Origin of the sequence: Methylobacter sp. sgz302048 (assembly GCF_052162025.1) — a bacterium.
In the GTDB taxonomy this organism is placed as follows: Bacteria; Pseudomonadota; Gammaproteobacteria; order Methylococcales; family Methylomonadaceae; genus Methylobacter.
This window is the reverse complement of sequence record NZ_CP197401.1, coordinates 790,001-847,671: the sequence shown is the minus strand read 5'-3', so window position 1 is coordinate 847,671 and position 57,671 is coordinate 790,001. Positions and strand designations below refer to the sequence as shown.

General features: G+C 52.4%; 46 protein-coding genes and 2 rRNA genes (2 of these 48 running past the window's edge). 22 read left to right on the top strand and 26 right to left on the bottom strand.

From position 1 onward, the window contains the following. A protein-coding gene (locus tag ACTNE6_RS04155) for an HpcH/HpaI aldolase/citrate lyase family protein (RefSeq protein ID WP_194970269.1) crosses the window boundary here: on the bottom strand, positions 1-610 show its 5' portion. The gene continues 350 nt to the left of window position 1, outside the view; only the first 610 of its 960 coding nucleotides appear in the window; the start codon lies at positions 608-610; its stop codon lies off the left edge, out of view. Between the two features lie 261 nt (positions 611-871). Here ACTNE6_RS04155 and ACTNE6_RS04150 point away from each other — a divergent pair, with 261 nt between their 5' ends. Both ACTNE6_RS04150 and ACTNE6_RS04145 read left to right on the top strand, forming a co-directional pair. Continuing rightward, positions 872-2,038, top strand: coding sequence for an aminotransferase class V-fold PLP-dependent enzyme (locus tag ACTNE6_RS04150; protein WP_194970268.1), 1,167 nt, complete (start codon positions 872-874; stop codon positions 2,036-2,038). Positions 2,039-2,171: 133 nt separating this feature from the next. Beyond that, positions 2,172-3,143, top strand: a complete 972-nt coding sequence (locus ACTNE6_RS04145; RefSeq protein WP_442498704.1) for a 2-hydroxyacid dehydrogenase — start codon at positions 2,172-2,174, stop codon at positions 3,141-3,143. 51 nt (positions 3,144-3,194) lie between these two features. On the opposite strand, the gene ACTNE6_RS04140 is transcribed toward ACTNE6_RS04145, so the two are convergent. After that, a complete protein-coding gene (locus tag ACTNE6_RS04140; RefSeq protein WP_442498703.1) occupies positions 3,195-4,175 on the bottom strand; it encodes a malate dehydrogenase in 981 nt (326 codons plus the stop codon). A 350-nt stretch (positions 4,176-4,525) separates the two neighbouring features. On the opposite strand from ACTNE6_RS04140, the gene ACTNE6_RS04135 reads away from it, so the two are divergent. The 4 genes from ACTNE6_RS04135 (at position 4,526) to ACTNE6_RS04120 (ending at position 9,843) form a co-directional block, all read left to right on the top strand. Further along, complete coding sequence (locus ACTNE6_RS04135) at positions 4,526-5,383, top strand: NADP-dependent methylenetetrahydromethanopterin/methylenetetrahydrofolate dehydrogenase (protein ID WP_442498702.1); 858 nt, start codon at positions 4,526-4,528, stop codon at positions 5,381-5,383. Positions 5,384-5,402: 19 nt separating this feature from the next. Further along, entirely contained in the window at positions 5,403-6,785 is a 1,383-nt protein-coding gene (locus tag ACTNE6_RS04130) for a glycerate kinase type-2 family protein (protein ID WP_442498701.1), read from the top strand. Between the two features lie 29 nt (positions 6,786-6,814). Next, positions 6,815-8,071 (top strand): serine hydroxymethyltransferase, encoded by a 1,257-nt coding sequence (gene glyA / locus ACTNE6_RS04125; RefSeq protein ID WP_194970263.1) that lies wholly within the window; start codon positions 6,815-6,817, stop codon positions 8,069-8,071. A 98-nt stretch (positions 8,072-8,169) separates the two neighbouring features. Then, a complete protein-coding gene (locus tag ACTNE6_RS04120) occupies positions 8,170-9,843 on the top strand; it encodes a formate--tetrahydrofolate ligase (protein WP_442498700.1) in 1,674 nt (557 codons plus the stop codon). Between the two features lie 82 nt (positions 9,844-9,925). Here ACTNE6_RS04120 and ACTNE6_RS04115 read toward each other — a convergent pair whose 3' ends face one another. From ACTNE6_RS04115 to ACTNE6_RS04100, 4 genes are all read right to left on the bottom strand, one after another. Continuing rightward, the gene (locus ACTNE6_RS04115; RefSeq protein ID WP_442498699.1) at positions 9,926-11,146 is read right to left on the bottom strand and encodes an aminotransferase; all 1,221 of its coding nucleotides are present in this window, start codon (positions 11,144-11,146) and stop codon (positions 9,926-9,928) included. A gap of 209 nt (positions 11,147-11,355) precedes the next feature. Further along, positions 11,356-12,483 carry a sodium ion-translocating decarboxylase subunit beta gene (locus ACTNE6_RS04110; RefSeq protein ID WP_442498698.1) on the bottom strand — a complete coding sequence of 376 codons (1,128 nt, stop codon included), beginning with the start codon at positions 12,481-12,483 and terminating at the stop codon, positions 11,356-11,358. A 60-nt stretch (positions 12,484-12,543) separates the two neighbouring features. Beyond that, positions 12,544-14,343, bottom strand: coding sequence for a sodium-extruding oxaloacetate decarboxylase subunit alpha (gene oadA / locus ACTNE6_RS04105; protein ID WP_442498697.1), 1,800 nt, complete (start codon positions 14,341-14,343; stop codon positions 12,544-12,546). A 136-nt stretch (positions 14,344-14,479) separates the two neighbouring features. Further along, a complete protein-coding gene (locus ACTNE6_RS04100; protein WP_194970939.1) occupies positions 14,480-14,716 on the bottom strand; it encodes an OadG family protein in 237 nt (78 codons plus the stop codon). A 244-nt stretch (positions 14,717-14,960) separates the two neighbouring features. Between ACTNE6_RS04100 and ACTNE6_RS04095 the strand changes: the two genes are divergently transcribed. The 10 genes from ACTNE6_RS04095 (at position 14,961) to ACTNE6_RS04050 (ending at position 29,163) form a co-directional block, all read left to right on the top strand. After that, positions 14,961-15,854, top strand: coding sequence for a (Fe-S)-binding protein (locus tag ACTNE6_RS04095; RefSeq protein WP_228779176.1), 894 nt, complete (start codon positions 14,961-14,963; stop codon positions 15,852-15,854). An 85-nt stretch (positions 15,855-15,939) separates the two neighbouring features. Then, on the top strand, positions 15,940-20,946 hold the full coding sequence (locus ACTNE6_RS04090; RefSeq protein ID WP_442498696.1) for a 2-oxoacid:acceptor oxidoreductase family protein: 5,007 nt from the start codon (positions 15,940-15,942) through the stop codon (positions 20,944-20,946). Between the two features lie 198 nt (positions 20,947-21,144). After that, on the top strand, positions 21,145-22,506 hold the full coding sequence (gene rsxC / locus ACTNE6_RS04085; protein ID WP_442498695.1) for an electron transport complex subunit RsxC: 1,362 nt from the start codon (positions 21,145-21,147) through the stop codon (positions 22,504-22,506). Continuing rightward, positions 22,499-23,548, top strand: coding sequence for an RnfABCDGE type electron transport complex subunit D (locus tag ACTNE6_RS04080; RefSeq protein ID WP_442498694.1), 1,050 nt, complete (start codon positions 22,499-22,501; stop codon positions 23,546-23,548). Before rsxC ends, ACTNE6_RS04080 begins: the two co-directional genes overlap by 8 nt. Positions 23,549-23,550: 2 nt before the next feature. Next, positions 23,551-24,252, top strand: a complete 702-nt coding sequence (locus ACTNE6_RS04075; protein WP_442498693.1) for an FMN-binding protein — start codon at positions 23,551-23,553, stop codon at positions 24,250-24,252. 11 nt (positions 24,253-24,263) lie between these two features. Beyond that, positions 24,264-24,941 (top strand): electron transport complex subunit RsxE, encoded by a 678-nt coding sequence (rsxE, locus tag ACTNE6_RS04070; RefSeq protein ID WP_442498692.1) that lies wholly within the window; start codon positions 24,264-24,266, stop codon positions 24,939-24,941. A gap of 43 nt (positions 24,942-24,984) precedes the next feature. After that, on the top strand, positions 24,985-25,578 hold the full coding sequence (locus tag ACTNE6_RS04065) for an electron transport complex protein RnfA (protein ID WP_194970945.1): 594 nt from the start codon (positions 24,985-24,987) through the stop codon (positions 25,576-25,578). A gap of 20 nt (positions 25,579-25,598) precedes the next feature. Further along, on the top strand, positions 25,599-25,781 hold the full coding sequence (locus tag ACTNE6_RS04060) for a hypothetical protein (RefSeq protein WP_194970946.1): 183 nt from the start codon (positions 25,599-25,601) through the stop codon (positions 25,779-25,781). 254 nt (positions 25,782-26,035) lie between these two features. Continuing rightward, a complete protein-coding gene (gene tatA / locus ACTNE6_RS04055; protein ID WP_442498691.1) occupies positions 26,036-26,245 on the top strand; it encodes a twin-arginine translocase TatA/TatE family subunit in 210 nt (69 codons plus the stop codon). A gap of 263 nt (positions 26,246-26,508) precedes the next feature. After that, a complete protein-coding gene (locus ACTNE6_RS04050) occupies positions 26,509-29,163 on the top strand; it encodes an MMPL family transporter (RefSeq protein WP_442498690.1) in 2,655 nt (884 codons plus the stop codon). A 333-nt stretch (positions 29,164-29,496) separates the two neighbouring features. On the opposite strand, the gene nhaD is transcribed toward ACTNE6_RS04050, so the two are convergent. From nhaD to tgt, 13 genes are all read right to left on the bottom strand, one after another. Beyond that, positions 29,497-30,912, bottom strand: coding sequence for a sodium:proton antiporter NhaD (gene nhaD / locus ACTNE6_RS04045; protein WP_442498689.1), 1,416 nt, complete (start codon positions 30,910-30,912; stop codon positions 29,497-29,499). A 247-nt stretch (positions 30,913-31,159) separates the two neighbouring features. Next, a complete protein-coding gene (gene tpx, locus ACTNE6_RS04040; protein WP_442498688.1) occupies positions 31,160-31,654 on the bottom strand; it encodes a thiol peroxidase in 495 nt (164 codons plus the stop codon). A gap of 107 nt (positions 31,655-31,761) precedes the next feature. Continuing rightward, positions 31,762-33,162: a ribosome biogenesis GTPase Der gene (gene der, locus ACTNE6_RS04035; RefSeq protein ID WP_434483043.1), complete on the bottom strand. Its 1,401-nt coding sequence runs from the start codon at positions 33,160-33,162 to the stop codon at positions 31,762-31,764. Between the two features lie 5 nt (positions 33,163-33,167). Beyond that, the gene (gene bamB / locus ACTNE6_RS04030) at positions 33,168-34,361 is read right to left on the bottom strand and encodes an outer membrane protein assembly factor BamB (RefSeq protein ID WP_194970952.1); all 1,194 of its coding nucleotides are present in this window, start codon (positions 34,359-34,361) and stop codon (positions 33,168-33,170) included. Next, complete coding sequence (locus ACTNE6_RS04025) at positions 34,361-35,008, bottom strand: YfgM family protein (protein ID WP_442498687.1); 648 nt, start codon at positions 35,006-35,008, stop codon at positions 34,361-34,363. Before ACTNE6_RS04025 ends, bamB begins: the two co-directional genes overlap by 1 nt. A 69-nt stretch (positions 35,009-35,077) precedes the next feature. Next, the gene (hisS, locus tag ACTNE6_RS04020; protein ID WP_442498686.1) at positions 35,078-36,355 is read right to left on the bottom strand and encodes a histidine--tRNA ligase; all 1,278 of its coding nucleotides are present in this window, start codon (positions 36,353-36,355) and stop codon (positions 35,078-35,080) included. A gap of 17 nt (positions 36,356-36,372) precedes the next feature. Next, positions 36,373-37,137, bottom strand: coding sequence for a type IV pilus biogenesis/stability protein PilW (gene pilW / locus ACTNE6_RS04015; RefSeq protein ID WP_442498685.1), 765 nt, complete (start codon positions 37,135-37,137; stop codon positions 36,373-36,375). After that, positions 37,127-38,239 (bottom strand): 23S rRNA (adenine(2503)-C(2))-methyltransferase RlmN, encoded by a 1,113-nt coding sequence (gene rlmN / locus ACTNE6_RS04010; RefSeq protein WP_434483047.1) that lies wholly within the window; start codon positions 38,237-38,239, stop codon positions 37,127-37,129. Before rlmN ends, pilW begins: the two co-directional genes overlap by 11 nt. Continuing rightward, positions 38,214-38,645, bottom strand: coding sequence for a nucleoside-diphosphate kinase (gene ndk, locus ACTNE6_RS04005; RefSeq protein WP_194970957.1), 432 nt, complete (start codon positions 38,643-38,645; stop codon positions 38,214-38,216). The genes rlmN and ndk overlap by 26 nt, the downstream gene beginning before the upstream one ends. A gap of 95 nt (positions 38,646-38,740) precedes the next feature. Continuing rightward, a complete protein-coding gene (secF, locus tag ACTNE6_RS04000) occupies positions 38,741-39,676 on the bottom strand; it encodes a protein translocase subunit SecF (RefSeq protein ID WP_442498684.1) in 936 nt (311 codons plus the stop codon). A 20-nt stretch (positions 39,677-39,696) separates the two neighbouring features. Then, complete coding sequence (secD, locus tag ACTNE6_RS03995) at positions 39,697-41,547, bottom strand: protein translocase subunit SecD (RefSeq protein ID WP_442498683.1); 1,851 nt, start codon at positions 41,545-41,547, stop codon at positions 39,697-39,699. Positions 41,548-41,623: 76 nt separating this feature from the next. Beyond that, positions 41,624-41,977 carry a preprotein translocase subunit YajC gene (gene yajC / locus ACTNE6_RS03990; protein ID WP_194970960.1) on the bottom strand — a complete coding sequence of 118 codons (354 nt, stop codon included), beginning with the start codon at positions 41,975-41,977 and terminating at the stop codon, positions 41,624-41,626. Between the two features lie 40 nt (positions 41,978-42,017). Further along, positions 42,018-43,133, bottom strand: a complete 1,116-nt coding sequence (gene tgt / locus ACTNE6_RS03985) for a tRNA guanosine(34) transglycosylase Tgt (RefSeq protein ID WP_442498682.1) — start codon at positions 43,131-43,133, stop codon at positions 42,018-42,020. 485 nt (positions 43,134-43,618) lie between these two features. On the opposite strand from tgt, the gene ACTNE6_RS03980 reads away from it, so the two are divergent. The 4 genes from ACTNE6_RS03980 (at position 43,619) to ACTNE6_RS03965 (ending at position 46,266) form a co-directional block, all read left to right on the top strand. Then, positions 43,619-44,344, top strand: a complete 726-nt coding sequence (locus ACTNE6_RS03980) for an energy transducer TonB (RefSeq protein ID WP_194970973.1) — start codon at positions 43,619-43,621, stop codon at positions 44,342-44,344. Between the two features lie 73 nt (positions 44,345-44,417). Continuing rightward, on the top strand, positions 44,418-45,083 hold the full coding sequence (locus ACTNE6_RS03975; protein ID WP_442498681.1) for a MotA/TolQ/ExbB proton channel family protein: 666 nt from the start codon (positions 44,418-44,420) through the stop codon (positions 45,081-45,083). Positions 45,084-45,085: 2 nt separating this feature from the next. Further along, positions 45,086-45,496, top strand: a complete 411-nt coding sequence (locus ACTNE6_RS03970; RefSeq protein ID WP_442498680.1) for an ExbD/TolR family protein — start codon at positions 45,086-45,088, stop codon at positions 45,494-45,496. Between the two features lie 122 nt (positions 45,497-45,618). Continuing rightward, a complete protein-coding gene (locus tag ACTNE6_RS03965; RefSeq protein ID WP_442498679.1) occupies positions 45,619-46,266 on the top strand; it encodes a DedA family protein in 648 nt (215 codons plus the stop codon). Positions 46,267-46,327: 61 nt separating this feature from the next. Here the strand turns inward: ACTNE6_RS03965 and htpG are convergent, their stop codons facing one another. From htpG to leuS, 4 genes are all read right to left on the bottom strand, one after another. After that, positions 46,328-48,250: a molecular chaperone HtpG gene (gene htpG, locus ACTNE6_RS03960; protein ID WP_442498678.1), complete on the bottom strand. Its 1,923-nt coding sequence runs from the start codon at positions 48,248-48,250 to the stop codon at positions 46,328-46,330. Between the two features lie 146 nt (positions 48,251-48,396). Beyond that, positions 48,397-49,422: a DNA polymerase III subunit delta gene (gene holA, locus ACTNE6_RS03955; RefSeq protein ID WP_442498677.1), complete on the bottom strand. Its 1,026-nt coding sequence runs from the start codon at positions 49,420-49,422 to the stop codon at positions 48,397-48,399. Position 49,423: 1 nt separating this feature from the next. Continuing rightward, on the bottom strand, positions 49,424-49,927 hold the full coding sequence (locus ACTNE6_RS03950; protein ID WP_442498676.1) for an LPS-assembly lipoprotein LptE: 504 nt from the start codon (positions 49,925-49,927) through the stop codon (positions 49,424-49,426). Between the two features lie 3 nt (positions 49,928-49,930). Then, a complete protein-coding gene (gene leuS / locus ACTNE6_RS03945; protein ID WP_442498675.1) occupies positions 49,931-52,384 on the bottom strand; it encodes a leucine--tRNA ligase in 2,454 nt (817 codons plus the stop codon). Between the two features lie 82 nt (positions 52,385-52,466). On the opposite strand from leuS, the gene ACTNE6_RS03940 reads away from it, so the two are divergent. Then, the gene (locus ACTNE6_RS03940; RefSeq protein ID WP_194970969.1) at positions 52,467-52,952 is read left to right on the top strand and encodes a zinc ribbon-containing protein; all 486 of its coding nucleotides are present in this window, start codon (positions 52,467-52,469) and stop codon (positions 52,950-52,952) included. A 62-nt stretch (positions 52,953-53,014) separates the two neighbouring features. After that, complete coding sequence (locus ACTNE6_RS03935) at positions 53,015-53,791, top strand: ParA family protein (protein ID WP_442498674.1); 777 nt, start codon at positions 53,015-53,017, stop codon at positions 53,789-53,791. A 74-nt stretch (positions 53,792-53,865) separates the two neighbouring features. Here ACTNE6_RS03935 and lnt read toward each other — a convergent pair whose 3' ends face one another. The 3 genes from lnt to ACTNE6_RS03920 form a co-directional block, all read right to left on the bottom strand. Then, complete coding sequence (gene lnt, locus ACTNE6_RS03930) at positions 53,866-55,383, bottom strand: apolipoprotein N-acyltransferase (protein WP_442498673.1); 1,518 nt, start codon at positions 55,381-55,383, stop codon at positions 53,866-53,868. A 313-nt stretch (positions 55,384-55,696) separates the two neighbouring features. Next, positions 55,697-55,812: ribosomal RNA gene (rrf, locus tag ACTNE6_RS03925) — 5S ribosomal RNA — on the bottom strand. Positions 55,813-55,911: 99 nt separating this feature from the next. Beyond that, positions 55,912-57,671: ribosomal RNA gene (locus ACTNE6_RS03920) — 23S ribosomal RNA — on the bottom strand; it runs 1,133 nt beyond the window's last position.

Here is a 57,671-nt window from a genome sequence, read left to right as displayed (position 1 = left end):
TCATGCGGCTGATTGCGGCATGCCACTGGTCGCCAGGATAATCAGGATTCAAGCCGCCGATATTGGTGGTTCTGGCGCGATTGCTGGCTGCATAATCGGCCACACCGAAATGCAGGGCTTCCAGACGGCCGGAAGCGCCATTGCGAGCGATGTCTTCGACATTGGCCATGCCCAGCGCCGTTTCGATCAGCGCCTCAATGCCGATTTTATTTTTCAGGCCCTGCTGCATTTCCAATTGATTGAGCATCGCCTCAACCATATAGACGTCGCCATAAACGCCGACTTTCGGAATCAGGATGGTGTCAATCTTGCTGCCGGCCTGCTCGACCAGATCAACCACATCGCGCACCATATACTGGGTATCAAGGCCGTTGATACGAACTGAAAGAGTAATTCCATGACCTTTCCAATCCAGATCATTGATTGCTTCGATGACATTCTTGCGTGCCTGCAGCTTATCATCGGGAGCAACCGCATCTTCAAGATCAAGAAAGATGAAATCCACGCCGCTCTTCAACGCTTTTTCGAACATTCCGGGGTTAGAACCCGGAACAGCTAGCTCACAGCGTTGAACCCGTTGAACGGACGCTTCATATAATGTGTGACTCATTGATACCTTCCAACTGTATTATTAAACTTAGAACTCTGATTTCAGTGCTTGAACGGCCTTTGCCGGCTTAAGCCGGGCATAAATTAACCTTCCATTTTACTTTCAGAGTCGTCAAAGTCAATTTTTAAAGCGCATGTAACCAATCAGTTCTTGCCGATTTATAGCGGCTATGTCATTATTGGATGTTTTTTTGAGCTTTATTTAAAGCTCATCTCTATATTAATTTGATATTTAACTAATTATTTTTAAAGAGGCGATACAATGGCTGGTCGTAACCACCTATATATTCCTGGCCCTACCAATGTGCCAAGTGAAGTTCTGAACGCTATGCATGTCAACATGGAAGATCATCGCTCACCTATCTTCCCTAAATTGCTGACGCCTCTTTTGCAGGACCTGAAAAAAGTATTTAAAACAGAAACCGGGCAGGCGTTTATTTTTCCCGCAACCGGCACTGCGGGCTGGGAAATTGCCTTGACCAACACATTAAACCCAGGCGATAAAGTATTGATCTACCGCTTCGGCCAATTCAGCCACCTGTGGGCTGAAATGGCAAAAAGACTAGGCTTTGATGTTGAAATTCATCAAGAAGTTTGGGGCAAAGGCATTCCTCTGGACAGATTGGAAGCCCGCTTAAAAGAAGATACCAAGCACGAAATCAAAGCTGTTTTGGCAACCCACAATGAAACAGCAACCGGCGTTACCAGCGATATCGGCGGCGTCCGCAAAGCCATGAATGCAGCCAATCACCCTGCCCTGCTGTTCGTTGACGGCGTAAGCTCAATCGCCAGCCTGGATTTCCGTATGGATGAATGGGGTGTTGACGGTGCTATCAGCGGCTCACAAAAAGGCTTTATGCTGCCAGCCGGCGGTGCGTTTTTAGCTTTCAGCCAGAAAGCCCTGCAAGCCACTGAAGCTTCCACCTATCCACGTTGCTTCCTGGACTTAAGAGACCAGATGAATGCCAACAAAGACGGTTATACACCGTACACGCCTGCATTGCCTATCCTCTACGGCCTGCGTAAATCACTGGACCTGTTGCTGGAAGAAGGCATGGAAAACGTTTATGCGCGCCACCATCGCTTGGCCGAAGGCACCCGTAAAGCAATTGCCGCATGGGGCTTGAAACTATGCGCACAACCCGGCTTTGAATCTGACACGGTCTCTGCAGTTGTCGTGCCTGAAGACAAAGACGCCCGCGCTGTCATCAGCACCGCATTCAGCAAGTATAATATCTCGTTGGGCGCTGGCCTGTCAGAAGTGGCCGGCAAAGTCTTCCGCATCGGCCATCTCGGCGACATGAATGACGTATCCATGCTCGGCGCAATCGCCGGCGTTGAAATGGCGATGCTGGATAACGGTTTCGATATCAAGCCGGGTTCAGGTGTTGGTGCTGCGATTGAATATTATCGGTCGACAGCAAAATAACGCGACTGCGTAATCAGCCAGAACCCCGAACAAAGGCATCCCGTTTTGTTAACGGCGATGCCTTTGTGCTTTATAGCGTTACCTTTTTCAAAATCCCAAACAATCAATACCCGTTGTTACCTGGAGGATATTAATGAGCAAACCTAAAGTCTTCGTCACGCGCAAGTGGCCCGAGTCTGTTGAAGCCAAGCTTAAAGAACTTTATGACGTTACTTTAAATGAATACGACCGTCCGCTGTCTGCCGCTCATTTCAAAGACGCATTGCAAAACTACGATGCCGTCTGCCCGACCGTTTGCGACTCATTCCCGGCGGATGTCATTAATGTCCCGAACAAACGCTGCAAAATCCTGGGCAATTTCGGCGTCGGCTTTAACCATATCGACATCAATGCCGCTAAGGAACAAGGCCTGGTCGTCACCAATACGCCCGGCGTATTGACCGAAAGCACGGCCGATATCGCCATGACCTTATTATTGATGTCGGCCCGGCGCGGCGCCGAAGGCGATCGGTTGGTCCGCTCCAGACAATGGACCGGCTGGTGCCCGACACATATGATGAGCTCGGATGTCACGGGCGCCACATTGGGCTTGATCGGTTTCGGCCGCATCGCGCAAGCCATGGCGCGAAAAGCTCATCATGGTTTCGGCATGAAAATCTATTATTTCAGCCCGCGCGCTGCAGATCAGCACGTTGTTGATGACCTGGACGCGACCCGTTGCGATACCATTGAAGCGCTTCTGCAAATCTCCGACTACGTTTCATTGCACTGTCCGGGCGGTGCCGAAACGCGTCATTTAATCAATGAAGAGCGGCTTAGCCAGATGAAGCCGACAGCTCATTTGATCAATACGGCCCGCGGTGATGTCGTCGACAGTAAGGCATTAATCAGAGCCCTGAAGGAAAAAAGAATCGCCGGCGCCGGCCTGGATGTTTACGAAGGTGAGCCCAACGTTGACGAAGGATTTCTGACGCTGGACAACGTATCGTTACTGCCTCACTTAGGCAGTGCCACCATTGCTACGCGCACGGCCATGGGCGAAAAAGTACTGGCAAATCTGGCAGCTTTTTTTGCAGGCCAGGAGCCGCCCGATCGGGTCGTTTAATTAAAAAAGGGCGGGTTAAACCGCCCTTTTTTGTTTCCACAGAAAAAACGTCTAAAGCAAATGCCTGACCGAATCCCTTTCCTGTTTTAATTCAGCCTCCGTAGCCTTCATTCTTTGCATACTGAATTCGTTGATATCGAGCCCTTTGACGATATTGACCTGACCATTAGCGACTGTAACAGGATAAGAATACACCAGACCCGGCTCGATACCGTAGCTGCCATCCGACAATAACGACATACTGACCCAATCGCCTGCCTTGGTGCCCAAGATCCAGTTGCCCATCTGATTGATCGCGGCATTAGCCGCCGATGCGGCACTGGACTGCCCGCCTCTGGCTTTAATGATTGCCGCGCCGCGCTGCTGAACGGTAGGTATAAACTCGTTGACAAACCAGTCATGCTCAACCAGCGACAAGGCATCCCGGCCTTTGACCTTGGCATGATGCAGATCAGGGTACTGCGTAGTAGAATGGTTGCCCCAGATGGCCATGTTTTTTACATCGGATGGCAGCACGCCGCACTTCTCGGCCAACTGACTTATCGCCCGGTTGTGATCCAGCCGGCTCATGGCGGAAAAATTCTCCGGCCTTAAATCCGGCGCGTTGCTGATAGCGATCAAGGCATTGGTATTGGCCGGATTGCCTGTTACCAGTATTTTTATGTCTCGCTTGGCGACTTCATTTAAAGCCTTGCCTTGGATTGCGAAAATCTCTGCATTAACTTCCAGCAAATCTTTTCGTTCCATGCCGGGTCCGCGCGGGCGTGCACCAATTAAAAAAGCATAATCGGCATTTCTGAACGCTACTTTAGGATCGGCAGTAACTTCAATGCGATGCAGCAGAGGATAAGCGCAATCCTTCAATTCCATGACTACGCCCTGTAAAGCATTCATCGCTGGCGGGATTTCCAGCAAATGCAGAACAATAGGCTGCTCGGGGCCAAGCAATGAGCCTGCCGCCAAGCGAAATAGCAATGAATAACTGATTTGTCCTGCCGCACCTGTAACCGCAATATGAACGGGTGTTTTCATCTGTTTTCCTAGTTCCTGTAATGTTTTTCAGAACTTATGGTTAAGTTCCAAACGATCGGAAATCATATACATCCAACTCTCTTATTATTCCCGACACCACATATCTATTTAATACCCATACTATCCATACTACATGACTACAGCACAATTTTTTAAATAATAACGAAAAGCCCACGCTCCACGCAACCTAATAAGCCCTTAACCTGCAAAACAAGCCGAATTACGAGCGGCGCCCATCAATGCTGCATAAAGTAATGCTTAAATGGAGCACTGAAAGGTTTATCGAGTATAATGCCGCGATTTAAGAATCGTATTTTCAGGTAATTTTTCAACCACTTTCAGGTAAGTTAATGAAAAAACTGCTATTCCAATTCGATACAGACGCTCACCCTTCCGTTTTCGATACTGTTGTAGGCTATGATGGCGGTGCGGATCATGTAGTCGGGTACGGAGGACTGACACCGGACAACATCACTTCCCTGGTAGAAGGCACTATTTTCACGCGTGCACCTAAAGAAAAGAAAAACACGGCCATTTTCGTCGGCGGCAGCGATATGGTTGCTGGCCAGGAACTCTTTACGGCCATACAAAAACATTTCTTCCCCGGCTTCCAGGTTTCCATCATGCTGGACAGCAACGGCAGCAACACGACCGCGGCCGCAGGCGTAGCCAAACTGGCTACCAGCGGCACGATAGCCGGTAAAAAAGCCGTCGTATTGGCCGGCACAGGCCCGGTAGGCCAGCGCGCAGCCGTCATGCTGGCGCAGGAAGGCGCCGAAGTCTCGTTGACTTCCCGCTCGATGGAGCGCGCCGTCCAGGCCTGCAACGCCATGAAAGCGCGCTTCGGCGTTGACTTAATCCCTGTGGAAGCGACTGATAACGAGGCCAGGGCCAAAGCCATAGAGTACGCGAATATCGTTTTTGCGACCGGCAAGGCGGGTGTCGAACTGCTCACGGTCGAGCAATGGCAACACAACCCCCATATCGAAATGATGGCTGACGCCAACGCGACGCCACCGGTCGGTATCGGCGGCACCGACATGATGGATAAAGGCATCGAGCGCCACGGCAAAATCATCTGGGGCGCCATCGGCTTTGGCACCTTGAAGCTGGCGTTACACCGCGCCTGCATTGCCAAACTGTTTGAAGACAACAGACAGGTTTTTGATGCCGAAAACATCTTTGCTCTCGCTATGGAAATGGCTTGACCGTCCTGCAGAGCCCGATATGAGCAATTATGCCAATCAAGCCTCAATCGAAACCATCAGAAAAAATGCACTCAGCATTTTTCAGGCCGGCATTGAGGCTGCCGATCCTTATAAAGCCGTTAAGCGCAGCCTTGCTGCTGACAATCATCATATCGAAATTCGGTTAAATTTAAATGACGGCAATCAGAAACGCATAGGCAGATGGTCAAAAGTCCACCTGATCGCCTTCGGAAAAGCGGCCTGCACCATGGCCAGGGCTGCGCAGGAAATTATTCCAGCGCATTTGCTGGCAGGTCGAGGCATTGCCGTAACTAACTATGAAAATGAAACGGCCATCGATAATTTTGATGTCATCGGCGCGGCGCATCCGTTGCCTGATGCGGCAGGGCTCAAAGGCGCGCAATTGATTGCCGAGCAGGTGCGCAGCGCACAAAAGGATGAACTCGTGCTGGTGCTGGTCAGCGGCGGCGGTTCGGCGCTGATCCCCTATCCGGTGCCATCGATTACGCTGACTGAGAAGATCGCCACGACGGATCTGCTGCTGGCGTCTGGCGCCAACATCAACCAGATCAACTGCGTACGCAAGCATCTGTCCCGGATCAAAGGCGGCGGTCTGGCCAAAATGGCGGTGCCGGCCGATCTGCATGCGCTGATTTTATCCGATGTCCTGGGAGACGATTTAAGCGCCATCGCCAGCGGACCTACCGTACCAGACCCTACGACATTCGCTGACGCCATCGATGTTTTCAAAGCCAAAGGCGTATGGGGCCAAGTGCCCGCCAATGTTCGGCGCCATCTGGAACAGGGACTGCAAGGCAACCTACCCGAAACGCCAAAGCCGGGCGACAAAGCCTTCAAGAATACCGCTTATACGCTGATCGGCAGCAATGCCATCAGCGTCAGCGCGATTATGAAAGCGTCCGAAGTCCTTGGTTACGAAGCCAAGCTGTATAGCGATCATCTCTGCGGCGAAGCCAGAGACGAAGCTGAAAAGTTAGTCATTCATGTCAAGCAGCTCATCGCTAACGGCATTGCAAGACCGGTTGCCCTATTGGCAGGCGGCGAAACGACAGTCACGCTGAAAGGCAGCGGACGCGGCGGCCGTAATCAGGAAATGGCGCTTGCCTTTGCCTGCGCTGCCGAGAAACATGGCTTAACAGGCAACTGGACCTTTCTGAGCGGCGGCACTGACGGCCGCGACGGCCCGACCGATGCAGCCGGCGGCCTGGTTGACCCAGACACGATCCAGCGCATGCGGCACGCCGGCATTGACCCGCTAGCGCTGCTGGATAACAACGACGCCTATAACGCCTTAAAGACCGCCGGAGACTTGCTTGACACGGGCGCAACCGGGACCAATGTTGCCGACCTGCAGGTATTACTGATCCATCCACAATCTTGAATACAAAAACTCTATATCGGGAGACATAAATGTTTAAAAAATCCATGACAATCGCCGGTTTTGATGACGAGTTGTTCCGGGCGATGGAAGAAGAGCGTCGCCGTCAGGAAGATCACATCGAGCTGATTGCCTCCGAAAACTATACCAGCCCGCGCGTGATGGAAGCCCAAGGCTCTCAATTGACCAACAAATATGCAGAAGGCTATCCCGGCAAGCGTTATTACGGCGGTTGTGAATTTGTCGACAAAGCCGAACAGTTGGCAATTGACCGCGCCAAGGAACTGTTTGGCGCCGATTACGCCAACGTACAACCCCACTCCGGTTCGCAAGCCAACATGGCCGTGTTCATGGCGCTGGTTCAGCCCGGCGATACCATTTTAGGCCTGGCGCTGTCCGATGGCGGCCATTTGACGCACGGTGCCAAACCCAACTTTTCCGGCAAGATCTACAATTCCGTACAATACCACCTGGACCCGAAAACCGGCCTGGTTGATTACGATGAAGTCAGACGTCTGGCGCAAGAACACCGCCCCAAAATGATCGTGGCCGGCTTCTCTGCCTATTCGCGCGTCATGGACTGGGCGCTTTTCAGGGAAATCGCCGATGAAGTCGGCGCTTATCTGTTTGTCGATATCGCGCACGTGGCGGGTCTCATCGCCGCTGGTCTGTACCCCAACCCGATGCCTTATGCCGACGTTGTCACCAGCACCACGCATAAAAGCCTGCGCGGCCCTCGCGGCGGCCTCATTATGTGCAAGAGCAACCCGGAACTGGAAAAAAAGCTCGATTCCAATATCTTCCCGGGCATTCAGGGCGGTCCTTTGATGCACGTCATTGCGGCCAAAGCCGTGGCTTTCAAGGAAGCCATGCAGCCTGAGTTCCGCATTTACCAGCAGCAAGTCATCAAGAATGCCAAAGCCATGGCCGAAGTCTTCATGAATCGCGGCTTTGATGTCGTTTCGGGCGGCACCGACAATCACCTGATGCTGGTTTCGCTGATTCCCAAAGGCATCACCGGCAAAGCCGCCGACGCCGCCTTGGGCAGGGCGCATATTACCGTTAATAAGAATGCCGTGCCCAACGACCCTCAATCGCCATTTGTCACCAGCGGCATTCGCGTCGGCACGCCTGCCCCGACATCGCGCGGCTTTAAAGAGCCGCAAATGATCGAAATCGCCAATCTGATGTGCGATGTCATGGAAAACATGGAGGACGAAAACGTCATCGCCGCAGTCCGCGAAAAAGTCAGCATACTGTGCGCTCGCTTCCCTGTGTACGGCGAATAAGCTGTAAAACAGATCAAGCCCTGGGCCTGCTTCATATCCGATGAAGCAGGCTTTTGACGTTTATTGAATTGAAAAATCACATCAGATCGGGAGGTACCATGTCTGATATCGAAATCGCGCAGAAAGCGAACATGAAGCCCATCATCGGGCTGGTCAAAGAGCAGTACGGCATTGACGCCGAGCATCTGGATCCTATAGGCCATTACAAAGCGAAAATGTCACTGGAATACGTCAACAGCCTCAGCGACAAGCAAGACGGCAAGCTGATTCTGGTGACCGCGATCAGCCCGACGCCGGCCGGCGAAGGCAAAACCACCACCACGGTGGGCCTCGGCGATGCCCTGAACCGCATCGGCAAAAAAGCCATGATGTGCCTGCGCGAACCCTCCCTAGGCCCGTGCTTCGGCGTCAAAGGCGGCGCTGCCGGCGGCGGTTATTCGCAAGTCGTGCCGATGGAAGACATCAACCTGCATTTTACCGGCGATTTCCATGCCATCGGCGTGGCGCACAATCTGCTGTCAGCCCTGATAGACAACCACATCAACCACGGCAACGAGTTGGACATCGACCCTCGGCGCATCCAGTGGAAACGCGTCGTCGACATGAACGACCGCGCCCTGCGCAATATCGTCGTCGGCATGGGCGGCCCTGCCAATGGCTATCTGCGCGAAGACGGTTTCGATATTGTCGTCGCTTCCGAAGTCATGGCAATTCTGTGCCTGGCGACTAGCCGCGCCGATCTGAAAGAGCGCCTCGGCCGCATCGTGATCGGTTATAAATCCGACAAAGTGACACCGGTTTATGCCCGCGACCTGAAAGCGCACGGCGCCATGGCCGCCCTGTTAAAGGATGCGATCAAGCCGAACCTCGTGCAAACGCTGGAAAACAACATCGCGATTATTCACGGTGGCCCGTTCGCCAATATCGCGCATGGCTGCAACACGGTCACGGCCACCAAAACTGCCCTGAAACTGGCCGACTATGTGGTTACCGAAGCCGGTTTCGGTGCCGACCTGGGGGCCGAGAAATTCATCGACATCAAATGCCGCATGTCCGGCCTGACGCCGTCGGCCGTCGTGCTGGTCGCCACGGTCAGAGCGCTGAAATTCCATGGCGGCGTGGCCCGGGAAGAACTGAATGTCGAAAATCTGGCGGCCCTGGAAAAAGGCTTTGAAAACCTGGAACGGCACCTGAGCAATATCAACAACCATTACGGCCTACCCTGCGTAGTCTGCATCAATCATTTCACATTCGATACCGATGCCGAAATCGCCTTGCTGAAAGCGAAATGCGAAGCCCTGGGCGCCAAATGCGTTGTTTCCAAACATTGGGCTCAAGGCAGCGCCGGCGCCGAAGAACTGGCTCGGGAAGTCGTCAACATCGTGGATAACCGCGAACCGGGCTTCAGCTATGTTTATGACGAAAACCTGAGCCTGTGGGAAAAAATCGAAGCCATCGCCACCAAGCTGTACGGTGCGGCGGGCGTTACGGCCAATGCCAAGGTCAAGGGGCAATTGGCGGCCTGGGAAGCCGACTATGGCAAATTCCCGATCTGCATGGCGAAAACGCAAATGTCATTCTCAACCAATCCAAACGCCAAAGGCGCACCTAGCGGCCATACGGTCGAAATCAGGGATGTCAGGCTGGCCAATGGCGCCGGCTTCATCGTCGCCATTGCCGGCGACATGATGACCATGCCGGGCCTGCCTAAAGTGCCGGCGGCGGAGCGGATCGATATTGACGATGATGGCAAAATTACCGGCTTGTTCTAGGTTTTACCGTATACACTAGCCCGCCATTAAAAAGCCCCTGCCGGCCTGTACCGGCAGGGGCTTTTTATGTTTAACAAGCGACTTAACCGGCGTAATACCCCTTAAGTCCCTGCATAACCGCCTCTTTATCGATATCCGCGCCCATATTGATCATGGCATCGGCGAAGCGGCCGACAATCTCGCTAATCGCTTCAACGGTCAATTGATTCAGGATGCCGATACGTATTTGCACAGGCTCCGATAAGGTTGTCCAGATTGCAAAGCCTTCGGCGCGGCAATTGGCGACCAGCTCTTTTTCCTTGCCTGCCAGCTTGCCGGGCAAATTCAGCACGACCAGGCTGGTCATGTTGGAAGTGACTTCACAGCCCATCGCTTGAACGGCTTGCCTCAATGCCGCCTCATGATAAGCGTAATCGGCCGCTTTCTGCTTGACCGTATGCGTCAGCAGAATCCGCAAGGCTTCATGAAACGCCGCCACGGCATAGGACGAATGCGTACGGTGATAAACCGGCGCCGCATCCTGACCATTCACAATCCCCCAATGGCGCGCTTCCAGAATAGGATGATGCACATACGTGTAACAGCCGCGCTGAGCTAAAAGATTGATCGCTTCATCGCGGAAACTAACCGGGGCATAAGTCAACGGCAGGCTCAATACGCCTTTTTGCGGGCAAGACGCCCAGGCCACGATGGCCGGATAGTCATCGATGCTGAAGTCGGCGACGCCCAGACTGGACACGGCATCGACAATGCCCATGACGCCATGTCTGGCACAGGCGTCATTGAAACCTTGCAAGTCATTGACACGTCCGCTGCCGGTTTCCCAATGAGCCATGAAGGCCCACATAGGCTTGTGCTTGGCCAGTTCCGCATCGACGATTTCACCGGTCACGGATTGTCCATGCGGCACATCGACGATCCTCACATTGGCGGGCTTCGGATTTAAAGGATCGGACGCCAAATCCTGGAGGCTGGACGCTTTCATGCGAATCGCCTGCCCGTCAATGCCGCTAAAAGTACCGTTAACGAACGCGACGACTTTATCGCCCGGAAGGATCAGGCTAAATGCGCAATCGAGGCCGCTGAAACCGGTACCGGCAACACCAAAGGTATGGATGTTTTTTGTACCCCATGCTGCGCGGAGCATCTGCTTCGCTTCAATCATCCCCCTCACGACATCGGCTTGCATATGGTCGGCAACGCCGGTTTTGCACAAGCGTTCGAGCACTCTAGGGTCTGTGTTGCCGGGACCAGGGCCGGCGGCTAATGTATTGGGAATTTCCAAAGCTGGAAAGATAGTCATTTAAAACTCCTAATTACTGTATAACGAGAGAATAGAGGCAGAACCGATCCACCGTGTCTACCATGATGCACGGCCTGAGCCGTGCATCATGGCAAAAAACAGTTAACTGAGCCTTATATCAGACCCGCCAATTGTGGCTGAGTTTTAGATAAACTCATAAATTGACTGTTTAGAAGCGAAAATGACTCAACTACAGGCATTTTCGCCGGCTATTTCACCAGACTCAGCAGAATACCGGCGGCCACGGCCGAGCCGATCACGCCGGCCACGTTCGGGCCCATGGCATGCATGAGCAGGAAGTTGTGCGGATTGCTCTCCAGGCCCAGCTTGTTGGCCACGCGCGCGGCCATCGGCACGGCCGAGACGCCGGCCGCGCCGATCAGCGGGTTGATCAAGGTCTTGCTGAACTTGTTCATCAGCTTGGCCATCAGCACGCCGGCGGCCGTGCCGATCGCGAACGCCGCCGCGCCCAGGGCCAGAATCCCTAAGGTCTCCAGCTGCAGGAACGCCTGCGCGCTCAGCTTGGAGCCGACCGACAGGCCCAAAAAGATCGTCACGATGTTGATCAGCTCGTTCTGGGCCGTCTGGCTGAGCCGGTCGACGACGCCGCAGGCGTTCATCAGGTTGCCGAACGCGAACATGCCGACCAGCGGCGCCGCCGACGGCAGCAACAAGGCCGTCAAGGTGATCAGCAGCAGCGGAAAGACGATCTTTTCGGTGCGCCCGACCGTGCGCATCTGCTGCATCTCGATGCGGCGCTCGGCTTCCGTGGTCAACGCGCGCATGATCGGTGGCTGGATCAACGGCACCAGGGCCATGTACGAATAGGCCGCGACCGCGATCGCGCCGAGCAGGTCCGGCGCCAGGCGCGAGGCCACATAGATCGCGGTCGGGCCGTCGGCACCGCCGATGATGGCGATGGCCGCCGCATCCTTCAGGCTGAATTCAAGGCCCGGCACGATATTCAGCGCCAAGGCGCCCAATAAGGACGCGAAGATGCCGAATTGGGCCGCGGCCCCGAGCAGCAGGGTCTTCGGGTTGGCCAGCAGCGGCCCGAAGTCGGTCATGGCGCCGACGCCCATGAAGATCAACAGCGGGAACAGCCCGCTCTTGATGCCGAAATACAGGTAATAGAGCAGGCCGCCCTCGTCGTTGATGCCGGCCATCGGGATGTTGCTGAGAATGGCGCCGAAGCCGATCGGCAGCAGCAGCAACGGCTCGAAGCCTTTCTTGATGGCCAGAAACAGCAGCAGAAAGCCGACCAGCATCATCAGCGCCTGGCCGCCGGTCAGGTTGTACAGGCCGGTGCTCTGCCAGAGTGAAAGCAGGTTTTCCATGGGTGAGGTCTCGTCTGAATAAGCAGGGAAGCCCAGCCCGAGGCGGGGCCGTTATTCTTGTTATAGGCTGATCAGCACATCGCCGACCGTGACGGCCGCCCCTTCCTTGGTATGCACGGCGCTGACGATGCCGCTGGCCCGCGAGCGCACTTCGGTCTCCATCTTCATGGCCTCCATGATCACGACCACGTCGCCTTCGGCCACGGCGCTGCCGGCCTGCACCAGCACTTTCAGGATCGTGCCGGCCATCGGCGCCTCGACCGAGACGCCGTTGCCGGCCACGGCCGGGGCGCTGACTGCGGCCGTGAGCGCCGCCGGCTGAATGCTCAGCGGCGCGCCGCCGGGACCGACCGAGACGTTGAAATGGCGGCCGTCGACGTTGACGCTGTAAGTCTCCACGGCGGCCGCGCCAGCCGCTTTCGGGGCCGGCGTCGGGATGGGGGCTGCGGCCGGGGCGCTGCCCGGCGCCGGCTCGAAGGCGTCAGGCTTGCCGCGGTGGGCCAGGAATTTCCAGCCGACCTGCGCGAACAGGCCGTTGATCAGCGCGTCTTCCTCGACCTGTTCGCTGAGCTGAACGCCTTCGGCCCGGGCCTTGTCCTGCACGTCGGCGATCAGCTTGGCCATTTCCGGTTCCAACAGGTCGGCCGGCCTACAGCTGATCGGCTCGGCACCGTCCAGCACGCGCGCCTGCAGCTCGGCGTTGACCGGGGCCGGGGTGGCGCCGTATTCGCCTTTCAGGACGCCGGCCGTTTCCTTGGTGATGGTCTTGTAGCGCTCGCCGGCGATGACGTTCAGCACGGCCTGGGTGCCGACGATCTGCGACGTCGGCGTGACCAGCGGGATGAAGCCCAGGTCCTCGCGCACGCGCGGGATCTCGGCCAGGACCGCATCGAACTGGTCCTCGGCGCCCTGTTCCTTGAGCTGGCTTTCCATGTTCGTGAGCATGCCGCCGGGCACCTGCGACACCAGGATGCGCCCGTCGACGCCTTTCAGGCTGCCTTCGAACTGGGCGTATTTCTTGCGCACGGCGCGGAAATAGGCCGCGATCTCTTCCAGTTGGGCCAGGTCCAGGCCCGTATCGCGGTCCGTGCCCTGCAGGCTGGCGACAATGGTTTCGGTCGCGGTGTGGCCATAGGTCATGCTCATGGAGGAGATGGCCGTGTCGACGTTGTCGATGCCGGCCTCGGCCGCTTTCAGGATGGCGCCGGTGCTCAGGCCCGTTGTGGCATGGCACTGCATGTGGATCGGGATGGCGACGCTTTGCTTCAGGCGGCTGACCAGCTCGTAGGCATCATAAGGCTTGAGCAGGCCGGCCATGTCCTTGATGCAGATCGAGTGCGCGCCCAGGTCCTCGATCTGCTTGCCCAGGTCGACCCACATGTCTAAGGTATGCACGGGACTGGTCGTGTAGGAGATCGTGCCTTGGGCGTGGGCGTCGGTCTGCAGCACGGCCTGGACCGCTCTTTGAATGTTGCGCATGTCGTTCATGGCGTCGAAGATGCGGAACACGTCGATGCCGTTGATGGCGCAGCGCTCGACGAAGGTGTCGACGACGTCGTCGGCGTAATGGCGGTAGCCGAGCAGGTTCTGGCCGCGCAGCAGCATCTGCTGGCGGGTATGGGGCATGGCCGCCTTCAACTGGCGCAGGCGCTGCCAGGGGTCTTCGCCCAGGTAGCGGATGCAGGCATCGAACGTGGCGCCGCCCCAGGTCTCCAGCGACCAGTAGCCGATCTGGTCGAGCTTGGCGCAGATCGGCAGCATGTCGTCGATGCGCAGGCGCGTGGCCAGCAGCGATTGGTGGGCGTCGCGCAGGACGACTTCGGTGATGCCTAACGGCTTAGGGTTGTTGTTTTGTGCCATGCTTTAACCTTTTGGGGTTCAATTCGCGGACCTTTGGGGTCGGTTTTAGTTGATGGGAATGTGGAGCGCGCAGCCTGTCCCCCACGGCGCAGGCCTACGCACATATCATCCGGCGGTATGCCGGACACCGAAATCATTAATGCCGGGATCGGTACTGATGCACAGCCGCACTAATCGCGGCGATCACGCTAGCCTCAGTACCGGCGCCAGCCGCTGGCCGGACTGGACTGGCAGCCGGCGGCGCATCCGGAAAATAGCGCTGCACCAGTGCCGACATCAGATTCATGGCCAGCACAAGCATGGCCAGAAACAGGAAAACGAGGCCCATACCGACCATCATTAACTCTATCCCGCTCATCATCAGTTCTGTCATAGTGTTAAACCTTGCTGTTTAAAATTATCCGCCCATTATCCATAAAACTCATACTCTAAACAAACTCAGATAACTAAATTGATGATTTTTTTGGATTAGCATCAGCATTAACTTATAATAATCATCAATCATACTTTTCCTAAATAGTGAATTTTCGTGTAAAGTAGCGGTCTCTAAGCTGGCAGTTTTATTGCTATGAAAACTGCTGAAGGTCTGCATTTGTATTTTAAGAGTTCGGTAATTAATGTTATCACTAGCTAGTATTGGAACTGCTGCCCTGTTTATGATCGCGCTTGGTGTGGTTCTGGCAGCAATTCTGGCTATCGCAAGTAAAAAATTATTTGTCTATGAAGATCCCCGAATTGACGCCGTAGATGAGATGCTCCCGCAAGCTCAATGTGGTGCTTGCGGCGTTCCCGGCTGTCGTCCTTTCGCCGAAGCGGTTGTCGCCGGCGTTCGAAGCCCTTCCGGCTGCACCGTCAACACGCCTGAAGCCAATCAGTTGATTGCCGACTACATGGGCGTTGACGTAGGCAGTCAGGAAAAAGTCGTCGCGCGCCTGGCTTGCGCCGGCGGAACCCATGTCGCTTACAAACGCGCCGAATATCAGGGATTGAAATCCTGCCAGGCCGCATCGGTGATTGCCGGCGGCGGCAAAGGTTGCAACTGGGGCTGCCTGGGCCTGGGCGATTGCGCCGATGTCTGCGATTTCGACGCTATATATATGGACGAGCATGGGCTGCCTATCGTCATTGAAGATAAATGCACGGCCTGCAATGATTGCGTCGTCGTCTGTCCCAAAGATTTATTCTCCCTGCAACCGGTCAGCCATCAATTGTTCGTTGCCTGCAAAAGCCTCGATGAAGGCGATGAAGCGCAGCACGAATGCGAAGTCGCCTGTACGGCCTGCGGCAAATGCGCCGTCGATGCGCCTAAAGGCTTAATCGAAATCAAAAACAATCTGGCCGTTATCGATTATGCCAAGTACGCAGATTTCACGGTAGACCGAACGCCGATAGAACGCTGCCCGACTGGCGCTATCGTTTGGATAGACAGTAAATTGGGCACGACCCGTTCCAGCCACGGCAAAGAATCGAAGAAAAAGGTTCTACGCACGGAATCACTGCCTTTGGGCTAACCGAATTTTTTCACATTATTTAATTCTACAAAACGCTTGAACCGGACAAGCCGGCTTTTGTACGTTTTTACTAGAGGAACCTTGAATGGCTTTTTTCGGCAAAAAAGAAAACAAAACGTTTAAATATCCTGGCATACGCATGGCCATGGACGGCAGCCAGGCCGTCATCATGGTCGAGCGCGAATCCAGCGATGCTGCCGGCGCTTATCCTATTACGCCTTCGACCGACATGGGTGAAGGCTGGGCCGTGGAAATGGCCAATGGCCATCTGAATATTTCCGACAGACCATTGATTTTTGTCGAGCCTGAGGGCGAGCATGCCGCGGCCGGCGTTACGGCCGGCATGTCCATGACCGGACTCAGGGCCACCAATTTTACATCGGCTCAGGGCGCGGCCTACATGCATGAGTCCCTGTATGCAGCCGTAGGCAAGAGGCTGCCTTATGTCCTGAACATGGCTTGCCGCGCGATCACGAAATCGTCGCTGAACGTGCACTGCGGCCATGACGATTACCATTGCATCGATGACACCGGCTTCATTCAGGTCTTCGCCAAGGACAATCAGGAAGCGGCCGACCTGAACATCATCGGACGAAAAATCGCCGAGCTGTCGCTGAACCCCATTGTCGTAGCTCAGGACGGCTTTTTGACGACGCATCTGATCGAAGCCTTGAATGTACCGGAAAGAGAGCTGATCGAAGAATACCTGGGCCGCCCCGACGACATCATCAACACGCCGACGCCGGCACAGCGCATCATTTATGGCCCGACCCGCCGCCGCATTCCCGAACTCTGGACGGTCGACAAACCGATGATGTCCGGCGTAGTACAGAACCAGGACAGCTACATGCAGGCCGTCGCCGGCCAGCGCCCCTACTTCTTCGATCACGTCGGCGTGTTCGCCGACGAGTGCATGGATGAATGGTACGAATTGACCGGCCGCCGCTATCGCCGCATCGGCGAATACCGCTGTGATGATGCTGATTACCTGATCGTCGCGCAAGGCAGCGTGATCCATACTGCCGAAGCCACGGCCGATTATCTGCGCGAAAAACGCGGCATCAAGGTCGGCGTCGTCAACATGACGATGTTCCGCCCATTCCCCGGCGACCTGATCTCGCACGTGGTCAGAGGCCGCAAAGGCGTTACGGTCATGGAAAGAACCGACCAGCCCATGGCCGAAGATTTACCGTTAATCCGCGAAATCCGCACGGTCATGGCCAAGGCCGTGGAAAACGGCAACTCCAGCGAACTGCCTTTCCCCGGTTACGCCACTTATAAGAAAGACACCGATTCATCGCCGCTGTATTCGGCCTCTTTCGGCCTGGGCAGCCGCGATTTACAGCCGGAAGGCATTATCGCGGCCGTTGAAAACATGCTGCCGGACGGCAAACACCAGAAATTCTTTTACCTGGGCATCCAGTTCGTCCGTGATCAGGCTTACTCGCCCAAACAGGAGATTCAGCAGCAGGCCGTTATCGACGCCTATCCGCATATCCGCGATCTGGCGCTGACCGGCTCCGAAAACCCGAACCTGATGCCCGAAGGCGCGATTACCGTGCGTATGCATTCAGTCGGCGGCTGGGGCGCGATCACGACCGGCAAAAACCTGGCCATGACCTTATTCGATCTTCTCGACTACGAGATCAAGGCCAACCCCAAATACGGCTCCGAGAAAAAAGGCCAGCCGACCACGTACTACCTGTCGGCCGCGCCGGAAAAAATCCGTCTGGCCTGCGAGTATGCGTTCGTGGATGTGGTCATGTCGCCCGATCCGAACGTCTTCACGCACTCGAACCCGCTGGCCGGCCTGAAGGAAAACGGCGTCTTTATCATCCAGAGCAGCCTGTCTTCGCCCGAAGAGGTCTGGCGTTCGTTCCCGAAAGCCTCGCAACGCTATATCGCCGACAAGAAAATCAAGGTCGCCTACATCGACGCCTTCAAGATCGCGCGCGAGGAAGCCAAGGACCCCGACCTGCAATTCCGCATGCAGGGCATCGCCTTCCAGGGCGCTTTCTTCGAGGCGGCACCGCTGGCGGCCAACCTGAACAAGAGCAAGGACGAGATTCTGCAGGCGATTTACGACACCCTCAACGCCAAATTCGGCGGCAAGGGCAAGCAGGTCGTCGAGGACAACTTCCGGACCGTGAAGCGCGGTTTCCTTGAAACCCATGACATCGATGTCAGCGCCATGGTCGTAGGCGATGTCGCGCCCTGGGCCGAGAAGAAAGAAGCCACGGCGCCATTAACATTGTTGCGCAAGCCCGCCAACGATGATGCGCTCTCCGATATCCATCGCTTCTTCGAGCAGACCGGCAGCAACTATATCAACGGCCGCGGCAGCGAAAACCTGGCCGACCCGTTCATGGCGCTCAGCATCGTGCCGGCGGCGACGGGCATTTACCGCGACATGACGCAGATCCGTTTCGAGCATCCGACCTGGATTCCCGAGAACTGCACCGCTTGCGGCGACTGCTACACGGTTTGCCCTGACAGCGCCATCCCGGGACTGGTCAATACGGTCAACGAGGTCTTCGAGACCAACATCAGGCGCATCGAGAAAACCGGCAAGACGGTCAAGCACCTGCGCCGCGCGATCCGCACCGTCGAGAAAAAATACCACGCCCTGGCCGCCACGCGCTCGGAAGGCACGACCTTAGGCCCGGTCTTCAACAAAGCCATAGGCGATACGATCGCCGAATACCCGGAAGCCGAGCGCGAGGAAGTCTCGATGGAGTTCCAGTGGTTCAAGGACGCCATGGGACCGTTCAAATTCGCGCTGACCAAGCCTTACCACGACGCGGTCAACAAACGCACGCCCAATAACGGCGGCCTGTTTTCGATCACCATCAACCCCATGGCCTGCAAGGGCTGCATGGAATGCGTCAAAGTCTGTGACGATAACGCGCTGGAAGTCACGCCGCAAACCGTCGACAGCGTCAAGACCTTGCGCGAAGACTGGGATTACTGGATGGACCTGCCGACCTCGAATCCGAAATACAACCGTATCGACGATCTCGATGAAAAAGTCGGCGCGCTGACCAGCATGCTGCTGGACAAGAAAATCTACAGTTCGATGAACTGCGGCGACAGCGCGTGCTTAGGTTGCGGCGAGAAAACCATCATCCACCTGTTCACAGGCGCCGTAACGGCACTGATGCAGCCACGCGTCAAGAAACAGCTCGCCAGGATCGACGCGCTGATTGTCGGCATGGAGAAGCATATCCGCCTGAAGCTGGCGGAATCGCTCGACATCAATGACATCGAAGCCATCGAGGCCGCGATCGAGGCGAACAAAAACGTTGACCTGACCCTGGCCAAACTCAGCAGTGCGCTGGATGCCGGCAAGCCGTCCAGGCCTATCGATGCGGCTTGGCTGAAATGGGCGTCGCAGATTTCCGCCAAACTGAAACACCTGAAATGGCTGTATCTGGAAGGACCTACCGGCAACGGCCGCGTGGAAATGGGCATCACCAACAGCACGGGCTGTACGTCGGTCTGGGGCTCGACCTTTCCGTTCAACCCCTACCCGTTCCCATGGGCCAACCACCTATTCCAGGATGCGCCGTCCCTGGCGATGGGCGTCTTTGAAGGCCACATGCTCAAGATGACGGAAGGCTTCAAGGCCATCCGCATGGCGGAACTGGAACTGGCCGGCAAATACGACAAGGACGAACACGACAGATTCTTCAAGTATTTCGACTGGCGCCAGTTCTCCGAGCAGGAATACCTGATGTGCCCGCCCGTGGTCTGCGTCGGCGGCGACGGCGCCATGTACGACATCGGCTTCCAGAATCTGTCGCGCTGCCTGATTTCGGGCCTGCCGATCAAGGTGCTGATCCTGGATACACAGGTTTATTCCAATACCGGCGGCCAGGCCTGCACGTCCGGCTTTATCGGCCAGATATCGGACATGGCGCCTTACGGCCAGGAAACGAAAGGCAAGTTCGAGCTGCGCAAGGAAATGAGCCTGCTCGCGATGGCGCACCGGACTTCCTACGTCATGCAGGGCGCCATCTCGCATGTCAACCACCTACTGGAAGGTTACATCGATGGCTTGAATTTCCGCGGCCCCGCCGTATTCAACATCTATGCCGTCTGCCAGCCTGAACATGGCGTGGCCGATGATGCCTCGGAAATGCAAAGCCGCCTGGCCGTTGAATCGCGCGCTTATCCGCTGCTGACTTTCGATCCTCGCCTGGGCAATACCTGGGAGGAATGCACGTCCATCCAGGGCAATCCGGACATTGACAAGGACTGGACGACTTACACGCTGAAGTTCGTCGATGAATACGGTCTTGAAGAAACCCTGGACGTACCCATGACGTTCGCTGACTGGGCCTTGACGGAAGGCCGCTTCCGCAGGCACTTCAAGTTCGTGCCGCCGTCCCAGTGGAACGATGACATGATGCCGCTGATCGAGTTTATCGATCTGCCGAGAGAGGATAAGGCCGAATATATTCCATTCATTTATGCCGTGCATCCGGACACCAATACGCTGGTGCGCGTGGTCGTCGATCCTGAAATCGTCCTGTCGACGATTGAGCGGCGCGACTTCTGGCATATCCTGAAAGGCATCGTCGGCGCCAACCGGCCGACCATAGACTTGAAAGCGGTCGCCGATCAGGCCAAAGCGGAAATGGCTTCCAGCATTGCCGCCAACCTGGTGAACATGGTGGGCGGTGGTGACGCCAGCGCTTTAGCCAGCCTGTTGACTCCGTCAGCTATAACGGCCGCGCCAGCGCCAGTAGTGGCAACTCCTGCAGAGGCCGCTCCCGCACCTGCCCCAGCGGCGTCTGCTGCGACAACAGCTGCGCCGGCTCCTAAAGCCACTGCGGGCGGGCATGAATCGGTCTGGATTGAAACGCCCAACTGCACAACCTGTGATGAATGTGTCGACATTGCGCCGGCCATCTTCCAGTATAATACCGAGAAAAAAGCCATTGTCGTCAATCCGACAGCCGGCACTTACGAGCAGATCGTGAAGGCCGCTGAAAAATGCACGGCCGTGATCATTCATCCCGGCACGCCCTGGAATCCGGATGAGCCCAATCTTGAGAAGCTCATCAAACGTGCGGAGAAGTTTCAATAAGATGCTCTATCTTTAAGGCTTAAACCTAAGATGGATTAAACAGTAAATCTTACGAATGACTGCAGATGCAGTTGCCTGGAGCCCGAAGGAAAGCCTGCACAGCAGCCATATTGTGCAAGACTTATCCTTCGGGCTCTTCGTAGTTTATGAACGGGCAAATTCCTTAGCCCCGTTGTGATTTTTATACTAGTTAGGACTATGAGTTTACTAAAGCTGTTCGGCAGAAAAACCGTCTCTAGCAGAAAAACCTTCCCCAAAGGCATACACCCTGCCGAATATAAAGAACAGACCAGTGCCAAGCCGACCCGCCGGCTGCCTTTCGCGCCGCAGGTCATCGTGCCTTTGTCGCAAAGCATCGGCAAACCCTCTATCGGCGTCGTGCACAAAGGCCAGCAGGTGGAGCGCGGCGAGGTGATTGCTGTTGCTGACGGACCGCTGTCCGTGCCGCTGCATGCGCCGGTCACGGGCACTGTGAAAGGCATCGAGCTCATGCCGACGCCGTCCGGCGCCAAAAAAGACTGCATCATCATCGACACGCAGCCCAGCTCGTCGCAAATTCCGATTCGGAGCGAAGAGCGCGACATTGAGTCCATGAGCCGCGAAGAGCTGATTCAGGCCGTCAAGGATACCGGCATGGTGGGCCTGGGCGGGGCCAGCTTTCCGACGCATTTCAAGATGACCGTGCCGGAAGGCAAGAAAGTGCATACCGTGATCGTCAACGGCTGCGAGTGCGAGCCGTTTATGACGACCGATCATCGCGTCATGCTCGAAAACGTCAAAAACTTGATCCTGGGCATCCGCATCGCGATGAAATGCGTGGACGCCGGCAAAGCCATAATCGGCGTCGAAGACAACAAGCCGGACGTTCTGGCCGCCATCAAGCCGCATCTGCCCCAGGATGGCAGCATCACGATCGAGGCCGTCGAGACGAAATATCCGCAGGGCGCCGAGAAAATGCTGATCTATTCGCTGCTCGGCGTCGAGGTGCCGTCCCGCGGCCTGCCGGCCGACATCGGCCTTGCCGTATTCAACGTCGCGACACTGGCCGAGCTCGGCCGCCTGCTGCCGCACGGCCAGGGGCTTATCGAGCGCGTCATCACCATTACCGGCGATGACCTGGAAAAGCCCGGCAATTACATCGTACCGATCGGCACGCCGCTGCGTTATATTCTGCAATACGCGAACTTTACCGGCCATCAGGCGGAACTGATCCTCGGCGGCCCAATGATGGGCACGGCCGCCGCATCACTCGATACGCCCGTTACCAAAGGCACCGGCACAGTCCTGGTACTCGACGAGCGCGCTACCAAAAATGACGACATTCTGCCGTGCATCAAATGCGGCAAATGCCTGCAGGCCTGCCCGATCAATCTGAATCCGTGCGAACTGGGCCAACTGGCGGCCAAACGGCGCCATGATGTCATGGAGGAGCAATACCATCTCAATGATTGCTTCGAATGCGGCTGCTGCAGTTATGTCTGCCCGTCCAATATTCCCTTAGTGCAGTACTTTAGAATCGCCAAAGTACTGAATCGAGAAAGGCACCTGAACAATGGCTGAAAAATCACCCAAAATTGACATCCGCACGTCGCCTTACATCCGGCGCGCGCCTACCGTCCCTGAAATCATGCGTCATGTGGTTTATGCCTTGCTGCCGATCTGCGCCTATTCGGTTTACCAGTTCGGCATCAGCGCCTTGGCGTCCATGATCGTGACGACCGCGGCCGCTGTCGGGACCGAGCACTTTTTCTGCCGCATGGCCGAGAAGCGCTCGACCATTGGTGACTTCAGCGCTGTCATCACAGGCTTGCTGCTGGCTTTAACATTGCCTCCGGGCTTTCCGTTATGGATGGGCGCAGTCGGCGGTTTCGTCTCCATAGCGCTCGGCAAAGCCCTGTTCGGAGGCCTTGGGTTTAATGTCTTCAATCCGGCCCTGGTCGGGCGGGCGTTCGTTCAGGCCGCGTTTCCGGTCGCGATTACGACCTGGACGCCGGCTTTTGCCCTGAACCGTTTCAGCGAATTCATTCCGTCCACGCTGGCCTTCCCGTTCATGACCGCCGACCCTACGGCCGAATGGACGCTGAACACAGCCATTGACGGCTTCACCGGCGCGACACCGCTGGCGCTGATGAAATTTCAAGGCGTCATGACCGATGCGAAGGACTTGTTTCTGGGCACGGTCGCAGGCTCGGCCGGCGAGCCTTCGTCCTTGCTGATTCTGCTTTGCGGCGCTTATCTGGTGTACAAGAAAATGCTCGACTGGCGCATTACCGCTGCCGTCATTTTCGGCACATTCATAACGGCTGGATTTTTTCATCTGATGAATCCGTCTCAATATCCAAGCGCCAGCTTCATGATATTCTCGGGAGGCCTGATGTTTGCGGCCGTTTTTATGACCACCGACATGGTGTCATCGCCGGTCACGCCGCTGGGCATTTTCATTATCGGTTTTTTGGTCGGTTTCATGACGGTCATCATCCGCCTGTTCGGCGCCTTGACCGAAGCGGTCATGTATGCCATTTTGTTCGGCAATGCCGCAACGCCTATTATTGAATCTTTCACTCAGCCGCGTATTTTCGGCGCCCGCAGAGATAAGGACTAAGCATGAGCAATCCCGATCCGCAAATTCCGCAACTGCCTTCCAGCCTGTCACTGATCCAGAAACTGGGTGCCGTCGCTTTGATATCAGGCCTGCTGGTGGCAATGGTTTATGAATATACAAAACCCATGATCGCCGACAATCAACGTGTGGCGCTGGAAGCAGCCTTGTACAATGTGTTGCCGGCCAGCGCCAGCTCGCGCCTGACTTTTCGCCTGGAGGATGACCAGCTCACGCTGGTTCCGGACGATACGCCCAATGAGGGCGATCTGATTTACGCCGGCTACGACAACGAGCATAAACTGGTCGGCATCTCCTTGACGGCAGCGGCGCAAGGTTATCAGGATACGGTAAAGATCCTCTATGCTTATGATCCGTACAGCAGTTGCATCAAGGACTTCGTCGTCTTGAAAAGCACGGAAACGCCGGGCTTTGGCGACAAGATCGCCACCGACGAAAGTTTCCTGAAAAATTTCGAATGCCTGGACGCCAAAGTGAACGAAGAGCAATCGGCCCTGGCCCATGCTATTAAAACGGTACGGCACGGCACCAAGAAGAATCCCTGGGAAATCGACGCGATTGCTGGCGCCACGATTACCTCCAACGCCGTCGGGCGCATGCTCGATAAAAGCGGGCAGTTCTTCCATCCTGCTATTGCCCAGAATTTAAACCTGCTGGAAAACGCCCAGCGCTCAACCCAACCCTAGAGAGGTGATGTATGTCAACGCCCGCCCCTAAACAAGAAACGCCGGTGACACTGGAAATATTTACCGCAGGGCTGTGGAAGGAAAACCCGATTTTCGTCATGATGCTGGGGTTGTGCCCTACCCTGGCCGTCACCAACTCGCTGGCCAATGCGCTGGCCATGGGCGCGGCCACTATTTTCGTACTGGTCGGTTCCAATGCCCTGGTCTCGGGACTGCGCCATTTTATCCCTAAGCAAATCCGCATCACGACTTACATCATTATCATCGCCACATTCGTGACGCTGGTGGATTATCTGATTCAGGCCATCAGCCTGGAGATGTACAACGCCTTGGGCGCCTTTATCCAGCTGATCGTCGTGAACTGCCTGATTCTGGGCCGCGCCGAAGCCTATGCATCCAAAAACTCTTTCAACAAATCCGTCGTCAGCGCTGCCGGCATGGGCGTGGGCTTTACCTTTGCGCTGGCCTGCCTGGGCAGCGTCAGGGAGCTGCTGGGTTCCGGCAAACTGCTTGGCTTTCAAGTGTTCAGCGACAGCTTTGAACCCTGGGTTGTCATGATCTTGCCGCCCGGTGGATTCATTGTGTTAGGCAGCTGGCTGATACTGTTCAAATGGATTGAACAACGTCAAACGAAAAAAATCATCAGCAGCGATGCCGCCACGCACTGCACAGTCAAGCATAATTCTTGATCGGCTTGAAGCTTTGGCCTTTTAATTACCCGAGATACCTATTATGCAAACCGAAGAATCATTAGGCTACTTATTCCTGAATGCTTTTTTAATCAACAACTTCGTATTGGCGATGTTTTTAGGCCTGTGTCCTTTCGTAGGCACATCGGCAAGACGTGACACCGCGATCAACATGGGTATAGCGACCACGTTCGTGATGCTGATCAGTTCCATCTGTGCCTATGGCATCAATGTCATCCTGGTCAAGTACGGGCTTGAATTCTTACGCCTGATCAGCTATATCGCCATTATCGCGGCCGCGGTACAATTGGTGGAGATGACGCTAAAGAAATTCAGCCCGGTATTATCCAGGGCATTGGGCATTTATCTGCCGTTAATCACGACCAACTGCGCGATATTGGGCGTTGCTTTGATCCAGACCGCCAGAGGCTATGGCTTTCTGCAATCGGTGGCTTTCAGCGCCGGCGCTGGCGCAGGTTTCGCCCTGGCCTTGATTCTAATGGCCGGATTGAGAGAAAAACTGGAACTGGCCAACATGCCCAGCGTTACCCAGGCGGCCGGTTTGAGCATGATGCTGGCCGGCATTCTGTCCATGACATTCATGGGCTTTGCGGGCTTGGGTGGCAGTGCAACCTAGTCTATCAACAGGATATATCCATGATTAATTTTTTAATTGCGTTCGGCGTTATCTTTTCCTTGATGCTGGGCTGGATTCTGGTTCAACAAGCCGCGAGAAAAATAGCCGCCAAATACCCTGAATTCGGTCCTGCCAAAGAAGAAGGCTTAGGTTGCGGAAAAAGCTGCGGCTGCCAGGCTAACCATTGCGAAAACAAGGAATAGGCCCGACTTGGCTCATGCCGACCATTTCTGTCAGGCTGACAACAAGGCTGACTCTCTGCCCCGAGCGAATCTTTCCAGTTTGCCCTTAAAATACTTGGAGCTCAAATGCCAGCTAATGCCTAATTTATCAGTGACTTCCGTTGCTCGTAGCCGTGCTATATAAGGGTTTTTCAATATATTTTTGAAATCATTTTGCCAAGCAAATTTCAACTAGCTAATATGCTAGTCATTTACACAACTTATTGGAGTTAAAAATGGGTATCAGCGTTACTAAACTGTTAATCGTATTAGCCATCATCATCGTTATTTTTGGCACTAAACGTCTGCGTACGCTCGGCACCGATTTAGGAGACGCGATTAAAAACTTTCGTTCAGCTGTTAAAGAAGGCGAAGAAGGCACAGCGGGCGATGAAGAGAAAGACAAAGACAGTGAAAAACCCTCCCAAAAAAGCGAAGGAAACTAGCAGTGTCCTATTTGATTGCATGTTATTGACCTTCCCCATTCGATTACAGTAGTCGCCAACATCCAGAAAAATAATACTGACAGGCCGTCCGTACATTAAATCCCCACTTTTTTTAATGATAAGCAGTTTTGCGGCTCAGCCATAGTTGTTTATACTTGTCAGTTTATCAATCTACTCCGTCAGGCTGGCTTTTTCGTGCAGAATAAAAATAATTGCGCACGGCGGCAAAACAGCCAGCCTAACCACAATCCTTGAAGCGTTCGATGAGTAAAACAACCGACAACCTCCTGGTCAAAACTATTCTCTGGTGGGAAGAAAACATCCTTAACAGGCCCTGGTGGCTACTCTTATTTTCCGTGGTCGTCAGTGGTTTCGTTCTCCAATACACGGTGAACAACCTCACAGTCAATACCAACACGGGCGAGATGCTTTCACCCGATCTGCAGTTCCAGCAGGATCGCAGGCGCCTGGAAAAGGCCTTCCCTCAGGATGCCAACACTATCTTGCTGATTGTGGAGGGCAAAACGCCCGAGCAGACCACTGCCGCAGTCAAGCGCATCAGCGCCGGCCTGCGCCAGCAAAAAGACCAGATCAAATCCGTTTACCTTCCCGATGAAGGCGAGTTTTTCGACCGCAACGGCCTGCTTTATCTGAGCCTGAAAGAACTGCAGGACCTCTCCACGAAACTCGCCAATGCCCAGCCTTTTATGGGCAAGCTGTCGCAGGACAATAGCCTGAACGGATTATTCGAGCTCTTCGGGGAGGCGCTGGATGAGTCCAATGACACCGAACTCGATATGAATGCCGTCTTCAGCAAGACCAACGAAGCTTTGCAAGCGGCGCAAGATGGCCGTCCCTATCAGTTATCGTGGCAGCAACTGATGATGGATCGAACATCGGGAATAGGTGTTACCAAACGCTTTATCATTGCTACGCCGATTTTGAATTTTCAGGAGTACCTGCCCGCCGAGAAAAGCCTGACAGCCATCAATCAGGTCATTGCCTCGTCACTGGCTGGCGATGCCGCCGATGTCAGCGTCCGCATGACCGGAGAAGTCGTGCTGGAATATGAAGAAATGCAAACGGTTACCGAGGGCACTACCATAGCAGGCATCGCCTCCATGTTTTTGGTCTGCATCACGCTCTGGATCGCCTATCGTTCCTTCAAGCTGATGTTCGCGACTTTTTTCACGCTGACCATGGGCCTGGTGCTGTCCCTGGGCTTCGCTACACTCGCTGTCGGCCACTTGAACATGATTTCGATCGCCTTCGGCGTGCTGTTTATCGGCATGGGCGACGCTTATTCCTCGCATTTTTGCCTGCGCTACCGCGAACTGAGGCAGCGCGGCGAAAATCCGCGTCAGGCTTTGCGCGATACGCTCACATCCACCGGCGGCTCGCTGGCCTTGTGCACGCTCACGGCGGCGATCGGCCTGTTCGCCTTTATTCCGACCAATTATCTCGGCGTATCGGAACTGGGCATCATTGCCGGCACCAGCCTGGTCATAGCGCTTTCAACGACTTTTACCGTCCTGCCGGCGCTGATAAAAATCATGCCGCCCAAAGTGCGGAAAATAGAAGAGAGTGACCAGATCTACTCCAAGCTGACATCGAACTGGCCTTTGGTCTATGCACGCCCGATCCGCTGGGTTACCTATATTTTAGCCGCGATCTCCGTGGCATTGCTGACGCAAGTCAAAGTGGATTTCAATCCGATCAATTTGCGCGACCCGAACACCGAGTCGGTCAAAACCTTTAAATACCTGCTGCAATCCGAGGATACTTCACCGATGACGCTAACATCTCTGGCAAATTCTGAGGCTGAAGCAAAGAACAAGGAAGCGCGCCTGGAAAAACTGAGCACGGTAGACAAGGCTGTGACGCTGTTCGACTTTATCCCCGAAGATCAGGACGACAAGCTGGCCTTGATAGAAGAACTCGCCTTGATAGTGGGCCCTGTACTCGATAATTTCCCCGAGCCATCCAAAGAAAATGCCCAAATCGAGTCCCTGCAAAAATTCCAGGCAGCACTCAAAAAACGCCTGGCAACAGACAACAGCAGCGTCATGGCCGAGCTGGACGCTACGCTGGAGCGTTTTCTCGCCAAACTGCAATCGGTCGATGCCGAAACACGCCAAGCGATGCTGAACCAGCTTCAGGCCAGCATGCTGAACTCGCTGCCGTCGACAATACAAATCCTGCAAACCAGCCTGCAGGCCGGCCCGATCAAGCTTGAAACGCTGCCTAAGGATTTGAGCGAACGCTGGCTCAGCAAAGACGGTATCTACCGGATTCAGGCTTTCCCGAAAAAAGATCTGAACGACCTGGAAAACATGCGCGAATTTATCCTGGAAGCGCAGCAAGTCGACCCGCATGTCACCGATCTGCCGGTCAGCTATCTTGAATCCATGAACGAAGTCATCCGTGCATTCCAGCAGGCTTTTGCCGTTGCCTTCGGAGTCATTGCCCTGCTGCTGCTCATTATCATGCGCAATGTCAAGGATACCTTGCTGGTGCTGCTGCCGCTGCTGCTCGCATCCCTGTTCACGGCGGCCATGACCGTGCTGATCGATATGCCGTTCAATTTCGCCAACATCATTGCCTTGCCGCTGTTGTTCGGTCTCGGCGTAGACAGCGGCATTCACATGGCGCACCGGCTACACTACCTGCGATCAAACGACGGCAATATGCTCAGCGGCAGCGAGGCTCAGGGCGTTTTCTTCGGCACCCTGACCACGATATTCAGTTTCGGCAGCTTGGCGTTCACGACGCATCAAGGCACGGCTTCGATGGGCATTCTGCTCGCCATGGGCCTGCTCCTGACCTTGGTTTGCGCGCTGGTTGTCCTGCCGGCCTTTAGCATGCTCAGATTCAAGCCGCGTCTTTTAAAGAAACGATCCCGTCAATCAATTCTTTAACGGCATACTGACTTAACGCCGTTAGTCATGAATGATTGACGGCTTCTGTCTCCCTTCTTGAGATTCCATACACCGATATGGCGGGCTCGCGACTTTATGCTGAACATTCAGGTTTTATCTCGATTCTCCGAACTATAAGTTCGGACAGCAGTGGGAATTTTAATCTCACGCAAGGGCTGAGCCAGATCCCCCTTTCATGAGCTGATGATTGGAACAATCCGATTTACCCGGGTTTATTCAGGAAATGCGCCAATGCGACGGGATTGATTGAATAGGCTGGATAAGCCGTTTCTGCCGGCAGCGTTATGCGCACTACCGGCAGAAACGGCAGGATTAGAAATAGTCCGCGTTGATCAGGAAATGCACGGCGATGCTGCCGAAATAACCCAGCAAAATAACAGGCATCCATTTCAAGTGACTGCTGAACGTGTAGATACCTTTTGCTTGTCCCATCAAGCCGACACCGGCAGCCGATCCAATAGCCAGCAGACTGCCGCCCACGCCTGCGGTCAGCGTGACCAGCAGCCATTGACCTTGGGAAATATCCGGCAGCATGGTCAATACGGCATACATGATCGTACCGTTATCAATGAACGCCGAAAAGATGCCCACCAAAATGTTGGCAATAGTCGGGTCGATTTCGCCGTATAGGAAATGCGAGGCGAGTTCCAGATAACCCAGGAAGCTCAAGCCGGCAACGCTCATCATGACGCCGTAGAAAAACAGCAGCGTGTCCCATTCCAGATTGGCTACGTTCTTGAATACATCGAACTCATGCTGGCCATTGCCTCCTATCATCGGAATGTCCATTGCGTCGGTATCCGGCGCGCCATTGGTTTTGCCAGGCGTCTTTTGCATGTAGTAGCTAAAAAACTTCAAGTAAGTCAGGCCCATCAGCATGCCGGCTGCCGGCGGCAGGTCAAGGAAATTCTCAAAACAAACCGCCGTTACGATAGTCATCAGGAACAGAAAAATGATGATGCCGGCACCACGTTTGATGACAGGCGCTTCACTGGCCGCCGCAGGTTGCGCCTTGGGAATCCAGAAATGCATGATTGCCGCAGGCAGCGCAAAGTTGACGATGGCCGGAACTAACAGCGAATAAAAACTGATGAACGGCACGACCCCTTTCTGCCAAACCAATAGCGTCGTAATATCTCCGAAAGGACTGAACGAACCGCCGGCATTAGTGGCAATAACGACATTTACACAGGCTACGGTGATAAAACGCTTGTTGTCCTTGCCCATGGCCAGTAACACAGCCCCCATCAGCAGAGCCGTGGTCAGATTGTTACAGACTGAGGACAGCCCGAAAGACATCCAGCCCGTTATCCAGAATAACTGCCGATAGCTGAAATTTTTGCTCAACAGCCAGATGCGCAGATTTTCAAAAACGTTCCGGTCCTCCATGGCATTGAGGTAAGCCATGGAAACCATGATAAACAAAAACAGCTCGGCAAACCCTTCCAGGCTGGCACGGAAGGCCTTTCCTGCAGATTCGCCCATGCCTCCGTTAACATAAATGAAAGCGATGAACACCCAGATCAAGCTGGCTGCAAATACCATGGGCTTTGATTTGCGAAGCTCGGTGACTTCTTCGAACATAGCAAGCACATAAGCCACGACAAAAACCGCAATTGCCGAATACCCCACCCAATGCAAGGTCAGATTTAACGGTTGCAGGGGATCCACGGCAGCATTTTCACCCGCCAGAGCTAGCGCCGGCAGGCCAAAAGAGATTAAAGCCATCAAGTATGGCGAAAGTTTTCTAAACATAAAGCTTATGGAGAAATATTATGGAGAATCTGGACTTAAAATGGCGGGCTTTAGAAGATATGGCAAGCCCGCCAGCAGCTTGTACGCATGTTACTAGTTTACGACTGCCGACCTTCTTATTCAAACACGGCTATCGCTCTTTTTGGTAAAAACACTGTTTATAATCCTTGATCAATTCAAGGCGCGGGGGAATTTCTTAAGTCATCTGAACACCCGATGATTAAAGTGCCGCCAGTGCGCTCTCGTAATCTGGCTCGTTGGCTACTTCATCAACTTGTTGCGTATAAACCACCTTGTCATTTTCATCCAGAATGACAATGGCGCGAGCCGCCAAACCGGCAAGAATGGTGTCGGTAATACGGACACCGTAGTCATCGGTAAAACTGGAACGGAAGGTTGACAGCGGAATCACATTTTTGAGACCTTCCGCTTCACAAAAGCGGGCTTGCGCAAAAGGCAGATCCCCCGAAACCACCAGAACAACGGTATTGTCCAGGCGTGAGGCCTTTTCATTGAACTTACGCGTTGACGCGGCGCATACGGGCGTATCAAGACTCGGCACGATATTCAGAACTTTTCTTTTACCTGCATAAGTCGCCAGCGTCACTTCCTGCAATTTGCCGTTGACCAATGTAAAGTCCGGCGCCTTGCTGCCGACTGCGGGCAATTCACCCGATGTATGTAACGGTTTGCCTTGAAATTTAATTGTAGCCATCGTTTGTATCCTCCAGGTGGGTAATCAATTTACACATGTCGACTTTAACGTTTCGATAACGCTGATGAGCAATCTGCTCATTGCTTGCCTGCCCATCACCCCTGGCATCACTTTTTACTTTTGTTATGCTTTACCAGCCGCTTGCGTTTTTGTATTTGGCGCTCGGTCAATTTGTTTTTCTTGCCGTGAAAGGGATTGGCCGGCGATTTGAATTCCAGACGGATAGGTGTTCCTTTCAGACCTAGTTTGTCGCGGAAATAGTTCATTAAATAACGCTTATAGGAACTCGGCAACACATCGGTCTGAACGCCGTGTATGACCACAATAGGCGGATTGCGGCCGCCCTGATGGGCATATTTGAGCTTGATTCGGCGCCCATTCACCAAAGGCGGCTGATGCGCAGCCGTCGCTTCGCTCAATATCCGCGTCAGCGCCGGCGTGCTCATATCGAGCATGGCCGAATCGTACAGGGTATGCACGACATCGAACAGTTTGCCGACGCCGCTGCCGTGCAGCGCGGAAATCGGGTGTTTTTCAGCAAAATCTAGAAACGACAGTTTGACATCCATCTGCCGCTTGACGGTTTCTTTCTGCTCCGTGGTCAAGCCATCCCATTTGTTCAGGCCGATAATCAGGGCCCTGCCCGCTTCCAGCACGAGTCCTAGCAAATGCGCATCCTGATCGGTGATGCCTTCGCTGGCGTCTATCAGATAGATGACGACGTTGGCTTTTTCAATCGCCTGCAATGACTTGATGACGCTGAACTTTTCGATGCCTAGAGACACTTTTGAGCGCCGGCGCATACCGGCCGTATCGATCAGCGTGAACTGCCTGCCGTCACGCTCAAACGGAATATAAATACTGTCGCGCGTCGTGCCGGGCTCATCGAACACGACCACGCGCTCTTCGCCTAACAACCGGTTGACCAGTGTCGATTTGCCGACGTTCGGCCGGCCGACCACGGCAATGCCGATGCCGCTGATGCCGTCACGCAGGTCTTCTGCCTCTTTATCGGGAGGCGGCAGCAACCGGTCGGCGCGCGCCAATAATTCGGGTATGCCACGGCCATGTGTCGCGGCGATTTGTACCGGCTCGCCCAGCGCCAGTGAATGAAAGTCGGCAGCCGCCACATCGCCATGTATGCCGTCGACCTTATTCATGACCAGGATGACCGGCTTGTTCAGTTTTCTAAGCGTGTCAGCGATAACCTGATCGGACGCATTCAACCCTTCGCGCGCATCGACCATGAAAAAAATGACATCGGCTTCATCGAGCGCGATCTGCACCTGTTTTTTGGCACAGCTATCGATGCCTTCCGCATCGTCGGCTATGCCGCCGGTATCGACCACCAGACAGGCGCGGCTGCCGTGTTTGACGCGTCCGTACTGCCTGTCTCTGGTCAGACCGGGATAATCGGCCACCAGCGCCTCGCGGCTGCGTGTTAAATAATTGAACAATGTGGACTTGCCGACATTAGGGCGCCCAACCAGGGCTATTACAGGTAACATATTTTTTATAAGGATCGAGCTCTTAAGGCGGCAAGCGTGCCGTCTTTAGCATAAACGTAAACGGTATTGTCTACCACGAGGGGTTTGGCATCTATAGCGCTGTCGGTCACTTGGACGCGAGCCAGCTGTCTGCCGTCGCTAGTGGACAGCCAATGCACATAACCTTCCAAATCGCCGACCACGACATTACTTTCATAAGTGGCCGGAGCTGTCAGTTTTCTTTGATGCAGATCTTGTTGTTTCCATAATGAGGCGCCGGTGCGCTGTTCCAACTGCCAAACATCGCTCTTTGAATCTGTTAGATACAAATAGCGCCAGTCGCTGGCCATACCTGAGGAAGACGAAATCGACTCGTTGCGCCACATGACGTCACCGTCTCCTGCCGAAACCGCTGCGATGCCGCCCTGATAACTGGCGATATAGATAACGCCATCCGTTTCAATCGGGTCCACATCGAGATCGACTAGCCTTTCAACTTCGGAACGTCCTGTCGGAAGCACAATGCTGGTTTCCCAGATATGCTTGCCATCGTTCAGACGCAAAGCAATCAGCTTGCCGTTGTCATACCCGCCAATGACGTTATCACCGCTGATCAGCAGCGAACCGGTTCCTCTCACACTAAGCGCCGGCACGCTCTGCTCGTAGCTCCACAGTTTACCGCCGGATTTCTCATCCAGCGCAGTAACAGAACCGTCTGTAGTCCGGACGACAACAACCCCATTGGCGATGACAGGCACTGAAAGCACTTCACTGGACACGCCGGCTTTCCAGAGCAATTGCCCGTTTTCAAAGTTTAGAGCCACAACTTCAGCGTCGCTGGTACCCAAAATCACGGTACCGGCACCCAGCCCCGGACCGCCGGAAAAGTGAAATTCGGTTTCTGCTTCCCAGCTCAGATCACCCGTACTCAGCTCTCTGGCCTGCACCAGACCTTCTCTATCCGCGGCCAGTATTTTCCCGGCGCCTATGGCCGGAACAAGCTTTAACGTATGTTCATCCGCGCCGACACCGATGCTTTTTTTCCAAAGCACTTCGACCTGGATCTCAGGTGTAATTTCACCTAATACCGCAGGAGGATCGGTATTGTCTTCCCCCCCCGTAAAGTAATCGGTTATGCCTGAAAGCGACTCACCAGCAGTGTCCAATGCCGCACAACCAGTCAATACAAGGCAAGCTAATAAAAGCGTAATTAAGCGCATTATTTTTGACTTTGCACAATTTCTGGAGCAGTCAAATCATCGATTTTAAATTGCAACAACGGTGATTGAGATCCATTTCTTAACGCATTCTGATAAGAAGTGCGCGCTTCATCACGGCGATCCATAGCGACGTATAGGTCGCCCAGTAATTCATCATAGATAGCCGTAAAACCTGATGAGGCGGCCGGGTCAACCTTATTGATGACCTGTAGCCCCTGTTCGTATTCGCCTGTCGCGAGCATCAGACGCACCAGTCTGACCCGGGCGATGTGACTCACTTCGTCATTGGATTTTGCCGCAAGTTTTTCCAGGGTCTGCTTGGCGGCAGCCAGATCGCCCTTCTGAACTTGCAGCTTTGCCTCCATCAGTCCGCTGTATGACGCATATTCGGTCTTGCCGAACTCTGCTTGCGCGCGCTCGGCCAATTTTTCAGCCGACTCCTTATTACCGGTATCAGCCGCTGACAGTAACTGATCGTATAAGGCTGAAGCTTGCCCGGCCTGATCTTTCTTATAATCTCGCCAGTAGTTCCAGCCCAGAATAAGGACGATGCCCACCGCCAGACCGGTAATGGTTGATACGCCGTTTTCTTTCCACCATTTTTTTAACGCTTCTACCTGTTCTTCTTCTGTATCGTAAATTGCCACGTGCTTTCTCTTTCTGTAATTATTTAAGGAAACGGTAAAGTTGCGCCCGACAGATACTGCCCTAATCCATCAGGATTGCAGATGCTCTTTAAAAAATGCAATGGTTTGCGTCAGGGACAAGGTCTGCTGCTCTTGCTCATGCCGTAAGGATTTGATGCCGACTTCGCCGCGACTGACTTCATCATCACCCAAAATGATGGCGTATTCGGCGCCGATTTTATCGGCCTTTTTAAACTGGCTTTTGAAACTGCCGCCGCCGCAATTGACCTGAAGCTTCAAGCCGGGAATTTCATTCCTGATGGCTTCGGCAAAACGCAAGCCTTCCTTTTCGGCTTTCTCGCCTACGCGGATCATGTAAACGTCTACCGGTCTTGCCACGGGAACATTGTCCAGCGTTTCCATCAAGGCCAGCAACCGTTCCATGCCCATGGCGAAACCGACCGCGTGATTGGCTTTGCCGCCCAGCTGCTCGATCAGGCTGTCATAGCGGCCGCCCGCACAAACCGTACCCTGCGCGCCCAGCTCGTCCGTCACCCATTCAAAGACGGTCTTGCCGTAATAATCGAGTCCTCGCACCAATCTGGAGTTGAGTTCGTAGGCGATGCCCAGATCATCGAGTGTGGCAGTCAGGGTAGTAAAATGATTGCGGCTGTCATCGCCCAGATAATCCATTAATTCGGGCGCATTGGCGACTACCTCTTTCATGGCCGGATTCTTGGTATCGAGAATGCGCAACGGGTTGGTATTCAGGCGGCGCAAGCTGTCTTCATCCAGCAGATCCAGATGCCCCTGGAGATAGCTGACCAGTTTTTCACGGTAAGCCACCCGCTCTGCAATCGTGCCTAGCGAGTTGAGCTGCAATGTGACTTTATTGCGGATGCCAAGCTTTTTCCATAAACGGTCGATCATCAGAATCAGCTCGACATCGATATCCGGCCCTGCCATACCGTAGGCTTCCACGCCCAGTTGAAAAAACTGGCGATAGCGGCCTTTCTGTGGCCGCTCATGGCGATACATAGGCCCATAATACCATAACCGGTGAACCTGGTTATGCAGCAAGCCATGTTCCAGGCAGGCCCTGAGGCAGCCGGCCGTACCTTCGGGCCTCAGCGTCAAGGAGTCGCCGTTCCTGTCTTCGAACGTATACATTTCTTTTTCGACAATATCGGTCACTTCGCCGATAGAGCGTTTGAAAAGTTCTGTTTTTTCTACGATAGGCAGCCGGATTTCGCTGTAGCCATAAGCGCCGAGCACGTCTCTGATGATGTGCTCCGCATATTGCCAGAGCGGTGCCTGATCGGGAAGCACGTCGTGCATCCCGCGAATTGCTTGAATATTATTTGCCATGTGTATGATAGGGTCTGTTATCGCTTAACAGACTGAGTCTTTTTTGCTTCGTCTGAAAGGGGGAATTTTTCCAATAATTGCTGCCGGTATTCTTCGGCCGGCTCCTGATTGCCTAGCGCACGCTCAGCCTGCATCGCGTACCATAAGGTTTCAGCCGTATGAGGCGCTACGGCAAGATAGCGCTGCAAATAGCCTTTCGCCGCCCAATACTCGCCTTTTTTATAGCTGAGCTTTTGCATTTCCAGCAATGCCGGCGCATAGGCCGCATTTGCGTCCAATGCCTGCCGGAAATACGTTTCGGCTTGTTGCGGCTGCCCCATGCCGACATGGCACCGGCCGAGGTTGGTCAATGCCATCCACGGCCTGTCATTCAACGGCGTGGAGGATGCCTGGGTCAATAAGGTGGTACCCTCTTCATATTTGCCTCGCTCGCAAAGGAAACGGCCATAATTGTTTTGCGCGCCCAGATCATCGGGCGCCAGTTTCAATCCTGTCTCATAATGATCATTGGCTTCGTCATACAGGTTGATTTTTTCATACAGAAAAGCCAGCGCATTATGCACTTTGACATTATCCGGGTCTTTCTTCAGCGCCACCAGCAGGTTCTCTTTAGCCAACTCCAGCTTGTTCATGCCCATATAGCGCACGCCCAGCTGTAGGTGGACATCAGCAGACTCTTTATTTTTTGCGCTTGCCCCACCCATCCCGGCGCAGGCGGTCAATGCCGACGCTAACAAAACGCTGCTAAAAAACTTAATGGCTTTGCTTGATTCAGGCTGCACGTTCGGAACTCGCAAGTTTGATTTTCAGATGTCTACGACTTTTATCCGCGACTTTCCCAACCAGTTGGCCGCAGGCGGCATCAATATCTTCGCCGCGCGTGCGTCTGACTGTCGTGACAATCCCGGCCTCGTTCAAAAGCATTCTGAAACGGTTGATCGTCTCGTCGCTGGAACACCGGTAAGGGGAGTTCGGAAAAGGATTGAACGGTATCAGATTCAGTTTTGATGGTATGTTTTTCAATAATTTAATCAATCCCCGCGCATCCTGCAGCGAGTCATTCACACCTTCCAGCATCACGTATTCAAACGTAATCTTGCGGCGCGGCGCAATCTTGACGTTTTCTCTACAGGCTGCCATCAGCTCTTTGAGCGGGTATTTTTTATTGATGGGAACCAGTTCATCCCTCAGTTCATCGGTCACGGCATGCAGCGATACCGCCAGGCTTACGTCGCAGACTTCGGTCAACCGATACATGGCCGGTACAACGCCGGAAGTGCTGATCGTGACGCGGCGCTTGGACAGCCCGTAGGCGAAATCATCCATCATCAGGTTCATGGCCGCCACGACGTTGTCAAAGTTCAGCAACGGCTCACCCATGCCCATCATGACGACATTAGTGATGCGGTTATCGAAGCCCAGACGCTTCTGTGCGACAAATAGCTGCCCGATAATTTCGGCCGTCGTCAGGTTGCGGTTAAAACCCTGCTGGGCCGTGGAGCAAAACGAGCAGGCCAAAGCGCAGCCGATCTGCGAAGACACACACAGTGTTCCGCGCCCTTCCTCCGGAATGAAGACCGTCTCCACACGGTTGCCGCACTGGGTCTGCATCGCCCACTTGCAGGTACCGTCTGTAGCAACTTGCTCAACTACAATGTCGGGCGCTTCAATGCAGCAGTGTTCGTTTAAATAAGCGCGCAACGGCTTGCTTAAATTGGTCATCAGGTCGAAGTCTTGAACGTCTTCCTGATAAATCCATTTAAGCAGTTGCGTTGCGCGAAAAGGTTTCTCGCCGATCTCGACAAAAAAAGCCGAGAGGCCTTTTCTGTCGAAATCCAGGAGATTGATGCGTCTTTGATTAGCGGGTGCGTGCACAGAGTTCATTGTCTGAGAAAAAGAAAGCGATTTCTCTTTTGGCCGTTTCCAGCGCATCGGAGCCATGCACGGCGTTTTCGTCGATGCTGTTGGCGAAATCGGCACGGATAGTACCAGGTGCTGCTTCTTTAGGATTGGTAGCACCCATCAGTTCGCGATTTTTCAGAACCGCATTTTCACCTTCCAATACCTGCATAATGACCGGGCCTGAAATCATGAAAGCCACCAGGTCTTTGAAAAAGCCGCGCTCTTTGTGTTCAGCATAAAAGCCTTCGGCCTGTTCTTGCGTTAAATGCACCATTTTAGCGGCAACGATTTGTAAGCCATTTTTCTCAAAGCGGCTGTAGATTTCGCCGATAACATTTTTTGCTACAGCGTCAGGTTTGATGATTGAAAAAGTGCGTTCTATCGCCATGTGTTTTAAAACTCCGAATTTAAATAAATAATTAATTAATAAATGCTTATTATAACCGATTGACGGCCGTTCTTGTAGCCACTTAGCCGTTAACGCTAAGGCAAATCGTCGATTTCAGCGGTTTCTTTTTTGACCGACATCAGGTCTTTTCTCGATACGCCCAACCACAGTACGATAGGACTTGCGACCAGCACCGACGAGTAAATGCCGAACACGATACCGATAGTCAACGCCAGCGCAAAATTATGCAGCGCTTCACCGCCGAAGAAAAACATCGCCAATACCATCGTCTGCGTCATAAAGTGCGTAATAATGGTACGAGACATCGTCGTTGTGATGGCGTTATCGATCATGTCGGGAACGCTCGTATCGCGCATCTTGTGGAAATTTTCCCGTACCCGGTCGAATACCACGACCGATTCGTTGACCGAATAGCCTAATATCGCCAATATGCCGGCCAGCACCGGCAGCGTGAATTCCCATTGAAAAAACGCGAACATGCCGAGAATAATCACGATATCGTGCATATTGGCGATAATAGCCGCCAAGGCGAAACGCCACTCGAAGCGGATAGCCAAATACAACATAATCCCCGCTATGACTAACAGCATAGCCAGTCCGCCGCTTTCGAACAATTCCTGGCCGACTTGCGGCCCAACAAACTCGACGCTACGTAACACGACACTGGAATCCTGCTCTTTCAGTTTTGCCAATATTACTTCGCTCAATTTGGTGTCGTTGGTTTCAGGCATCATCGGCACACGGATTAATACTTCCTTTACACTGCCGAAATTCTGCACCGAAAAATCGGGTATTTTTTGATCTTCCAATACTTTTCGAATCGCTTCGACGTTGGCCGGCTGATTGTAGCCGACTTCGATTTGAAGACCGCCGGTAAAGTCCAAGCCAAAATTAAGTCCCTTAAAACTTAAAGCCAGTATCGCCAAAATAAAAGTAACTAACGAAATGGTCGTGGTAATCCGACCATAACGCATAAACGGAATATCGTGTTTAATTTTAAAAAGTTCCATTGAATCCTCAAATACTATCTTCAGATAGCCAATTTATCCAACTTATGCTGCCGACCATAGACGAAATTGACCAACGCTCTTGATACAACAACCGCACTGAACATGGAAGTTAAAATCCCAATACACAGCACTAGCGCAAAACCGCGAATGGGGCCAGACCCCAGCGTGAATAACGCGATGCCGGCAATCAAGGTCGTGATGTTGGAATCCAAAATAGTCGCAAAAGCCCGCTCATAACCGGCATAAATGGCGGCTCCAGGCGTCATGCCGAGCCTGAGCTCCTCGCGTATTCGCTCGTTGATCAGCACGTTGGCGTCGATGGCCATGCCCACGGTCAGCGCAATGCCGGCCATGCCCGGCAGCGTCAATGTGGCTTGTAGCATGGATAGCACCGCAACCAACAGCAACACGTTCACGCCCAACGCGACGATGGAAAAAAGACCGAACACGCGGTAATAGACGATCATGAAGAACGCCACCGCCATGAAGCCATAGACATTGGAATTGATACCTTTACCGATATTTTCTTGACCCAAGCTTGGACCGACGGTACGTTCTTCCACGATGTCAACCGGCGCCGCCAATGCACCCGCTCTTAAAAGAAGCGCCAGATTGCGCGCTTCCTGAGGACTGTCGAGCCCGGTAGTCTGAAAACGTTTGCTGAAGGCATCGCGAATCGTCGCAACACTGATGACTTGTTCAACTTTCTCTTTATGGTGAACTTTTTCACCGTTGACCGTTTTGGTATTGACTTTATATTCAATGAAAACCACAGCCATAGGTCTGCCGATATTGGCTTGAGTGACCTTACCCATCTTCGTGGCGCCAACGCCGTTCAGCGTGATCGATACCATGGGCCGGCCATCCTGATCCATGCCCGATTGAGCATCGACAATCTGGTCCCCGGTGACAATAATGCGGCGATCCAACAGAATAGGCGCGCCGTTCTTGTCGTAATATAAACGGCTGCTTACAGGCACTTGGCCCTGCACAGCCTTTTGCACATCATGTTCGACATCAGCAAGCCGGTATTCCAGTGTCGCTGTAGTACCTAGAATTTCCTTGGCGCGCGCCGTGTCCTGCACACCAGGCAACTGCACGACGATACGGTTTTCGCCCTGCTGCTGTATGACAGGCTCCGCCACGCCAAGCTCGTTGACTCGATTGCGCAATGTAGTCATGTTTTGGCTTACGGCGAATTTTTTAATCTCGCGTATTTCGACTTCAGAGAGCTTCAGCCAAATTTCATCCTGAGCATCGGTCTCGGTCAAATCCAACGCACGGAAATCCTTCTTCAGAAGAGCCAATACGGCAGATTTTTCATCGGCCGATTTAAGCTTGACCTTAATATAGCCGCTGTCCTTGGAAACTGACTGATAATGCATCTTTGCGCCCCTCAACGCCAAACGGACATCTTCAGTATAGCGCTCCTCGGCCTGCTTGACGGCTGCATCCATATCCACTTCGAGCAAAAAATGTACCCCGCCGCGCAAGTCCAGACCCAAATACATGGCCTTGCCGCCCAAGGATTGCAGCCATTCCGGCGTCCTAGGCGCCAAGTTTAGCGCCACCGTATAATTGCTGCCCATTTGCTCTCTGAGCAGATCGGCAGCCTTAAGCTGATCATCGGTATTGTTAAAGCGAATCAGAAAACTGCCATCCTTGTACTCAATCGTTTTTGGAGCAAGTCCGGCGGCTTTGACGGCTGACTCGATCTGGCCAGCCTGTTGCTGATCCAGCTTGACGTCTCGTGTAGATGTCACCTGAACAGAAGGGTCTTCGCCGTATAGATTCGGCAATGTATAAATAAGCCCGATAATGAAGATAATCAGGATTAGTAGATTTTTCCAAAGAGGGAAACGGTTATTCATTATTTTATTCCAACGATTAAACCGCGTCTTAGCTGACTCAGCTTCTTGCCGACAAGCTCTGACACAGGGGCAATAATTAAGCTTTATTAACCTTTTTAGTTACCGCTTTATAAGTTCCTTTCGGCATCAGGCTGGCAATAGCATGGCGCTGGACTTGAATGAAAGTATTATCGCTGATTTCAAGCTTGACAAAATTCTCATCCAGATCAACGACTTTGCCCAGAATTCCGCCTGTAGTCACGACTTCGACGCCTTTATTGAGAGATGCCAGCATCTGCTTTTGTTCTTTTGCTTTTTTGGCTTGCGGGCGCAGAAACAGAAAATAGAAAAACAGCAGGATGGCCAGTGGAAAAATCATGCCTTCCATACCGGGTTGTTGGGCGGCGGGAGCCGCGGCTTCCGCTAAGGCGTCGGAAATAAAGAAACTCATTGTTATCCTCGGTTGTTATTATGTAATTAAAATTCAGCCATTATGCCACAGTCGGCACGGCTTTTCCTCGTTGTTGGTAAAACTGCTTGACAAAAACATCCAGCTCTTGCTTTTCAATCGCATCGCGCAACCCTTGCATCAGGCTCAGGTAATAGTACAGGTTATGAATAGTATTGAGCCTGGAGCCCAGCATTTCTCCGCATCGATCCAAATGTTTCAGATAGGCTCTGGAATAGTTGCGGCAGGTATAGCAGCCACAAGATTCATCCAGGGGATTGGTATCGAATTGATACTGGCTGTTCCTGATTTTTATCACGCCGGTCGATGTGAAAAGATGGCCGTTGCGGGCGTTGCGCGTCGGCATCACGCAGTCGAACATGTCTATGCCGCGCCTGACTGCCTCAACCAGATCCTCCGGCGTACCGACCCCCATCAGATAACGCGGCTTGTCCACCGGCATTTTAGGATGCACGACGTCGAGCGTATTCATCATTTCTTCTTTCGGCTCGCCTACCGACAAGCCGCCGATAGCATAACCGTCAAAGCCGATATCGACCAGACCGTCTATCGACTCCTGGCGCAAATGCTCATACATGCCGCCCTGCACAATGCCAAACAGAGCGGATTCATTATCGCCATGCGCTTGCTTGCTGCGAGCTGCCCAGCGCAAGGACAGGCGCATGGAATCTGCCGCCTCCTGAACGGTTGCCGGGTATGGCGTACATTCGTCAAATATCATGACGATATCGGACCCGAGATCGCGCTGCACCTGCATCGATTCTTCGGGCCCCATGAAAATCGAACTGCCGTTGATGGGCGATTTAAAAGTGACGCCCTGCTCGGTAATTTTTCTTAACGCGCCGAGACTGAATACCTGGAAGCCGCCGGAATCGGTCAGGATGGGTTTGTCCCACCCCATGAAATCATGCAGATCGCCATGGATCTTCATGACTTCAGTGCCCGGGCGCAACATGAGATGAAACGTATTGCCCAGAATGATTTGGGCGCCGACACCGGTCAGGTCTTCCGGCGTCAATGATTTAACGGCGCCATAGGTGCCAACTGGCATGAAAATCGGGGTTTCTACAATGCCGCGGGCAAATTTGAGCTGGCCGCGCCGGGCGTGACCGTCAGTATTGATTAACTTAAATTCCATGGTACTACTTTAACGCATAAAAAGGCCGGAGATTATCCAGCCTTTTGGATCTTTAGTGCAACAGTTGCAACAGTTCCTGCAATAAACTGTTCAACTTACAGACAAAAACAACCGATAGACTGAGCGAACGGCGGACATGTCGATCATTGACAGCCTAAGACTGCTCTGATTCATGCTCGTTCAAATAATTGTTTGAGATTATTAAAAAAATTTACCTTTTACTAAGCGGCTGGGCTAAAATAGCGCGCCTTACAACACATCGATATGATGAATACGCCGGCCCAAAGCTTTTTTCAAACCCTATCCGCCCCGGCGCCAATCCGACCGTAAGCAACCTCAAGTTTTAGATATTTGCAAGACTATTCACAACAGAGCGACGCTCAACTGATCAGGATTTAATGAATTTCAGCGACGTTATGATACCGATAGTGCAAGAAAAACCAACCCTATTTGACAGATTGACTGCCGAGGCAAGCCTCCGCCCGATGGTTGGATTAGTAGCGATTCTAGTGCTACTGCTGCATTTATTGGTCATTGTCTGGCTATTACAGCCGAATGAACCCGACAGCCCGAAAAAACCGCCTAAGGTAATGGAAGTGGCTTTGCTTTCCGCGCCAAGCCCCAAACCCGCAGTCGCGCCCCTTTCTCCGCCAAAACCGGCGCCGCCCAAGCCAAAGCCGGTCGAGCCCAAAAAAATTCAGCCGAAAAAGCCGCCTGTCAAACAATCAGTCAAAAAGAAAACGCCGGAAGTTAGCAAGCCTGTGGCGCTTCCAAAACCACAGCCTATTGTCGAGCAACCGCTCCCGGCTCCGCCATCGTTTTCTGATTCGGCACAAAAAGCGGAAACGCCTGCACCGGCGACTCCCCAGCCGACCATTAATCAGTCGAGCAAACCTGCTGAGAAGACCGGAGCGGCAAAAGCCGATACCAAAACAGTCGTTTCGGGCATCATGCCGCTCGTGCGCGTTCCGCCTAAGTACCCTACCCGTGCGGCGAATCGGCATATTGAAGGCTGGGTTAAAATCGAATTCACCATCACGACGGAAGGGACTGTATCGGATGCCGTCGTTGTCGAGGCCGAGCCCACCGATATTTTCGACGATGCGGCGATGGATGCCATCAAAAAATGGCAATTTAAAGAAAAACTGGTCAATGGCGTAGCGGTTGCGCAACGCGCGGTGCAAATACTTAAATTTAAATTATCGAAGTGATGGGCTTGAATGTCTTGTATTCATGCAATCCCGTTATTTTTACTTTGAATGACTCAAGAAGGAGAAGATCTTAATGCTTCATCACATATCCCCTACCGTTATTGTCGATGGGACTTTCTATGTTCTATTGACGTTTTCGGTAGCAACCTGGACGCTTATTATCTTTAAATCCTGGCAATTCTGGAAAAACAGCGCCTGGAATCGGCTTTTCAACAGCGCGTTTTGGGCCTCTGCCACACTGGCTGAGGCAGAGGCTTTACCTGCAAGCGCATTCAGGGGACCGCAAGCGCGAATTGCACGCCAAGGTTTGGCTTGGCTGGCCGAGAGTCGACAAGTTTCCGCCAAGAGCCTTAAGTTTCGCGGCACGCCCAGCGAACTGCTGGAACAATCTCTTTTCGTTCAAATGCAGGAAGAGCAACATTTGATGGAAAGCGGTTTGACCTTGCTGGCCAGTATCGGCAGCACGGCGCCGTTCGTTGGCCTGTTCGGAACGGTTTTGGGCATCATGCACGCCATGCACCAAATCACCGAAAGTGGTTCAACAAGCCTCGATGTCGTAGCCGGCCCTATTGGCGATGCCCTTGTCGCCACTGCTATCGGCATTGCCGTCGCCGTACCGGCCGTGCTGGCTTACAACTTTTTCCTGCGCCGCGTCAAACTGCAACGTGCCGGATTGGAAAATTTCGTGACCAGCTTCATGCATGCCGCATTAAGTACAGATGCTCAAAACAAGGAATAGCAATGGCCTTTAAAACACAATCCGAAAACGAAGATGCCATGAGCGAAATCAACGTCACGCCGCTCGTTGACGTCATGCTGGTTTTGGTGATAATCCTTCTGGTGACAGCGCCCCTACTGACGCAATCGGTGCATGTGGCGCTGCCGAAAACGGCCGAAACCACAGCGAATGTGGAGGAGCAGCCCTTGCAGCTCGGCATTGATACGCAAGGCGGCATAACGCTCAACAAACAGCCTGTTGCGGATCTGGCCGCCCTGGAAACCATTTTGAAGCAAGAGCTGGAGAAAAATCCCGAAGTGGCACTGCATCTTTATGCCGACCAAGGCGTCATTTATGGAAAAGTCGCCGAAGTCATGGCCACCGTACAACATGCAGGGCTAGTCAAAATAGCGTTTGTGACGGTAGAAAAATAATAGCTGCCGCCGCCCCAAGTTAGGGTTAATGCGATATCGGTCTGATAAATGAAACTTCTGAAGCGGGTCTTAAGTCATTTTTTATACAATAACCAATTTTTATAGGTTAAAACTCGGCACTTATGGAATTCCTTGCACAGCTATTAGATTTTTTCATCCATCTCAATGCGCATCTCGCCGATATTCTGGCACAGTACGGCACCCTGACCTATGCCATATTATTCCTGATTATTTTTTGTGAAACAGGCTTGGTCGTCATGCCCCTGCTGCCGGGCGATTCGCTGCTGTTTGCCGTTGGCGCTCTGGGAGCCAGCACCGGACAACTCGATATCTATCTTTTGATCGCGCTTTTAATCGTTGCAGCGCTGGCTGGCGATAACCTTAACTATGTCATCGGTAAGTTTTTCGGCACGAAAGTCAAAGCGCGCGAAAAAATTGGCTTTTTTAAACGGGAATATATCGAACAGACCGAAACCTATTATGAAAAACACGGCGGCAGAACCGTGATCATTGCCCGGTTTATACCGATTATTCGAACCGTCGCGCCTTTCGTGGCGGGCGCAGGCAATATGCGTTATCCGCGCTATATCATTTTTTGCATCACTGGCGCCTGTTTATGGGTGGGCGGACTCATTACGCTGGGCTATCAGTTCGGCAATCTTGAACTGGTCAAGAAGAATTTCGAGCTGGTCGTTTTAGGCATTATCGCCGTCTCATTTCTGCCTGTGGCGCATCATGCCTGGCAGGGCATGCGGGCAAAAAATCAATAAAGCGCAGCAACAGGTTCAACAGATATAAAAAAGGCTGGAGAGTATCCAGCCTTTTTTGATTTTAGTGCAGCAATCCCTGCAATAATCCGTTCAGCTTATGAACAAAAGCGGCCGGATCATCCAGCTGCCCGCCTTCGCTCAAGATAGCCTGATCGAAGAGGATATGGGCCAGATCCGCAAACCTCGCATCATCCTGTTCTTTTTTTAGGCGCGCTACCAGCGGGTGCGTCGGATTGATCTCGAAGATAGGCTTTTTGCCGAAGCCCATGGATTGACCGGCTTCCTTCATGATACGTTCCATATTCAGGCTCATGCCGTAAATATCGGAAACCAGACAAGCCGGGGACTCGGTCAGACGGTGGCTTAAGCGCACTTCGCTGACTTTATCAGCCAGTACGTCCTTGATCTGCTTCAATACCGATTCAAAGTCCTTATTGACTTCTTCCTGCTCTTGTTTATCGGCTTCGTCCTCGAGCTTGCCTAAATCCAGCTCGCCTTTGGCAATGGATTGCAAATGCTTGCCGTCAAATTCGCCCAGGTGCGAGACGAGCCATTCATCGATACGGTCGGATAACAGCAGCACCTCAATGCCCTTCTTGCGGAAAATTTCCAGATGCGGGCTGTTTTTAGCCGCCGAGTAGCTGTCCGCCGTGACATAGTAGATTTTTTCCTGGCCTTCCTTCATGCGGCTCACATAGTCTTCCAGTGTGACTGTCTGTTTACTGTTATCGGTATGCGTCGAAGCGAAACGCAACAGTTTGGCGATGCGGTCTTTATTTGCATGATCTTCTATTGGACCTTCTTTCATGACAGCGCCGAACTCGGACCAGAACTTCTCATATTTTTCCGGCTCGTTTTTAGCCATGCCTTCCAGCATGCCCAGCACTTTTTTGACGGCGCCTGACTTGATATTGCTGATATTCTTGCTCTGCTGCAGGATTTCGCGTGATACGTTCAAAGGCAATGAGTTGGCGTCAATGATGCCGCGGATAAAACGCAGATAACGCGGCATCAACTGTTCAGCGTCATCAGTGATGAAGACTTTGCGTATATACAGTTTTACGCCGTGCTTGGCTTCTCTATCCCACATATCGAATGGTGCATGCGATGGCACGTAGAGCAACAGCGTGTATTCGTTGGAGCCTTCCACCTTGCTGTGAACATAAGCCATCGGATCCTGATAATCGTGGGCGACATGCTTATAAAACTCATTGTAATCGTTTTCGGAAATCTCCTGGCGGGCTTTGGTCCATAAAGCCGAGGCGCTGTTGATAGTCTCTTCTTCAGGCGCAGCAGGCTTTTCTTCCTCGCCTTCCTCACCCATAGAAGGCATAGACTCTTTGTCCATGACAATAGGCAAGGAAATGTGATCGGAAAACTTTCTGACGATGGATCGGATGCGATAGCCGTCCAGGAATTCGCTTTCCGATTCTTTCAGATGCAAGACGATTTCAGTGCCGCGTTTGGGTTTCTCTACCGATTCAATGGTGTAATCGCCTTCGCCGGCCGACTCCCAACGAACGCCTTCATTAACCGGCGCACCGGCTTTACGCGTAGTCAGCGTCACTTTGTCGGCGACAATAAAAGCTGAATAGAAACCAACGCCGAACTGGCCTATCAGCTCGCTGTCTTTGGCTTGATCGCCTGTTAAGGCTTCAAAAAACTGTTTGGTGCCGGATTTTGCGATTGTGCCGATATGCTCTTGCACTTCCGCACGGGTCATGCCGATGCCGTTATCGATAATCGTGATCGTGCGTTTGTCCTTGTCATATTCAAGGCGGATCTTCAGATCGCTGTCGCTTTCGTACAGGCTGTCATTGGACAATGCCAGGAAACGCAATTTATCCGCCGCATCGGACGCATTTGAAATTAACTCGCGCAAAAAGATTTCCTTGTTGCTGTACAAGGAATGAATCATCAAATGCAGGAGATGCTTAACTTCGGTTTCAAACCCTAGGGTTTCTTTCTTTGCTTCAACAGTCATCTTTATTATTCCTGATAATGAAAAATGGGATGACTGCGAATATTGGGGCGCATTTATTTTTTTCAAGCCCTTGCCGCATGATATTGATGACGATGTGATTTTTGTATTGTAGATAGCCAATGACAGCCGTCTGGACGATGCCAGGTTCAGACTGTATCAGCCATAACCGGGGTTGATGCAAATACCAGGCAGATAGTCCGTAGCGTTTCCCACGCGTCGCCTTTCTGCTGACCTTTAATTTGCCGGTCGGCCTTGGCGCTTAACAGCAATACGCTATTCAAATCCTGCTCGCTAAGTCTGTTCAACGCATGGCTGACCAGCTGTTTACGCTTATCCCAGATCTGATTGTTTTTAAATACCAGCTCTCTGTTTTGTCCCTGGGCTATCGCTCTTTTCATCTTGATCAATGTTCTGGCTTCGCGCGTGAGAGCCCATAAGATCACCGGCGCTGCAATGCCTTCCGCCTGCAAGCCTGATAGCACTTTGAAAATGCGCTTCATGCTGGCTCCCAGCACGCAATCGATCAACTTGAACACATCGTATCGGGAACTGTCGGCTACGACATCGAGAATCTGCTGATCGCTCAAATGCCCAGGACCATACAGTACATAGAGTTTTTCTATTTCCTGAGCAGCGGCAAGCAGGTTGCCTTCAATCCTGGACGCGAGTATTTTCAGCCCTTCCGGATCAGTACTGAGTCCGCGCCGCTGCATTCTTTGCTGCAACCACCGGATTAAATCCTGTCCGTCCAGGGGCCAGACCTGAATGACTGCCCCGGCCTTTTCCAGAGCCTGTAACCAGCGCGTCTTTAATGCGGCACTGGCCAGCTTGCCGGCCGTAATGAGCAAAACCGTATCGGCCGGCAAGCGTTCGCAATAAGCGGTCAGCGCTTTCGAGCCTTCTGTTCCCGGAGCGCCGGAAGACAACCTTAAATCGATGATTTTCTTATCTGAAAAAATGGAGTATGAATCGGCAGCCGCCGTCAAATCATTCCATTCAAACCCTGTTTCGACTGAAAAGACCTCGCGCGTCAAAAAACCAGCCTGTCTTGCGGCTTCTCTGACGGCATCGGCCAGTTCACCAAGTTGTAATGGCTCGTCGCCGCTAATAAAGTAAACAGGCGCCAAACCCTTTTGAAGCTCGGCCCCTAACTGCTCGGGTTTTAAACGCATGTTATTTGGCGTTCGCCTCCAATACAACCCGCGCACGGTCGACTATCGTACGCACAGCCTGTTGATACATTTCATTACGGATCACGGCTTCTTCATTATCCTTAGCCATAATATCCTGCTGATCATTGAAATAGTCACGCCTTATCTCGACTGGCTGCCTCTTCATCAGCACGGACTTGCCTGAACCTAGCACTTCATATTCCAACCGGTAAAGCAATTCAAATTCTTCAGCCTTACCTTTGGCATCCAACGACAATGCCCTCCGATTAAGATCCTCGCCGAATATCCTGATGGTCATGCCGGCTCCTTCCGGTGAGTTGGCAAGCTTGCCAGCAGAGGATTTCAATGTGCGCTTGAATTGTTCCCGTAACGGCTCTGAACCGCCATCCAGATAAACATTCCTCATGCCCGTTGGCAGATCAAGCGCGCCGCGCAAATGGTAACCGCACGCGCTCAATAACAAGGCCATAATGAGTATGATCGATTTTTTCGTCAATAAATACATCTCTTAAACTACGATATTAACCAGCTTTTTAGGCACAACAATGACCTTTTTGACCGGTTTGTCTTCAATAAAACGCTTAACGTTTTCGTCAGCCAGCGCCATGGCTTCCATTTCCTCCTTAGAAGCGCTGGTTGAAACGGAAATTTTACTGCGCAATTTACCGTTTACCTGGATCACCAACTCTAACGAATCCAGTTCCAAAGCCGTTACATCAACTTCAGGCCATGACTCGCTGACAACCGCCTGCTGATGGCCCAAATCCAGCCATAACTGATGAGAGATATGCGGCACTATCGGGGATAACATCAAGACAATCGCTTCCAATGCTTCCTGGCGAACCGCCTTGCCATTTTCGGACTCATCATTGAATCTGGACAGTGCATTAACCAGCTCCATATTGGCAGCAATGGCTGTGTTAAAGGTATAGCGTCTGCCAAGATCATCCGTTACTTTTTGGATGGTCTGATGCAATTGGCGACGGATAGCCTGCTGATCTTCGGTCAATGCCTGTTTGTTCACTTTTTGAGGCGAACCGCAGGCATTGATATGCAGATAAGCCTGTTTCCAGAGCCGCTTGAGAAACCGGAAAGCACCCTCAACCCCACTATCGGACCATTCCAGGGATTGTTCGGGAGGCGCTGCGAACATAATGAACAAGCGCACAGTATCGGCACCGTATTGATCAATCAAGGCTTGCGGATCGACTGTGTTGCCTTTGGATTTGGACATTTTACTGCCGTCCTTCAGCACCATGCCTTGCGTCAACAGTTTTTTGAAGGGTTCATCACAAACCAGCAGACCTTCATCGCGGAGCAGCTTGGTATAAAAACGCGCGTATAACAGATGCAAAATCGCATGTTCGATACCGCCGATATATTGGTCGACCGGCAGCCAGTATTTGGCATTTTCATCAAGCATGCTGTTGGCACTGCCGCTGCTGGCAAAGCGGGCAAAATACCATGAGGATTCCATAAACGTATCGAAAGTATCAGTTTCGCGGCGCGCTTCTTTTCCGCAAGTCGGGCAATTCACATGGGAGAATGTCGGATGCGCTACCAAAGGTGATTGCGAACCATCCAACACTACATCACGCGGTAATTCCACTGGCAGATCCTGCTCAGGAACTGGCACCGTACCGCAATCATCGCAATAGATGACGGGGATCGGCGCGCCCCAGTAACGTTGACGAGAGACCCCCCAATCGCGCAGGCGGAAATTGGTTTTACGCTGTCCTTTGCCGGCTTTTTCTAGTGTTTCTGCAATTGCAACAAAGGCTTGCTCTGATGTCAAGCCGTCGAACTCGTCCGAGTTGCGCAAGACGCCTTTAGCGGTATAAGCCTGTTCTGAACAATCATCATTTTCACCGTCTTTGGCAAAAATCACCTGTTTAATCGCAATGCCGTATTTTCTGGCAAACTCAAAATCGCGCTGATCATGTGCAGGCACAGACATGATCGCTCCGGTGCCGTACCCCATCAGCACGAAGTTGGCAATCCAGACCGGAACCTGCTCGCCGGTTATCGGATGGATGGCTTTGATGCCTGAATCCACGCCGCGCTTCTCCATGGTCTCCATAGCCGCTTCGGACGTTTCCATAACTTTGCACTCGTTAATGAATGCCATGAGTTCAGGTTTGTTTTCGGCGGCTTTCTGCGCCAGCGGATGCTCAGCCGCAACAGCCATATAGGTAACGCCCATCAGGGTATCAGGCCGGGTCGTATAAATTCTTAAGGGCTGTTCCATACCTGCCACCTGAAAATCCATTTCCACACCTTCGGAGCGGCCAATCCAATTAGCCTGCATGGTTTTGACTTGTTCCGGCCAGCCATCCAATGTTTCCAAAGATTGCAGTAATTCATCGGCATAGTCCGTGATCTTCAAGAACCACTGTGCGATTTCTTTTCTTTCCACCGGAGTATCGCAACGCCAGCAACAACCGTCGATGACCTGTTCGTTGGCCAGCACGGTCATATCATGCGGACACCAGTTGACCGGTGCGGTTTTTTTATAAACCAGGCCCTTTTCCAGCAACTTAATGAAGAACCATTGTTCCCAACGATAATAAGACGGATCACAAGTCGCTATCTCTCGGTTCCAATCATAGCCGAAGCCCAATCGCTTAAGCTGATCGCGCATGTAATCGATATTGTCATATGTCCAGTCGGCGGGATGAACGCCATGCTTCATGGCCGCATTTTCCGCTGGTAGACCGAATGCGTCCCAGCCCATTGGCTGCATGACATTCTTGCCCAGCATGCGTTGATAACGGCTGATCACATCGCCAATCGTATAGTTACGAACATGCCCCATGTGGAGCTTGCCGCTGGGATAGGGGAACATGGATAAGCAATAATACTTTTCCTGAGCCGAAGATTCCGACACGTTGAACACACCCGACTCTTCCCAGGCCTTTTGTACCTCTTGCTCAATAACTAACGGCTTATAATTTTCTTGCATCCTTCTCGTCTTTTACCAGTCAAAAGCGTTAGAATACCGCACAGAAGCTTAAATCTAAAGCGCCTTTTTCAGGAGTTGAACCATGAATAAAAATAAATTTATCGCCGCCTATAACGAATTCATGAAGCATTTGCATGAAACCATGGATGAGACCATCCATTCTTTAGCAGATGCATTGGAAATTTCGAAAGAAAAAACCAGAAAATCCACCGATTTGACCAAAGATGAAATCGATCAAGTATCGGATTATGTGAAACGCGATATTGAACATGCCGCGCATGGCCTATCCGAAACAAAAGACACCGAATCACTCTCGGAGTGGTTTAAATTTGATATTGAGCTGATTGAAAACTTCGCGTTGGATGCTTTTTTAAGCCTTGCCGATAAAACCCGTCTTGAACTTGCAAAATTAGGACAATTGGCGGAGCTAAATACTTATCACACCGGCAATATCACTGGCCCTGGAACGTTTGTTTGCGATCAATGCGATAAGCAAATTGCCTTTAAATCGACCAGCGAAATTCCCGAATGCCCGGCCTGTCACGGTAAAACCTTTGTCCGCCTTTGATATTGCCAGTCTAGGCTTTATAATGTGAGTTTTATCTATTTGATTCCATGAGGAATAACAACATGCGCAGGGTCATTTTCAACCAGAAGGGCGGTGTCGGCAAATCTACGATTACCTGCAATTTAGCCGCCATCAGTGCCGTGGAAGGCAAACGCACTTTAGTGATCGATCTGGACGTTCAAGGCAACTCCACCCAATACTTGCTCGGCAAGAAAGTTAGTGACAGCGATAAAACTATTGCCCACTTTTTTAAAGACAGCTTAAGTCTTGGCCTGTTCGGAGGCAACAATTCCGGACTTGAAAATGTTATCCATGAAACACCCTTTCCTGATCTATTCGTTATTCCTTCACATCCTGATCTTGAGCCCTTGCAAGCTCGTTTGGAATCGCGCTATAAAATTTTTAAATTGAAAGAAGCACTAGAAAAATTGCAGGGCTTTGACGCTATCTACATGGATACGCCTCCCATCCTTAACTTTTACAGTCAATCAGCTTTAATCGCTGCAGATAAGTGCCTGATTCCTTTTGATTGTGATACATTTGCTCGAGAAGCTCTCTATTTACTGATGCAGGCTTTAAGAGAAGTTAAAGCCGACCATAACCAAGATCTTGAAATTGAAGGTATTGTCGTCAACCAATTCCAAAAACAGGCCAATTTGCCTCGTCAATTAGTTGATCAGCTTGTCGAAGAAGGATTACCTGTACTGGCGGCAATGATTTCGCCTTCGATTAAAGTCAGAGAATCGCATACAGAAGCCCGACCATTGATTCATTATGCGCCTAATCATAAATTGACCGAAGAATTCAAAGCATTACACGCAGAAATTCACAGCAACTAAATCTCTTTGCTCAGGGGTTGCCCCCGTTTGTTACTCCTGAGTATTTTCAATAAAACGAGGACTATGTTTACGTGTCATAACAGGTCTTCCCTAGCGACCTTCTGGCAAGTATTGCCGTACACAATCAAGGCCAAAAGCAAAATCCCTATTACACTTATAATCACCTTATCTCCGAGTCTAGCATAGGGCGTCATTCCTCCCATAGGAATTATAGTTCCACTGATCGCTGTTGTTTCAAACAAAGGCGCTTGATTGATAATCTTTCCTTGAGGCGACACAATTGCAGTTATTCCCGTGTTTGTTGCCCGCAACAAAAAACGTCCCGTTTCCATTGCCCGCATTCTTGCAATCTGCATATGCTGATGAGGCTCCAATGAGTCTCCAAACCAGGCATCGTTAGTCACATTAACCAGATAAGCTGCTTCCGGCAAGCCTCGAATATTCACATCACTAAAGGCATCCTCATAACAAATTGAAGTTATAAACGTATAGCCTCCTGCTTTTAATAATGGCTGATCTGTTCTTCCTGGTAAAAAATGAGCTAATGGAATATCCAATATGCTTAACATAAACCCTGACAAGGGCTGTAATGGCAAATACTCTCCGAACGGCAATAAATGACTTTTTCGATAAATACCATCGTTTTTGCCCAAAGTTATAGCCGCATTATACTTTTCATGTCGTAAATTTTCTTTTATGGGGATACTGATAATCAAGTCAGTACCATTCTTTGCCGCTTCCATTCTTAGTGGCAATAAAAAAGACTCATTAACTTCGGATAGAAAAGCAGGTACTGCGGTTTCTGGCCAAACAATGACATCCGAATCCCAGTGTTCTTCCGTCATAGTTTTATATTTTTGCAGAATGCGATTTCTATTCTCTAATTTCCATTTTTGATCTTGAGAGATATTACCTTGAATTAAAGAAGCCTTGATAGGATTGCCTACATCTTGGGTCCATTTTACAGCCTGCAGCCAACTGCCCATGCTCCATAACACAGCAATAATAGCGGTTAATATCACAAGATGTTTTTTATAAAACATCAGAATTACAAAAGAGGATGCAGTAAATGCTAATAAAAAACTGGTGCCATATCCCCCTACAATAGGGATATAACCTGCTAAAGGAGCTTCCAATTGAGAATATGCAACTTGCAACCATGGAAATCCATTAAGCACCAGATATCCTCGTACATATTCTATGAGTACCCAAATAAAAGGAATTGCCAAAAGTTGCAAAAGATTAACATTTGGCGGCATTAACTTTACTGAGAGATATCCACATAATGCCGGGAATAATGCCCAAACAATAATAAATAAGCTCGTAAGTATAATCGAGCTCAGCAAGCCAGCCCCCCCAAAGTCATGAATACTAATATAGACCCATGATACGCCTAAACCAAATAAGCCTAAGCCAAATAAATAGCCTCTTAGCAGTGCCCGTCCGGGTGATACATTTTGCCAGGACGCAAACAGAAAAATCAGTGACAGGAGAGCTAAATAAATATAGTTAAACGGGGCAAATGATAAAGCCAGTAAAATACCGGCAATCGGCGCACCTAAGTCCCAATATTTACTGTTTGAAAAGTACATAAAACAAATACTGATTTGAATAATAGATCAATCAGAATAAGCCAATCTGACTTTTTTTTAAATAACCATTTAGAGCAAGCTATCAAATTGATCCAGGGCAAGGGGCCCGGCGGGCCGTACAGTTGCTGGCAGCGGCTCTCAGCCGGGTCCGGCCCTGAAAAGGCTCCCTGCGGCGGGCTTTTTCGCGTCGCCGGCCGATTCGAGCTATATCACGGGCGAGATCCTGACCTTGCTGGGCGGGGCGACGCGGGCGGCCTGAGGGCCGGGCAAAAAAAAACCCGGGCCTCTGGGAGGACCGGGTTTTCGGATTGGCGCTTGGCGATGCCCTACTTTCGCATGGCAAACGGCCACACTATCATCGGCGCTAAGCGGTTTCACTTCCGAGTTCGGGATGGGATCGGGTGGTTCACGCTCGCTATGGTCACCAAGCAAACTGGTGTAGCAGGCCCGCTGTCGCGGCCTACTGCATGGAAATCTGTACTCTTGCGTCAAAGCGCTGTCAGTCAACCCAAACTGATTGGGTGTTATATGGTCAAGCCTCACGGGCAATTAGTACACGTTAGCTGCACGCCTTACAGCGCTTCCACACCGTGCCTATCAACCTGATCGTCTCTCAGGGCCCTTCAGGGGACTCATGGTCCCAGTGAGATCTCATCTTGGGAGGGGCTTCCCGCTTAGATGCTTTCAGCGGTTATCCTGTCCGAACATAGCTACCCGGCAATGCCATTGGCATGACAACCGGAACACCAGCGGTTCGTCCACTCCGGTCCTCTCGTACTAGGAGCAGCTTCCCTCAAATCTCAAACGCCCACGGCAGATAGGGACCGAACTGTCTCACGACGTTCTGAACCCAGCTCGCGTACCACTTTAAATGGCGAACAGCCATACCCTTGGGACCTGCTTCAGCCCCAGGATGTGATGAGCCGACATCGAGGTGCCAAACACCGCCGTCGATATGAACTCTTGGGCGGTATCAGCCTGTTATCCCCGGAGTACCTTTTATCCGTTGAGCGATGGCCCTTCCATTCAGAACCACCGGATCACTATGACCTACTTTCGTACCTGCTCGACCTGTCCGTCTCGCAGTCAAGCACCCTTATGCCATTGCACTCATTGCATGATTTCCGACCATGCTGAGGGTACCTTCGTGCTCCTCCGTTACTCTTTGGGAGGAGACCGCCCCAGTCAAACTACCCACCAGACACTGTCCCTAACCCGGATTACGGGTCGAGGTTAGAACTTCAAACATACCAGGGTGGTATTTCAAGGATGGCTCCACACCAACTGGCGTTGGTGCTTCACAGCCTCCCACCTATCCTACACAAGTAGGTTCAAAGTCCAGTGTCAAGCTATAGTAAAGGTTCACGGGGTCTTTCCGTCTAGCCGCGGGTATACTGCATCTTCACAGCAATTTCAATTTCACTGAGTCTCGGGTGGAGACAGTGTGGCCATCGTTACGCCATTCGTGCAGGTCGGAACTTACCCGACAAGGAATTTCGCTACCTTAGGACCGTTATAGTTACGGCCGCCGTTTACCGGGGCTTCGATCAAGAGCTTCTCCGAAGATAACCCCATCAATTAACCTTCCGGCACCGGGCAGGCGTCACACCCTATACGTCCACTTTCGTGTTTGCAGAGTGCTATGTTTTTGCTAAACAGTCGCAGCCACCAGTTTATTGCAACCTTCTTCGGCTTCGCCCGCGAGGGACTACACCTACCAAAGGCATACCTTCTCCCGAAGTTACGGTATCATTTTGCCTAGTTCCTTCACCCGAGTTCTCTCAAGCGCCTTAGAATTCTCATCCTACCCACCTGTGTCGGTTTAGGGTACGGCCACTGATAACCTGAAGCTTAGAGGTTTTTCTTGGAAGCCGGGCATCAATCACTTCGTCTCCCCAAAGGGAGACTCGTCGTCACGCCTCAGCATATAGACTCCCGGATTTGCCTAAGAGTCCTGCCTACGCGCTTAAACTGCCACTTCCAACCGGCAGCTGACCTAGCCTTCTCCGTCACCCCATCGCAGTTACCACTGGTACAGGAATATTAACCTGTTTGCCATCGACTACGCCTTTCGGCCTCGCCTTAGGTACCGACTAACCCTGCGTCGATTAGCGTTGCGCAGGAAACCTTGGGTTTTCGGCGTCAGGGTTTTTCACCCTGATTATCGTTACTCATGTCAGCATTCGCACTTCTGATACCTCCAGCCGACTTCTCAATCGACCTTCGCAGGCGTACAGAACGCTCCTCTACCGCTCATCTTACGATGAACCCGTAGCTTCGGTACTATG

Excerpts from the sequence above, each read along its gene's own strand:
- ACTNE6_RS04050 (WP_442498690.1), top strand. The coding sequence starts at position 26,509 with ATGAGTAAAACAACCGACAACCTCCTGGTCAAAACTATTCTCTGGTGG.
- ACTNE6_RS04065 (WP_194970945.1), top strand. The coding sequence starts at position 24,985 with ATGCAAACCGAAGAATCATTAGGCTACTTATTCCTGAATGCTTTTTTA.
- ACTNE6_RS04075 (WP_442498693.1), top strand. The coding sequence starts at position 23,551 with ATGAGCAATCCCGATCCGCAAATTCCGCAACTGCCTTCCAGCCTGTCA.
- ACTNE6_RS04100 (WP_194970939.1), bottom strand. The coding sequence starts at position 14,716 with ATGACAGAACTGATGATGAGCGGGATAGAGTTAATGATGGTCGGTATG.
- nhaD (WP_442498689.1), bottom strand. The coding sequence starts at position 30,912 with ATGGCTTTAATCTCTTTTGGCCTGCCGGCGCTAGCTCTGGCGGGTGAA.
- rsxC (WP_442498695.1), top strand. The coding sequence starts at position 21,145 with ATGAGTTTACTAAAGCTGTTCGGCAGAAAAACCGTCTCTAGCAGAAAA.
- tpx (WP_442498688.1), bottom strand. The coding sequence starts at position 31,654 with ATGGCTACAATTAAATTTCAAGGCAAACCGTTACATACATCGGGTGAA.
- ACTNE6_RS03935 (WP_442498674.1), top strand. The coding sequence starts at position 53,015 with ATGCGCAGGGTCATTTTCAACCAGAAGGGCGGTGTCGGCAAATCTACG.
- ACTNE6_RS03980 (WP_194970973.1), top strand. The coding sequence starts at position 43,619 with ATGGTTGGATTAGTAGCGATTCTAGTGCTACTGCTGCATTTATTGGTC.
- secF (WP_442498684.1), bottom strand. The coding sequence starts at position 39,676 with ATGGAACTTTTTAAAATTAAACACGATATTCCGTTTATGCGTTATGGT.
- ACTNE6_RS04110 (WP_442498698.1), bottom strand. The coding sequence starts at position 12,483 with ATGGAAAACCTGCTTTCACTCTGGCAGAGCACCGGCCTGTACAACCTG.
- ACTNE6_RS03970 (WP_442498680.1), top strand. The coding sequence starts at position 45,086 with ATGGCCTTTAAAACACAATCCGAAAACGAAGATGCCATGAGCGAAATC.
- ACTNE6_RS04120 (WP_442498700.1), top strand. The coding sequence starts at position 8,170 with ATGTCTGATATCGAAATCGCGCAGAAAGCGAACATGAAGCCCATCATC.
- rsxE (WP_442498692.1), top strand. The coding sequence starts at position 24,264 with ATGTCAACGCCCGCCCCTAAACAAGAAACGCCGGTGACACTGGAAATA.
- der (WP_434483043.1), bottom strand. The coding sequence starts at position 33,162 with ATGTTACCTGTAATAGCCCTGGTTGGGCGCCCTAATGTCGGCAAGTCC.
- ACTNE6_RS03975 (WP_442498681.1), top strand. The coding sequence starts at position 44,418 with ATGCTTCATCACATATCCCCTACCGTTATTGTCGATGGGACTTTCTAT.
- ACTNE6_RS04080 (WP_442498694.1), top strand. The coding sequence starts at position 22,499 with ATGGCTGAAAAATCACCCAAAATTGACATCCGCACGTCGCCTTACATC.
- ndk (WP_194970957.1), bottom strand. The coding sequence starts at position 38,645 with ATGGCGATAGAACGCACTTTTTCAATCATCAAACCTGACGCTGTAGCA.
- ACTNE6_RS04115 (WP_442498699.1), bottom strand. The coding sequence starts at position 11,146 with ATGACTATCTTTCCAGCTTTGGAAATTCCCAATACATTAGCCGCCGGC.
- ACTNE6_RS04095 (WP_228779176.1), top strand. The coding sequence starts at position 14,961 with ATGTTATCACTAGCTAGTATTGGAACTGCTGCCCTGTTTATGATCGCG.
- hisS (WP_442498686.1), bottom strand. The coding sequence starts at position 36,355 with ATGGCAAATAATATTCAAGCAATTCGCGGGATGCACGACGTGCTTCCC.
- htpG (WP_442498678.1), bottom strand. The coding sequence starts at position 48,250 with ATGACTGTTGAAGCAAAGAAAGAAACCCTAGGGTTTGAAACCGAAGTT.
- yajC (WP_194970960.1), bottom strand. The coding sequence starts at position 41,977 with ATGAGTTTCTTTATTTCCGACGCCTTAGCGGAAGCCGCGGCTCCCGCC.
- rlmN (WP_434483047.1), bottom strand. The coding sequence starts at position 38,239 with ATGAACTCTGTGCACGCACCCGCTAATCAAAGACGCATCAATCTCCTG.
- ACTNE6_RS04090 (WP_442498696.1), top strand. The coding sequence starts at position 15,940 with ATGGCTTTTTTCGGCAAAAAAGAAAACAAAACGTTTAAATATCCTGGC.
- secD (WP_442498683.1), bottom strand. The coding sequence starts at position 41,547 with ATGAATAACCGTTTCCCTCTTTGGAAAAATCTACTAATCCTGATTATC.
- ACTNE6_RS04150 (WP_194970268.1), top strand. The coding sequence starts at position 872 with ATGGCTGGTCGTAACCACCTATATATTCCTGGCCCTACCAATGTGCCA.
- ACTNE6_RS03965 (WP_442498679.1), top strand. The coding sequence starts at position 45,619 with ATGGAATTCCTTGCACAGCTATTAGATTTTTTCATCCATCTCAATGCG.
- oadA (WP_442498697.1), bottom strand. The coding sequence starts at position 14,343 with ATGGCACAAAACAACAACCCTAAGCCGTTAGGCATCACCGAAGTCGTC.
- lnt (WP_442498673.1), bottom strand. The coding sequence starts at position 55,383 with ATGTACTTTTCAAACAGTAAATATTGGGACTTAGGTGCGCCGATTGCC.
- tgt (WP_442498682.1), bottom strand. The coding sequence starts at position 43,133 with ATGGAATTTAAGTTAATCAATACTGACGGTCACGCCCGGCGCGGCCAG.
- ACTNE6_RS04140 (WP_442498703.1), bottom strand. The coding sequence starts at position 4,175 with ATGAAAACACCCGTTCATATTGCGGTTACAGGTGCGGCAGGACAAATC.
- bamB (WP_194970952.1), bottom strand. The coding sequence starts at position 34,361 with ATGCGCTTAATTACGCTTTTATTAGCTTGCCTTGTATTGACTGGTTGT.
- ACTNE6_RS03940 (WP_194970969.1), top strand. The coding sequence starts at position 52,467 with ATGAATAAAAATAAATTTATCGCCGCCTATAACGAATTCATGAAGCAT.
- leuS (WP_442498675.1), bottom strand. The coding sequence starts at position 52,384 with ATGCAAGAAAATTATAAGCCGTTAGTTATTGAGCAAGAGGTACAAAAG.
- ACTNE6_RS04130 (WP_442498701.1), top strand. The coding sequence starts at position 5,403 with ATGAGCAATTATGCCAATCAAGCCTCAATCGAAACCATCAGAAAAAAT.
- ACTNE6_RS03950 (WP_442498676.1), bottom strand. The coding sequence starts at position 49,927 with ATGTATTTATTGACGAAAAAATCGATCATACTCATTATGGCCTTGTTA.
- ACTNE6_RS04145 (WP_442498704.1), top strand. The coding sequence starts at position 2,172 with ATGAGCAAACCTAAAGTCTTCGTCACGCGCAAGTGGCCCGAGTCTGTT.
- glyA (WP_194970263.1), top strand. The coding sequence starts at position 6,815 with ATGTTTAAAAAATCCATGACAATCGCCGGTTTTGATGACGAGTTGTTC.
- ACTNE6_RS04060 (WP_194970946.1), top strand. The coding sequence starts at position 25,599 with ATGATTAATTTTTTAATTGCGTTCGGCGTTATCTTTTCCTTGATGCTG.
- tatA (WP_442498691.1), top strand. The coding sequence starts at position 26,036 with ATGGGTATCAGCGTTACTAAACTGTTAATCGTATTAGCCATCATCATC.
- ACTNE6_RS04135 (WP_442498702.1), top strand. The coding sequence starts at position 4,526 with ATGAAAAAACTGCTATTCCAATTCGATACAGACGCTCACCCTTCCGTT.
- holA (WP_442498677.1), bottom strand. The coding sequence starts at position 49,422 with ATGCGTTTAAAACCCGAGCAGTTAGGGGCCGAGCTTCAAAAGGGTTTG.